General features: G+C 62.8%; 54 protein-coding genes (1 of these 54 running past the window's edge). 8 read left to right on the top strand and 46 right to left on the bottom strand.

What is annotated here, in order from left to right; all coding sequences use genetic code 11:
- The 7 genes from ACT67G_RS01575 to ACT67G_RS01605 all read right to left on the bottom strand — a co-directional run.
- Positions 1–322, bottom strand: partial view of an NAD(P)H-dependent glycerol-3-phosphate dehydrogenase gene (locus tag ACT67G_RS01575; RefSeq protein WP_443662762.1) — the 5' end (the start) only. It extends 683 nt beyond the left edge of the window; only the first 322 of its 1,005 coding nucleotides appear in the window; it begins with the start codon at positions 320–322; the stop codon falls past the left edge of the window.
- Positions 319–1,020 carry a glycerol-3-phosphate acyltransferase gene (locus ACT67G_RS01580; protein WP_443662763.1) on the bottom strand — a complete coding sequence of 234 codons (702 nt, stop codon included), beginning with the start codon at positions 1,018–1,020 and terminating at the stop codon, positions 319–321. Before ACT67G_RS01580 ends, ACT67G_RS01575 begins: the two co-directional genes overlap by 4 nt.
- Positions 1,021–1,022: 2 nt before the next feature.
- Complete coding sequence (gene der / locus ACT67G_RS01585) at positions 1,023–2,351, bottom strand: ribosome biogenesis GTPase Der (RefSeq protein WP_326216034.1); 1,329 nt, start codon at positions 2,349–2,351, stop codon at positions 1,023–1,025.
- 223 nt (positions 2,352–2,574) lie between these two features.
- Positions 2,575–2,769, bottom strand: coding sequence for a 50S ribosomal protein L32 (gene rpmF, locus ACT67G_RS01590; RefSeq protein WP_325244971.1), 195 nt, complete (start codon positions 2,767–2,769; stop codon positions 2,575–2,577).
- Between the two features lie 44 nt (positions 2,770–2,813).
- Complete coding sequence (locus tag ACT67G_RS01595; RefSeq protein WP_325244973.1) at positions 2,814–3,320, bottom strand: YceD family protein; 507 nt, start codon at positions 3,318–3,320, stop codon at positions 2,814–2,816.
- Between the two features lie 98 nt (positions 3,321–3,418).
- The gene (locus ACT67G_RS01600; protein ID WP_325244975.1) at positions 3,419–3,880 is read right to left on the bottom strand and encodes a hypothetical protein; all 462 of its coding nucleotides are present in this window, start codon (positions 3,878–3,880) and stop codon (positions 3,419–3,421) included.
- Positions 3,877–4,209 (bottom strand): hypothetical protein, encoded by a 333-nt coding sequence (locus ACT67G_RS01605; protein WP_443662764.1) that lies wholly within the window; start codon positions 4,207–4,209, stop codon positions 3,877–3,879. Before ACT67G_RS01605 ends, ACT67G_RS01600 begins: the two co-directional genes overlap by 4 nt.
- 110 nt (positions 4,210–4,319) lie before the next feature.
- On the opposite strand from ACT67G_RS01605, the gene ACT67G_RS01610 reads away from it, so the two are divergent.
- From ACT67G_RS01610 to mmuM, 8 genes are all read left to right on the top strand, one after another.
- Positions 4,320–5,282, top strand: a complete 963-nt coding sequence (locus ACT67G_RS01610; RefSeq protein ID WP_443662765.1) for an RluA family pseudouridine synthase — start codon at positions 4,320–4,322, stop codon at positions 5,280–5,282.
- 175 nt (positions 5,283–5,457) lie between these two features.
- Complete coding sequence (gene potA / locus ACT67G_RS01615; RefSeq protein ID WP_325244981.1) at positions 5,458–6,615, top strand: spermidine/putrescine ABC transporter ATP-binding protein; 1,158 nt, start codon at positions 5,458–5,460, stop codon at positions 6,613–6,615.
- Entirely contained in the window at positions 6,605–7,417 is an 813-nt protein-coding gene (locus tag ACT67G_RS01620) for an ABC transporter permease (protein ID WP_325244983.1), read from the top strand. Before potA ends, ACT67G_RS01620 begins: the two co-directional genes overlap by 11 nt.
- A 38-nt stretch (positions 7,418–7,455) precedes the next feature.
- Positions 7,456–8,304, top strand: coding sequence for an ABC transporter permease (locus ACT67G_RS01625; RefSeq protein ID WP_443662785.1), 849 nt, complete (start codon positions 7,456–7,458; stop codon positions 8,302–8,304).
- A 108-nt stretch (positions 8,305–8,412) separates the two neighbouring features.
- Positions 8,413–9,504: an ABC transporter substrate-binding protein gene (locus tag ACT67G_RS01630; RefSeq protein WP_443662766.1), complete on the top strand. Its 1,092-nt coding sequence runs from the start codon at positions 8,413–8,415 to the stop codon at positions 9,502–9,504.
- Between the two features lie 78 nt (positions 9,505–9,582).
- Positions 9,583–9,978 (top strand): thioesterase family protein, encoded by a 396-nt coding sequence (locus ACT67G_RS01635; protein WP_325244855.1) that lies wholly within the window; start codon positions 9,583–9,585, stop codon positions 9,976–9,978.
- A 207-nt stretch (positions 9,979–10,185) separates the two neighbouring features.
- A complete protein-coding gene (locus ACT67G_RS01640; RefSeq protein WP_325244857.1) occupies positions 10,186–11,622 on the top strand; it encodes an alanine/glycine:cation symporter family protein in 1,437 nt (478 codons plus the stop codon).
- Positions 11,623–12,579 carry a homocysteine S-methyltransferase gene (gene mmuM, locus ACT67G_RS01645; protein ID WP_443662767.1) on the top strand — a complete coding sequence of 319 codons (957 nt, stop codon included), beginning with the start codon at positions 11,623–11,625 and terminating at the stop codon, positions 12,577–12,579.
- A 54-nt stretch (positions 12,580–12,633) separates the two neighbouring features.
- Here the strand turns inward: mmuM and ACT67G_RS01650 are convergent, their stop codons facing one another.
- From ACT67G_RS01650 to tsf, 39 genes are all read right to left on the bottom strand, one after another.
- The gene (locus tag ACT67G_RS01650) at positions 12,634–14,172 is read right to left on the bottom strand and encodes a DUF3794 and LysM peptidoglycan-binding domain-containing protein (protein WP_443662768.1); all 1,539 of its coding nucleotides are present in this window, start codon (positions 14,170–14,172) and stop codon (positions 12,634–12,636) included.
- A 159-nt stretch (positions 14,173–14,331) separates the two neighbouring features.
- Positions 14,332–14,484 carry a hypothetical protein gene (locus tag ACT67G_RS01655; protein WP_325244864.1) on the bottom strand — a complete coding sequence of 51 codons (153 nt, stop codon included), beginning with the start codon at positions 14,482–14,484 and terminating at the stop codon, positions 14,332–14,334.
- A gap of 94 nt (positions 14,485–14,578) precedes the next feature.
- Complete coding sequence (gene rsgA, locus ACT67G_RS01660; protein WP_443662769.1) at positions 14,579–15,469, bottom strand: ribosome small subunit-dependent GTPase A; 891 nt, start codon at positions 15,467–15,469, stop codon at positions 14,579–14,581.
- Positions 15,459–17,456: a Stk1 family PASTA domain-containing Ser/Thr kinase gene (gene pknB / locus ACT67G_RS01665; RefSeq protein WP_443662770.1), complete on the bottom strand. Its 1,998-nt coding sequence runs from the start codon at positions 17,454–17,456 to the stop codon at positions 15,459–15,461. The genes rsgA and pknB overlap by 11 nt, the downstream gene beginning before the upstream one ends.
- A 17-nt stretch (positions 17,457–17,473) precedes the next feature.
- The gene (locus ACT67G_RS01670) at positions 17,474–18,214 is read right to left on the bottom strand and encodes a Stp1/IreP family PP2C-type Ser/Thr phosphatase (protein ID WP_443662771.1); all 741 of its coding nucleotides are present in this window, start codon (positions 18,212–18,214) and stop codon (positions 17,474–17,476) included.
- Complete coding sequence (rlmN, locus tag ACT67G_RS01675) at positions 18,211–19,254, bottom strand: 23S rRNA (adenine(2503)-C(2))-methyltransferase RlmN (RefSeq protein WP_443662772.1); 1,044 nt, start codon at positions 19,252–19,254, stop codon at positions 18,211–18,213. Before rlmN ends, ACT67G_RS01670 begins: the two co-directional genes overlap by 4 nt.
- A gap of 8 nt (positions 19,255–19,262) precedes the next feature.
- On the bottom strand, positions 19,263–20,612 hold the full coding sequence (gene rsmB / locus ACT67G_RS01680) for a 16S rRNA (cytosine(967)-C(5))-methyltransferase RsmB (RefSeq protein ID WP_443662773.1): 1,350 nt from the start codon (positions 20,610–20,612) through the stop codon (positions 19,263–19,265).
- Positions 20,609–21,358: a zinc metallopeptidase gene (locus ACT67G_RS01685; protein WP_325244638.1), complete on the bottom strand. Its 750-nt coding sequence runs from the start codon at positions 21,356–21,358 to the stop codon at positions 20,609–20,611. Before ACT67G_RS01685 ends, rsmB begins: the two co-directional genes overlap by 4 nt.
- Positions 21,359–21,402: 44 nt before the next feature.
- Positions 21,403–22,317 carry a methionyl-tRNA formyltransferase gene (gene fmt, locus ACT67G_RS01690; protein ID WP_326216046.1) on the bottom strand — a complete coding sequence of 305 codons (915 nt, stop codon included), beginning with the start codon at positions 22,315–22,317 and terminating at the stop codon, positions 21,403–21,405.
- A 3-nt stretch (positions 22,318–22,320) separates the two neighbouring features.
- The gene (def, locus tag ACT67G_RS01695) at positions 22,321–22,821 is read right to left on the bottom strand and encodes a peptide deformylase (RefSeq protein WP_325244634.1); all 501 of its coding nucleotides are present in this window, start codon (positions 22,819–22,821) and stop codon (positions 22,321–22,323) included.
- Positions 22,822–22,842: 21 nt separating this feature from the next.
- Positions 22,843–25,278, bottom strand: a complete 2,436-nt coding sequence (gene priA, locus ACT67G_RS01700) for a replication restart helicase PriA (protein ID WP_443662774.1) — start codon at positions 25,276–25,278, stop codon at positions 22,843–22,845.
- A 16-nt stretch (positions 25,279–25,294) separates the two neighbouring features.
- Complete coding sequence (rpoZ, locus tag ACT67G_RS01705; RefSeq protein WP_325244630.1) at positions 25,295–25,507, bottom strand: DNA-directed RNA polymerase subunit omega; 213 nt, start codon at positions 25,505–25,507, stop codon at positions 25,295–25,297.
- Positions 25,508–25,575: 68 nt separating this feature from the next.
- The gene (gene gmk / locus ACT67G_RS01710; protein ID WP_326216049.1) at positions 25,576–26,172 is read right to left on the bottom strand and encodes a guanylate kinase; all 597 of its coding nucleotides are present in this window, start codon (positions 26,170–26,172) and stop codon (positions 25,576–25,578) included.
- Between the two features lie 4 nt (positions 26,173–26,176).
- Entirely contained in the window at positions 26,177–26,431 is a 255-nt protein-coding gene (locus ACT67G_RS01715) for a DUF370 domain-containing protein (RefSeq protein ID WP_325244626.1), read from the bottom strand.
- A 10-nt stretch (positions 26,432–26,441) separates the two neighbouring features.
- The gene (locus tag ACT67G_RS01720; protein ID WP_443662775.1) at positions 26,442–27,320 is read right to left on the bottom strand and encodes a YicC/YloC family endoribonuclease; all 879 of its coding nucleotides are present in this window, start codon (positions 27,318–27,320) and stop codon (positions 26,442–26,444) included.
- Between the two features lie 23 nt (positions 27,321–27,343).
- A complete protein-coding gene (locus ACT67G_RS01725) occupies positions 27,344–28,000 on the bottom strand; it encodes a J domain-containing protein (RefSeq protein ID WP_325244622.1) in 657 nt (218 codons plus the stop codon).
- Positions 27,997–28,902, bottom strand: coding sequence for a DUF5685 family protein (locus tag ACT67G_RS01730; protein ID WP_325244620.1), 906 nt, complete (start codon positions 28,900–28,902; stop codon positions 27,997–27,999). Before ACT67G_RS01730 ends, ACT67G_RS01725 begins: the two co-directional genes overlap by 4 nt.
- A gap of 12 nt (positions 28,903–28,914) precedes the next feature.
- Positions 28,915–29,322, bottom strand: a complete 408-nt coding sequence (locus tag ACT67G_RS01735) for a SoxR reducing system RseC family protein (RefSeq protein ID WP_325244617.1) — start codon at positions 29,320–29,322, stop codon at positions 28,915–28,917.
- Positions 29,323–29,384: 62 nt separating this feature from the next.
- Positions 29,385–30,683, bottom strand: coding sequence for a CdaR family protein (locus ACT67G_RS01740; RefSeq protein ID WP_326216053.1), 1,299 nt, complete (start codon positions 30,681–30,683; stop codon positions 29,385–29,387).
- Positions 30,673–31,560 (bottom strand): diadenylate cyclase CdaA, encoded by an 888-nt coding sequence (cdaA, locus tag ACT67G_RS01745; protein WP_325244612.1) that lies wholly within the window; start codon positions 31,558–31,560, stop codon positions 30,673–30,675. Before cdaA ends, ACT67G_RS01740 begins: the two co-directional genes overlap by 11 nt.
- A 105-nt stretch (positions 31,561–31,665) precedes the next feature.
- Complete coding sequence (locus tag ACT67G_RS01750) at positions 31,666–32,799, bottom strand: aminotransferase class V-fold PLP-dependent enzyme (RefSeq protein ID WP_443662776.1); 1,134 nt, start codon at positions 32,797–32,799, stop codon at positions 31,666–31,668.
- Between the two features lie 46 nt (positions 32,800–32,845).
- Positions 32,846–33,094 (bottom strand): DUF3343 domain-containing protein, encoded by a 249-nt coding sequence (locus tag ACT67G_RS01755; RefSeq protein WP_325244608.1) that lies wholly within the window; start codon positions 33,092–33,094, stop codon positions 32,846–32,848.
- A gap of 95 nt (positions 33,095–33,189) precedes the next feature.
- On the bottom strand, positions 33,190–33,675 hold the full coding sequence (gene ispF, locus ACT67G_RS01760) for a 2-C-methyl-D-erythritol 2,4-cyclodiphosphate synthase (RefSeq protein ID WP_325244606.1): 486 nt from the start codon (positions 33,673–33,675) through the stop codon (positions 33,190–33,192).
- On the bottom strand, positions 33,672–34,397 hold the full coding sequence (gene ispD, locus ACT67G_RS01765) for a 2-C-methyl-D-erythritol 4-phosphate cytidylyltransferase (protein WP_443662777.1): 726 nt from the start codon (positions 34,395–34,397) through the stop codon (positions 33,672–33,674). Before ispD ends, ispF begins: the two co-directional genes overlap by 4 nt.
- Positions 34,398–34,413: 16 nt before the next feature.
- Positions 34,414–34,908 carry a CarD family transcriptional regulator gene (locus ACT67G_RS01770; protein ID WP_325244602.1) on the bottom strand — a complete coding sequence of 165 codons (495 nt, stop codon included), beginning with the start codon at positions 34,906–34,908 and terminating at the stop codon, positions 34,414–34,416.
- 185 nt (positions 34,909–35,093) lie between these two features.
- Positions 35,094–36,440 (bottom strand): butyryl-CoA:acetate CoA-transferase, encoded by a 1,347-nt coding sequence (locus ACT67G_RS01775; RefSeq protein WP_326216055.1) that lies wholly within the window; start codon positions 36,438–36,440, stop codon positions 35,094–35,096.
- 197 nt (positions 36,441–36,637) lie between these two features.
- Positions 36,638–38,593: a bifunctional 4-hydroxy-3-methylbut-2-enyl diphosphate reductase/30S ribosomal protein S1 gene (locus tag ACT67G_RS01780; protein ID WP_443662778.1), complete on the bottom strand. Its 1,956-nt coding sequence runs from the start codon at positions 38,591–38,593 to the stop codon at positions 36,638–36,640.
- Positions 38,590–39,195 (bottom strand): lysophospholipid acyltransferase family protein, encoded by a 606-nt coding sequence (locus ACT67G_RS01785; protein ID WP_325246316.1) that lies wholly within the window; start codon positions 39,193–39,195, stop codon positions 38,590–38,592. Before ACT67G_RS01785 ends, ACT67G_RS01780 begins: the two co-directional genes overlap by 4 nt.
- Positions 39,192–39,863: a (d)CMP kinase gene (cmk, locus tag ACT67G_RS01790; protein ID WP_443662779.1), complete on the bottom strand. Its 672-nt coding sequence runs from the start codon at positions 39,861–39,863 to the stop codon at positions 39,192–39,194. Before cmk ends, ACT67G_RS01785 begins: the two co-directional genes overlap by 4 nt.
- A gap of 25 nt (positions 39,864–39,888) precedes the next feature.
- Positions 39,889–41,118 carry an NAD(P)/FAD-dependent oxidoreductase gene (locus ACT67G_RS01795; RefSeq protein WP_443662780.1) on the bottom strand — a complete coding sequence of 410 codons (1,230 nt, stop codon included), beginning with the start codon at positions 41,116–41,118 and terminating at the stop codon, positions 39,889–39,891.
- The gene (locus tag ACT67G_RS01800; protein WP_325246322.1) at positions 41,111–41,977 is read right to left on the bottom strand and encodes a MurR/RpiR family transcriptional regulator; all 867 of its coding nucleotides are present in this window, start codon (positions 41,975–41,977) and stop codon (positions 41,111–41,113) included. Before ACT67G_RS01800 ends, ACT67G_RS01795 begins: the two co-directional genes overlap by 8 nt.
- Before the next feature lie 231 nt (positions 41,978–42,208).
- The gene (locus ACT67G_RS01805; RefSeq protein WP_325246324.1) at positions 42,209–42,916 is read right to left on the bottom strand and encodes a pseudouridine synthase; all 708 of its coding nucleotides are present in this window, start codon (positions 42,914–42,916) and stop codon (positions 42,209–42,211) included.
- A 19-nt stretch (positions 42,917–42,935) separates the two neighbouring features.
- A complete protein-coding gene (locus tag ACT67G_RS01810; RefSeq protein WP_443662781.1) occupies positions 42,936–44,036 on the bottom strand; it encodes a D-alanyl-D-alanine carboxypeptidase family protein in 1,101 nt (366 codons plus the stop codon).
- A gap of 42 nt (positions 44,037–44,078) precedes the next feature.
- Positions 44,079–44,486, bottom strand: a complete 408-nt coding sequence (gene ytfJ / locus ACT67G_RS01815; protein ID WP_325246328.1) for a GerW family sporulation protein — start codon at positions 44,484–44,486, stop codon at positions 44,079–44,081.
- Between the two features lie 21 nt (positions 44,487–44,507).
- Positions 44,508–45,158 carry a hypothetical protein gene (locus ACT67G_RS01820; protein ID WP_325246330.1) on the bottom strand — a complete coding sequence of 217 codons (651 nt, stop codon included), beginning with the start codon at positions 45,156–45,158 and terminating at the stop codon, positions 44,508–44,510.
- Positions 45,159–45,192: 34 nt separating this feature from the next.
- Positions 45,193–45,795: an SMC-Scp complex subunit ScpB gene (gene scpB, locus ACT67G_RS01825; protein WP_325246338.1), complete on the bottom strand. Its 603-nt coding sequence runs from the start codon at positions 45,793–45,795 to the stop codon at positions 45,193–45,195.
- Positions 45,796–45,816: 21 nt separating this feature from the next.
- Positions 45,817–46,608, bottom strand: coding sequence for a segregation and condensation protein A (locus ACT67G_RS01830; protein ID WP_325246332.1), 792 nt, complete (start codon positions 46,606–46,608; stop codon positions 45,817–45,819).
- Between the two features lie 11 nt (positions 46,609–46,619).
- Positions 46,620–47,279, bottom strand: coding sequence for a site-2 protease family protein (locus tag ACT67G_RS01835; RefSeq protein WP_325246334.1), 660 nt, complete (start codon positions 47,277–47,279; stop codon positions 46,620–46,622).
- Positions 47,280–47,442: 163 nt separating this feature from the next.
- A partial coding sequence (tsf, locus tag ACT67G_RS01840) for a translation elongation factor Ts (protein ID WP_443662782.1) occupies positions 47,443–47,855 on the bottom strand: 413 nt, incomplete at its 5' end.

Genomic DNA, 47,855 nt, shown 5'->3' on the forward strand with positions numbered 1-47,855 from the left:
CCCGCTCGATGCCCTTGGAGACAGACACCAGCACCGTCTTTTCCGTCAGGTACGGGGCGATCTTGCGGCCGGTCTCCCGGACGGCGAAAGAGGGCGCCGCGCTGACCACCAGATCCGCCCCCCGCAGGCACTCCAGATCCCCGGTGATGTGCAGGGCATCCGGCAGATGCACCCCCTTGAGCAGGGGGTTCTCCCGGGTCCGCTCCATCTCCGCCGCCTTGGCGGGATTGTGGGACCAGAGGGTCACATCATGCCCGTTGTCACACAGGACGATGCTCAACGCCGTGCCCCAGCCGCCGCTGCCCACTACTACCGCTTTCATGGCTGTCCCTCCTTTTTATGATGGAAGCTGAATTTATTCTCATTGCCGTGAATGAGGCGCTGGATATTCCCCCGGTGCTGCCAGACCACCAGGCCGCCGATGATGAAGGCCAGCACCACGATCACCAGATCGGGATAGCAGTACCAGGAGATGAAGGGGAAGCTCCCCCCCGCCCACACGGATCCCAGGGAGACATACTTCGTCACGATGGCCAGGATCAAAAAGCCGCCCCACACCACCACCGCGATGCGCCAGTCCAGCATGATGGCGATGGTGCCGCCGGAGAGGATGCCCTTGCCGCCCTTGAACTTGAACATGCAGGGGAACATGTGGCCCAGCAGGCAAAAGAGGGCTGCCCAGTATTTAAACAGAACCACATAAAAGACAGCTGCCTGCATATCCGGTGTCACGCCCGGACTGATGTGCTCAATAAATCCGAAGCCCACCTTCGCAGCAATCAAAATGGCAACCACCGCTTTCAGCACATCACACAAAATGACCACCAGCGTCAGCGGCCCTCCAAACGTACGGTAAAAATTGGTCAATCCTGCGTTGCCGCTGCCGTGGTTGCGGACATCGTCCCGCAGAATATATTTGGAAATGATCACCGCGCCATTGAAACAGCCGCAAAAATAAGCGAAGGCAGCCACCAGCCACAGTTCCACCCGGGTAACGAGAAACCACACCTCTGCGCCCATACTCACTCCTCCTTGTCGCCCTTCTGGCGGATGGAGAGGATCACCGGGGTGCCCTCCAGGCCGAAGGTATTGCGGATGCAGTTTTCCAGGTACCGCTGGTAGGAGAAATGGAAAAGGCGCGCGTCGTTGCAGAAGACCACAAAGTGGGGCGGACGGATGCCCACCTGGGTCATGTAGTAGATCTTCAGCCGGCGGCCCTTGTCCGTGGGGGGCTGCACCCGGGTCTGGGCATCCGCCAGGACGTTGTTGAGCATGCCGGTGGTGATGCGGGTGGAGGCCTGGTTGGAGACATAGGTGATGAGCTCGAAGAGCCGGTCCACCCGCTGCCCCGTCTTGGCGGAGATAAAGAGGATGGGGGCGTAGGACATGAAGGCCAGGCCCTGGCGGACCTCCTCCCGCATGCGGTCCATGGTCTTGCCGTCCTTCTCGATGAGATCCCACTTGTTCACCACGATGATGCTGGCCTTGCCCGCCTCGTGGGCCAGGCCCGCCACCTTGGTGTCCTGCTCGGTGACGCCCTCGGTGGCGTCGATCATGATGAGGCACACGTCGCTGCGCTCGATGGCCATGGTAGCCCGGAGGACGGAGTATTTCTCCACGCTCTCCTCCACCTTGGACTTGCGGCGGATGCCCGCGGTGTCGATGAAGACGAAGCTGCCCTGGGCGTTGGTGAAGCGGGAGTCGATGGCGTCCCGGGTGGTGCCCGCCACATTGGAGACGATGACCCGCTCCTCCCCCAGGATCTTGTTGACCAGGGAGGACTTGCCGGCGTTGGGCTTGCCGATGACGGCGACTTTGATGGCGTCGTCGTCCTCTTCCTCCTCATCCTCCGGCGGGAAATACTGCACGCAGGCGTCCAGCAGGTCGCCGGTGCCGTGGCCGTGGACGGCGGAGACGGCGATGGGATCTCCCAGGCCCAGGTTGTAGAACTCGTAGTAATCCGGGTCGGGGACTCCGGTGGAGTCCATCTTGTTGACCGCCAGGACGATGGGCTTGCCGCTGCGCAGCAGCATGGCCGCCACCTCCTGGTCGGAGGCGGTAAGGCCGGTCTTGATATCCGTCAGGAAGATGATGACGTTGGCGTTGTCAATGGCGATCTGGGCCTGATCCCGCATAAAGGCCAAGATCTCATTATCCGTGCGGGGCTCGATGCCGCCGGTGTCGATGAGGGTAAAGGACCGGCCGTTCCAGTCCGTCTCCCCGTAGATGCGGTCCCGGGTGACGCCGGGGGTATCCTCCACGATGGAAAGGCGCTTGCCGATGAGCTTGTTGAAGAGCATGGACTTGCCCACATTGGGGCGGCCCACGATGGCCACGATGGGCTTGGACATGATGGTTTCCTCCTGCAAAGCGGTGCTCCTCCCGAGGCGCGGGAAAAGCCGCCGTCCGCCGGGGGGACGGGACGGCGCCGCTGGATTGATGCACGCTGCCGCGGCTGTCCGCGGCCATACACTTGTATTATACCCATTCAAGGAGCCCCGCGCAATATGGCGGAGCGTAAAAAAACAAGGAGGGAAGCACTCCGACTTCCCTCCCCGCGCTTACTTGCAGCTCTTATTTCGCCACGACGGACTTGACAACCTTGACCTGATGGCCGTTGTAAGTACCGCACTCCGGGCACATTCTGTGAGGCAGGTGCAGCGCACCGCATTTCGGGCATGCGACGAGACCGGGCACGTCCAGCTTCCAGTGGGAGCTGCGGCGCTTGTCGCGTCTTGCTTTGGATACTTTTCCCTTAGGTACTGCCATGATGACACCTCCTTGATCTTTCAAAGGCGCGGCGTGAGCCTGCCTTATTCTTTCTTATCATTCTCCAAAAGCTTGGCCAGGACTGCCAGCCGGGGATCCACTTCCTTTTGGCAGGAACAGGGGCCGAGGTTCAGGTCGGCACCACACCGGGGGCAGAGTCCTTTACAATCTTCTGAACACAAAGTTTTGCTGTCCATGCCGAGAATGAAAGCCGTGCGGGCCAGATCGCCCACGTCCGCCTGTCCGTCCTCCAGCAGGACGATTTCGTCATTGTCCTCGTTTTGGAGCTCCTCCGCCAGCAGGCACTGGTAGGTGACCTCCTTTTCCTGGGGAAAGGCCTTGCCGCACCGGTCGCACACAGCGTCCAGCGTGGTGCGGGCCGTCAGCTCCAGCTCCAGCACATCGGCGGTGTTGCGCACCTGGCCGGTGACCTCCACAGGCTGCGTCACCGGATACCGTCCGGCAAACTCCAGGTCTGAAAGATCCATGGAAAACTGGAAATCCATGCGTTTTCCAGGGGTGTGCAGAATGGGTTTTACATTCAACAGCATAGTCTACCTCGCAATGACACGATCAGTATTATAAGGGATGGAACCGCTGATGTCAAACAATTTTTTCAAATTTCCGGAATTTTTTTGTTTTCTCCCCATCACTGATCCCGGTCCGGGTCCATATGGCGGTTATTGAGGTCGATGCCCATGATGGCGTTGCGGAACCCCTTCTTCAAAACCGCGTAGGTGGTGATGCGGTAAGCGTCCTTGGGCCAGCGCTCCCCCCACCGCGCGCAAAGGATCCGGGCAAACTCCCCGCATCCCGCCTCCTCCCGGTCCAGCAGCATGGGCGAGAGGAAGCTCACCAGCACCTGCTTGTGGTTGACCCGCACCGCCGAGCGGTTCCAGAAGTGCTGATGGCGCCAGCGCTCCTCTACGGCGTCCAGAATGGCGTCCGCCAGAGCCGTCAGGTCCTCTCCGGCCTCCGCCACCGCCTGGTCATAGGCCGGGCCGAAGCGCTCGCAGAAGGCCCGGAAGCCCTTTTCATACTCCCGGCGGGTAAAGCGGTCCAGCCAGCTCTTAGCCTCGTCCAACGGGACGCAGAGTGCATCGATGTTCACGGCTTGTCCTCCTCTTCCGGCTCTTCTGCGCAGGCCGCCTCCGGCTCCGGGGCATCGTCACCGCCGTCCTCCTCATCCTCCAGGTTCCAGGTGTCGGGGTCATCCTTGTGGGCCAGGCTGTAACGGTAGGCCCGCCACTCCCGCCAGAGCAGAAAAACGCCGGCAACGGTGAACACCACCAAGCCCCCGATGTTCAATGCGGGATTGTCGGTCTCCCCGGAGAAGAGGCGCCGCCCCAGCTGCACCGCCACATATAATAAATAGCAAGCGGCCAGGACCCAGATATAATTGACACTGCCCCGGCGCTTTTTTTCAGAAGTCTGCTTCATAGCTGTCATTCTCCTGTTTCGTTAGGATTCCCCGATCCGGCGGACTTTACAACCGGGCCGCAAACGGGTATGATAAGGAAAAAATCTGACTTTTACCAATGGAGGACGCCATGCGGGAGATCACCATCGGAAAGAACGACGCCGGACAGCGGCTGGACCGCTTCGTGGCCAAGAACCTGCCCCTGCTGCCCCCTGCCCTGCTGCAAAAGTACATCCGCCTCAAGCGCATCAAGGTCAACGGCAAGGGCTCCAAGCGGGACACACGGCTTTTGCCCGGCGATACCTTACAATTATATATCAACGATGAGTTCTTTGACAAGCCCTCTGAGGAAAACATGTTCCTGACGGTGTTCCAGCCCCGGCTGAACATCGTCTACGAGGACGAGAACCTCCTGCTGGCAGACAAGCGCCCCGGCATGGTGGTCCACGCCGACGAGACGGAAAAGGTCAACACCCTCATCAACCACATCCAGGCCTACCTCTATCAGAAAAAGGAATGGAACCCCCGGTGGGAGAACGCCTTTGCCCCGGCTCTTTGCAACCGCATCGACCGCAACACCGGCGGCATCGTCATCGCCGCCAAGAACGCCGAGGCCCTGCGGATCCTCAACGAAAAGATCCGGGACCACGAGCTGGAGAAGTCCTACCTGTGCGTCACCGTGGGCCGCCCGGCCCCGGCGGAGGGGAAGATCGAGGGCTTTCTCCGCAAGGACGAGAGTAAAAACCAGGTGACCTTCCACCGCCGCCCGGTGCCCGGAGGCAAGACCGCTGTGACGCTGTATAAAACCCTGGAGACCCGGGGAAAGCTCTCCTTGGTGGAGTGCCGCCTGCTGACGGGCCGGACCCACCAGATCCGGGTGTCCATGGCCCAGATCGGCTGTCCCCTGCTGGGGGACGGCAAATACGGCCGTGGGGACGTGAACCGCAGCTACGGCGAGACCCGCCAGGCCCTCTACTCCTATAAGCTCACCTTCGCCCTGCCCACCGACGCGGGGATCCTCAACTACCTGCGTGGCAGGACCTTCACGGTGGAGAACGTCCCCTTCCGGGACAAGTATTTTCCCCCCCGTTGAACCCTTAGGAAAAATGTATGGGAAATCCCTGTGAAATCAGGGATTTCCCTTGACTTTTCCTGCTCTATCCGATATCATTCTTTATTGCTGAATTTCGACGAGAAAGGTTCCCCCTCAACAGAGAAAAGAGGCGTTCGTTTTCTAAAAAATATTATGACGAAATGGGGGAGGATACATGGCCAAGGAGTTGATTCGCCTGCGGAACCTCTGCATGGCGTTTGACGACGAGCCCGTACTCGACAATCTGAATCTTTATATCAATGACAAGGAATTCCTCACACTGCTTGGACCCAGTGGGTGCGGTAAAACCACCACACTGCGTATTATCGGCGGCTTCACGACACCTACGTCGGGAGACGTCCTGTTCGACGGTGTGAGGATTAATGACGTTCCGCCCTATAAGCGCCAGATCAACACGGTGTTCCAGAAGTACGCCCTGTTCCCTCACCTGAACGTCTTTGAGAACGTGGCCTTCGGCCTGCGGCTCAAGAAGGTGCCGGAAGCGGAGATCCGGGAGCGGGTCATGGAGATGCTGGAGGTGGTGAGCCTCAAGGGCTTTGAAAACCGCAAGCCCGACGCCCTCTCCGGCGGCCAGCAGCAGCGGGTGGCCATCGCCCGGGCCCTGGTGAACCGGCCCAAGGTGCTGCTTCTGGACGAGCCTTTGGGCGCGCTGGACCTGAAGCTGCGCAAGGACATGCAGATGGAGCTCAAGCGGATCCAGCAGCAGGTGGGCATCACCTTTATCTACGTCACCCACGACCAGGAGGAGGCCCTCACCATGTCCGACACCATCGTGGTGATGGACAAGGGCTCCATCCAGCAGATCGGCACCCCCGAGGACATCTACAACGAGCCCAAGAACGCCTTTGTGGCGGACTTCATCGGCGAGTCCAACATCATCGACGGCGTCATGGTCCGGGACAAGGTGGTGAAGATGTACGGCCGGGAGTTCCCCTGCCTGGACGGCGGCTTTGGTGAAAACGAGCCCGTGGACGTGGTCATCCGCCCCGAGGACATCGACATCGTCCCCGTGGAGCAGGGCCAGCTGGTGGGCACCGTCACCGGCGTCACCTTCAAGGGCATGCAGTACGACATCATCGTGGACTTCCGGGGCTTCAAGTGGCTGATCCAGACCACGGACCACTCCCCTGTGGGCGCCCGCATCGGCGTGAAGATCGACCCCGACGGGTTCCACATCATGAAAAAGAGCCAGTATTCCGGCATGTTCGGCGACTACAGCTCCTATTCCGACGAGTACGACGAGCTCTCCGACGTGGAGGCCCTGGACGAGGAAGAAGACCAGGAGCTGCGGGAGGAAGGCTATGAGGAGTAAGGGCGTCGCCATCCCCTATGTGGTGTGGATGGCCATTTTCGTGGTGGCGCCGCTGATCCTGGTGGTGGTGTACGCCGTCACCACCCGGGATGGCAGCTTCACGCTGGAGAACTTCTCCTCCATGCTGCAGTACGCCCCGGTGTTCGGCCGGTCTTTCCTGCTGGCCTTCATCGCCACGGTGGTGTGCATCCTCCTGGGCTATCCCATGGCCTATATCCTGGCCCGGGAGCGGGGCCGCCTGCGGGGCATGGCCACCATGCTCATCATGCTGCCCATGTGGATGAACTTTTTGCTGCGCACTTACTCCTGGGTATTCCTGCTGGAGCGCAACGGCTTTTTCAATACCCTGCTGGAGACCATCGGCCTTCCCAAGCTGGACATCATCGACACCCCCGGCGCCGTGGTGCTGGGCATGGTGTATAATTTCCTGCCCTTTATGGTGCTGCCTATCTTCTCCGTCATCGAGAAGCTGGACCACCGGCTCATTGAGGCCGCCCAGGATCTGGGAGCCAACTCCACCCAGGTGTTCCGCCGGGTGATCTTCCCGCTGTCCCTGCCCGGCGTCCTCTCCGGCGTCACCATGGTGTTCATCCCGTCGGTGTCCACCTTCGTCATCTCCCGCCTCTTAGGCGGCGGCAAGAGCCTTCTTTTGGGCGACCTCATTGAGATGCAGTTCCTGGGCAGCGCCTACAACCCCCATCTGGGCTCCGCCATCTCCCTGGTGATGATGGTCATTGTCCTGGTGAGCATGGGGATCATGAACCGCTTCGGCGAGGGTGAAGGGGAGGCGGTGGTCCTGTGAAAAAGAACGGAATCCTCTCCAGGCTGTTCCTGGTCATCATGTTCCTCTTCCTCTACGCCCCCATCTTCGTGCTCATCGTCTTTTCCTTCAACGACTCCAAGTCCAACGCCGTGTGGGGCGGCTTCACCCTGGACTGGTACGCCCAGCTGCTGGAAAACCGCACCGTGCTGGACGCCCTCCAGACCACGCTGCTGGTATCCATCCTGGCCACCGTCATCGCCACCATCGCCGGCACCGCCGCGGCCATCGGCTTTTCCTCCATGCGCCGCCGGGCCCGCACCGTGTGCCTGACGGTCAACAACATCCCCCTGACCAACGCGGACATCATCACCGGCGTCTCCATGATGCTGCTCTTCGTCTTTGCCGGTCAGGTCCTGGCGGACCTCTCCTCCTGGCTCAACGGCCTTTCCTGGGTGGAGAGCGCCAATCTGTGGTTTGACTTCGGGTTCAATCTGGGCTTTGTGACACTGCTCATTGCCCACATCACCTTTGATATCCCCTATGTGATTCTCTCCGTGCTGCCCAAGATCCGCCAGCTGGATCCCAACCTGGCGGAGGCGGCCCTGGACCTGGGCGCTACGCCCATGACGGCCTTCCGCAAGGTGGTGCTGCCGGAGCTGATGCCCGGCATCATCAACGGCGCCCTCATCGCCTTCACCATGTCCATCGATGACTTCGTCATCAGCTACTTCACTGCCGGCAGCCAGGTCTCCACCCTCTCCATGGTGGTCTACTCCATGGTGCGCCGCCGGGTGAGCCCGGAGATCAACGCCCTGTCCACCCTGATGTTCGTGGCGGTGCTGGCTCTGCTCATCATCATCAACCTGCGCCAGGCCCGGCAGGAAGCCGCCCGGGCCCGGGACCGCCGCGCCGCGGGCCGGTCCTGAATTTCTGGTTGCCCGATCCCCCTCCGGGATCTGGTGATACAGGCGGCAGCGCGGTATGCCGCGTCGCCGCCGCAAGTTCCAAAAACCGAAAGGAGACAAAGAAAGAAATTGAAAAAGACTCTGGCACTCATCTTGGGCCTGACCCTCGCGGCCGGGCTGCTGTCCGGGTGCGTCGGCACCCGGGAGACCACTACCGACACCGAGGGCGATTCCTCTGCGGAGACCTCCGGCGGCGTGGTCAACGTGTACAACTGGGGCGAGTATATCGACGAGTCCGTCCTCACCGACTTTGAAGAGGCCACCGGCATCAAGGTCAACTACCAGATGTACGACAGCAACGAGACCATGTACTCCAAAGTCGCCGCGGGCGGAGCCGAATACGACGTGGTGATCCCCTCCGACTATATGATCGCCCGGATGATCGAGGAGGACATGCTGGAGCCCCTGAACTTCGATAACATCCCCAACGCCTCCGACATCGACCCGGAGCTGCTCAACCCCGCCTACGACCCGGAGAACCAGTACTCCGTGCCCTACATGTGGGGATTGCTGGGCGTCATCTACAACAAGACCATGGTGGATGAGGCGGACCTCGGCAGCTGGGACCTCATGTGGAACGAGAAGTATGCCGACGACATTTTGATGTTCGACAACTCCCGGGACGCCATCGGCATCGGCCTCAAGATGCTGGGCTACTCCTACAACACCACGGATGAGGCCCAGATCAAGGAGGCCGTGGACCTGCTCATTGAGCAGAAGCCCCTGGTCCAGGCCTACGTCATGGACGAGGTCTTCGGCAAGATGGAGGGCGGCAACGCCGCCGTGGGCACCTACTACTACGGCGACTATCTGACCATGGTGGAGAACAACCCCGACCTGGGCTTCTACATCCCCGAGGAGGGCACCAACGTCTATGTGGACGCCATGTGCATCCTCAAGGGCGCCAAGAACAAGGAGAATGCCGAGGCCTTCATCAACTACATGTGCTCCACCGAGGCCGGCCTCAAGAACTGCGAGGAGATCTGGTACTCTACCCCCCTCATGAGCGTCCGGGAGGAGCTGGACCCCGAAGTCTCCGGCGACGTGTACGCCTATCCCGACGAGACCGTCATGGCCAAGTGCGAGAGCTACGCGGGATTGCCCCAGAACATTCTGGACCTGTACGACAGTGAGTGGACCCGGCTCAAGTCCGCCACCTGATTTTCCCAAGCCCTGATACGGGAGGGGTCCGCCGGGAGCCCGGCGGGCCTCTCCCCTGTTTTTGAAGGAGGTACTCTTATGATCGTCATCGGAACCAAATGCCAGCTGCACCTGACCGTCACGGAAGCGCTCACCGCCTCCGCCGTGGGCTCCGGCGCCCTGCCGGTGTTCGGCACGCCCTTCATGTGCGGACTGATGGAAAACGCAGCAATGACCGCCATGCAGTCCTTCCTGGAGGAGGGCCAGGGCAGCGTGGGCACCCACCTGGACATCAGCCACGACGCCCCCACCCCCATCGGCATGGAGGTCTGGGCCGAGGCGGAGATCACCGCCGTGTCCGAAAACGGCAAGATGGTGGATTTCGCCGTGAAGGCCTGGGACGAAAAGGGCCCCATCGGCTCCGGCACCCACACCCGGGCCATCATCAAAAACGAGAAGTTCCTGGCAAAGTGCAACGCCAAGCTGGAGGGCTGAGTGCCTGACGGCGGCAGAAAAGCGGCATCCCGGCCCCATGGGCCCGGGGTGCCGCTTTTTGTACAGGGTCTCTCCCCTCCCCTGGCGTTTTTTGGGCTCTCCGACAGTTGACGCAGTCTTTTGCAGGATGCTATAATCTTCCTTGCAATGCAGTGATTTAGCTCGGCAAATCGTCAGGCTGAACACGGTAAGTTTAGGAGGGACACTATGTTACTGCAGATCATCTCGACGATCTCCGATTTTCTCTGGGGAACGCCTATGACTGTGGCCCTGGTGGGAACAGGGCTGTACCTGGGGATCCGGTTCGGATTCCGCTATAACTTCCGCAAAATCGGCTTCAACTTCCGCAACACCTTCGGCAAAATGTTCAAAAAGGGCGAGGGCACCGGCACCGTCTCCGGCTTCGCCGCCGCCTGCACCGCCATGGCCAACACCATCGGCGTGGGCAACATCGGCGGCGTGGCCACCGCCATCGTCTCCGGCGGCCCCGGCGCCGTGTTCTGGATGTGGGTGTCCGGCCTTCTGGGCATGTCCACCAAGGCCTGCGAGATCATCCTGGGCCAGCGCTACCGGGTCAAGTACAGCGAGTCCATGGACGAGTACATGTGCGACCGCTCCTTCGTGATGAAAAACGCCCTGGGCTGGAAGAAGGGCGCCGTGGTGCTGGCGGTGGCCTGCTTCGTGCTGGGCCCCTGGACCTGCTGCGTGCAGACGGAGTCCGTCACCAGCTCGCTGCAGGAGGGCTTCGGCATCGATCCCCTGATCTCCGTCATCGTGCTGGGCGTCACCTGCTTTTTGACCATCGCCGGCGGCCTCAAGCGCATCTCCTCCATCATGGAGCGGGTGGTGCCCATCATGGCATTGTTCTATGTGCTGGGCGGCCTGGGCATCCTCATCATGAACTGGTCGGAAGTACCCGCCGCCTTCGGCCTCATCTTCAAGAGCGCCTTCACCCCCATGGCCGGCGTAGGCGGCTTCGCTGGTGCCACCGTCCGGGACGCCATCCGCTACGGCATCGCCCGGGGCCTGTACTCCAACGACGCCGGCACCGGCTACGGCATCATCGCCCACGCCTCCGCCAAGACGGACCACCCTGTCCGCCAGGCCTCCTGGGGCTGGGGCGAGGTGTTCCTGGACACCATCGTGGTCTGCTCCGTGACGGCCCTTTCCCTGATCATCACCAACGCCTACATCGACTACCCCGACGTGGACAGCGCCCAGCTGACCACCGTGGCCTTCAAGGTGGCCTACGGCGACTTCGGCGGCTGGTTTATGGCCATCGCCATTGCCATCTTCGCCTGGACCACCATCATCGGCATGTATTACAGCTGCGAGAAATCCGTCAACTACGCCTTCGGCGACACCAAGGCCAACCGCCGGGCCACCTGGGTGTATATGGTCTACTACATGCTCCCCTGCGTCCTCTTCTACAACATCGAGGCGGACACCCTCTGGGCCATGACGGACCTGCTCTCCGCCATCTATGTCATCATCACCCTGCTCTTCATCTACTCCAAGCAGCGGGAGATCTTCCGCCTGTTCCACGACTTCTGGGACCGCTTCGTGCCGGCCCAGGAGCGGGGCGAGAACCCCGAGCCCGTGGTCTACGGCACGGTGGATGAAAAGGCGAAAGGAGAATTCTAAATGCGCATTTCCCTGGAAGAGACACTGGCAAAGACCAAGATCATGGTCATCGATGGGTCCATGTCCACCGCTCTGGAGGCTCTGGGCTGTGACCTCAACGACTCCCTCTGGACCGCCAAGGCCCTGGCGGAGCAGCCGGAGCTGATCCGTCAGGTACATCTGGGCTACTTCCGGGCAGGGGCCGACTGCGGCATCACCGCCAGCTATCAGGCCACCATCCCCGGCCTCACCGCCAAGGGCTACTCCCGGCAGGAGGCGGAGGATTGCATCGCCCGGTCCGTGGAGCTGTTCCGGGAGGCCCGGGAGAGCTGGTGGGCCCAGGAGGGCCGGGAGAGCGGACGCTGTCTGCCCCTGTGCCTGGGGGCCGTGGGGCCCTACGGAGCGTACCTGGCCGACGGGTCTGAGTACCGGGGCAATTACGGCGTCAGTGACGACGTTCTCCGAGACTTCCACCGCCGCCGCATGGAGATCCTCTGGGAGGCCGGGTCCGACCTGCTGCTGCTGGAGACCCAGCCCTCCCTCCACGAGGCCATCATCGAGGCGGAGATCGCCGAGGAGCTGGGGGCCGACTACTGGATCAGCTTCTCCTGCCGGGACGGCAGCCATATCCACGAGGGTGACCGCATCGCCGACTGCGCCGCCGCCCTCTCCCAGGGACACCCCCACCTGCGGATGATCGGCGTCAACTGCACGGCGCCCCAGTTCGTGGAGCACCTCATCGGGGAGCTGAAGCGCTCCACCTCCCTGCCCATTGCGGTGTATCCCAACAGCGGCGAGGAGTACGATCCCGCCACCAAGACCTGGCACGGCAGCCGGGACGGCGTCACCTTCGGGGACTACGCCCACCGGTGGATGCGGGCGGGAGCCAGCGCTGTGGGCGGCTGCTGCCGCACAGTGGATTCCCACATCCGGGAAGTGGCCCGGGCCCGGGAGATCTATTTGAAGCTGGGCCGGTAATACCGGCAGGACACTGCGCAAAAAAGCGGGACGGAAAAATCCGTCCCGCTTTTCTCACGCCCGTTTCCGGGGAATCAGCAGCAGCTGATCCCGGGGAATGGCGTCCCCATCCTCCAGCTCATTGGCCGCCAGAATGGCGGGAATGGTGGTGTTGTACTGTTTGGCCAGATCCCAGGCGCTCTCCTGTTTTCCCATGCACCGCAGCACCAGAGACGGCGCTCCGGTAAGATCCTTGGGATGCTCCAGATCCAGCCGGGCGGCGCTGATGCACATGTGCTTGTCGCAGGCCACCGCCTCCGCCTGGAAGTCCACCGGGAAGCGGACCTCGATGCCCCGGTCTCCCAGGCTCCCCTGTACCTCCTCGGTACAGGCGGCCCGGGCGGTGATCCGGCAGGTCTCCGGCAGCTCCATCTGGCAGGAAACCTCCACGCTGCGCTCCGCCACCAGGGGAACGCCTCCCTCGTCAAGATACAGCGCCCGGACGGAGGCGCTGGTGCGCAGCACCGCCGTCTCCCCCTCCCGGCTGACGGATACCGTGCCGCAGGTGACGGACAGGGACAAAATGGACTCCGCCACCACGCCGATCTCCAGCACCTCCCGCACCGTCTGGCGGCGGTTGAAGCTCTGGCAGAAGCTCACCAGGGACAGCGGTGAGGCGTCGTAGGTAAGCGCATAGGCGGTGGAGTACAGGTCGCTGAGCAGCGTCAGCTCCCGCTGCTCCCGCAGCAGCGCCGTGGCGTGGATGTACAGCGTCACAGCCATCTGGCGCCCCTCGGGATCCCCGCCGTCGATCTGCAGGTCTGTGCCGGAGAGCTGCACCAGCATGGACGCGGCAGCCCCTTCGGCAGCGCCCTCCACCTCCATGATCTGGGAGAATGGCAGCTCCCCGGTAAAGGAGGCGCACTGCCCGTCCTCCTGGCGGTAGAGAAGGCTCATGGTGAACACACCCTTAAAGATGAGCTTGCTGCCCACGATCTTGGTCTCCGTCACCGTGGGCGTCACCCTGCTGCACAGGATCTCCGCGGCCCCCTCCCGCCCGGGGGAGAGATTGAGCTCCTGGGAGAAGGTGAAGTCCTTTTCCGCCACATGGGTCAAGACCATCGCACTCTGATGCTCCTGGCGCTTCTCCACCCGCTGACTCTCCTCCGCCTGGACATCCTCCGTCACGGCGACGCTGATGCGGCGGTAGCCAGTCACCCGGGTCACCAGCTTGCAGTGGGTGAAGACCTTCCGGGGATTGAGCAGACGGGTCTCCAGCAGCTCCGCCCCGGTCTCCGCCGTCAGGGCGGCGCACTCCGGCAGGGCGTGGGCGTCCCCCTGGGCGGTAAAGGGGATGGCGAACTCCAGTGTCCGGATGCCGCCCTCCCCGTCGGGAGTATAGAGGACGCTGACCCGCACGGTGCCGGAGATCTCCGCCCGGCCGTCCCGGATCTCCCGGCCGTGGAGGAACACCGCGCCCTGGGTCTCGATGATCCGGGCGATGTCCGGGCAGTAGTCCGGCACGATGGTCTCCGCCGTCTCCTCCTGGGTCAAAATCAGCTCACCGCCGCTGTCATATCCCTCAAAGCAATTTTTTTGCAGTTCCAGTTCCATGGTCACTTGCCCATCCTTTCCCGGCTGTTCAACCTGTGATGTTCCACTTTATGAACCGCCGGGAGCGCTTATGCCTGAATGTGGAAGAGTCTGCGCAGAATGCCGCTGAGGGCCTTGGGGGATTTCCAAACCACGATCTTCATAAAAACGCTCCTTTCTCTACCGCCGGCAGCAGGCGCAGCCGCAGGCGATCAGCAGCACCGCCACCAAAAACATCAGCGCACCCACCGGAAATACGGCGGCGATCAGAATACCGGCGCCCAAAGCCACCGCGCAGATGCCCAGGATCCAGTGTCCGCACCCGCGAAACATACGCCCCACACCCCTTTCTCACTCCAGTATATACACCCCGGCCCGTCCGGGTACAAAAAAAGCCGCCGGACGCGGATACGTCCGGCGGTCTTTTTCAATGTTTCTTCTCCTGCCAGTCCTGAAGGGGCTTGAGTTCCTCGTAAAGGCGCAGGTAGCTCTGATGGCGGCTGGGCTGGATGTCCCCTCGCTCCACCGCCGCCAGCACGGCGCAGCCCCGCTCCTTGGTGTGGCTGCATCCCACGAACCGGCACTGGTCCAGATAGGGGGCAAACTCCCGGAACGTCTCCGGCAGGCGGTGTTTGAGTTCCAGGTTCAGCTCGTCGGTCTCAAAGGAGGAGAACCCCGGTGAATCCACCACATCCGCCCCGCACGCCAGGTGGTAGAGCTCCACATGCCGGGTGGTGTGGCGTCCCCGGCCCAGGGCCTGGCTGACGTCCCCTACCTGGATCTGGAACTCCGGATCCAGGGCGTTGAGAATGCTGGATTTTCCTACGCCGGAGTTTCCTGTAAAGGCAGACAGCTTACCAGTTATCTGCCCTTTCAGTTCCTCCAGCCCCTCCCCGGTTTCCGCGCTGACCCGGATAGTGGGGAACCCGGCGGCGGTGTAGATCCGGAAGAGCTCCTCCGCCGGATCCAGGTCGCACTTGTTGAGGACCACCACTACCTCACAGTCTTTCAGGGCAGCGATGGCCGCCACCCGGTCAATGAGGAAGGGATCCGTCTTGGGGATGGCGCCGGAGGCGATCACCACCAGCTGGTCGATATTGGCCACGGCGGGGCGGGTAAAGGCATTGCACCGGGGCAAAATGGCGTCCACCACCCCGGTACCGCTGCCCAGATCCTGGATCTCCACCCAGTCCCCCACCAGAGGGCTCATGCCCTCCCGGCGGAATTTTCCCCGGGCCCGGCAGGTGTATTCCGTGCCCTCTGCATCCACGTAGTAAAATCCGCTCAGGGCCTTGCGGATGCGTCCTTTAATTGCCATCAAAGGTCACCGTCTCACTCCACCAACGCTGATTGTCCACATAGGCTTCTACCTTGGAAGAGCCGCTGCCTTCAATCTCACGGGTAAAGCTGCCCACCGTGCAGTCCACCTCTCCCTCATAAATCAGCCGACCGTCCTGATAGAGCTCCAGATATGCCTGCTCACGATCCGTGGGCAGCGGGACCGTCACGGTGGTACTGCCGGTTCCAGCCTCTCCGCCGTTCTCCGGCCCCTTGCTGACCACGAAGGTGATCTTGTCGCCGGGCTGGACTTCCGCGCCCGCGTCGGGCGTCTGGCGGATGATCTCTCCCACCGGTTTGTCGCTGTACTCGTCCGTCACGGTGACATCATCCGGGTTGAGACCAAGTCCCTCCAGTTGGCCCAGGGCGGTTTCCAGCTGCACGCCTACAAAGTTGATGAGGGGAATGGGCTGCTTGCCCTTGCTGAGCACCAGGGTGATGGTGTCGCCCTTGTGGAGCGTCTCTCCCTCCACAGGGTCGGAGGAGATGACACAGCCGGCCTCCACATCATCGTTGTAGACCATCAGTTCCTCAGGCGCCTCAATGGTGAGGTCGTACTTGTCCGCCAGATTCTTCAGCAGCGTCTCCGCGCCACGCTGGCTCTGTCCCACCACATTGATCATCTCACCGGTATCCTCTCCGTCGCTGACCCAGACCTTGATGACCAGGTTGTCGCCCTGGCGCTCCTCCCCTTCCTCAGGGTCCTGGCGGCAGATCTCGCCTTTCTCGTACTTATCGCTGAACTCGGTACCCTGGACAGCGATTTTGAAGATATCCTTGATCTCCGGCAGCTCCTTGGCTTCTTCCTCCGTGCAGCCCAGCAGATCCGGCACCACATAGGAGGTGGGGGCCGTGCCGAAGGAGCCGAAAATCGTCCGGAAAAGCACCACGATCACAGCCACCGCCAGCACCACGGCCACGCCGATGAGGACCGTATTGCGCTTATTGGAGCCACGGCGGGGCCGGTCATAGTCATCGTCGTAATCGTCATAGCGGCGGCGCTCCCGCTCGCTTTCCCGGGCAGGACGGTGCCCGCCCTGCCCGTTGCTGCCGGAGAGAATGCTGGCGGTGCGCAGAGGCCGGGTGGGCTCATCGGACTCCTCCGGGCGCAGATCCTCCAGCTCGAAGTCCAGGCTGACGCCGGGGTTCTTGCGGAAGGCCTCCAGGTCGGCGATCATGGCGTCGGCGGAAGGGTACCGCCGGTCCAGATCCGGCGCCATGGCCTTCATGCAGATGAGCTCCAGCTGCTCCGGGATGTCGGGATTGATCTCCCGGGGTGCCAGAGGGATGGAGCTCAGGTGCTGGATGGCCACGGACACGGCGCTGTCCCCCTCGAAGGGCAGCCGCCCGGTGAGCATCTCATAGAGCACCACGCCGGCGGAGTAGATGTCGCTGCGGGCATCGGTGCGGTCGCCCCGGGCCTGTTCCGGGGAGATATAGTGGACGGAGCCCAAAGCCTCCTGGGTCAGGGTCTGGGCGGAGTTTTCCAGGCAGGCGATGCCGAAGTCGGCCACCTTCACGCTGCCGTCCCGCAGCACCATGACGTTCTGGGGCTTGATGTCCCGGTGGACGATGCCCCGGCTGTGGGCGTGGCTGAGGCCCCGCATGATCTGGGTGATGAAGTGCAGGGATTCCCGCCAGTTCAGCTGGCCCCGCTTCTCCATATACTGCTTGAGGGTGATACCGTCGATGAGCTCCATGACGATATACTCCGTGTCACCGCCCCGGGACACGTCATAGACGGAGACGATGTTGGGGTGGGACAGCTGGGCTACGGCTGCGGCCTCCGCGTTGAAGCGGCGGCGGAAGTCCTCATCCTGAGCCAGGTCGCTCTTGAGGATCTTCACCGCCACCAGGCGGTTGAGCCGGTGGCACTTGGCCTTATAGACCACCGCCATGCCGCCTGTGCCGATGCGCTCCAGGATCTCATAGCGGTTGTCCAGCATTTTTCCAATGTACTGATCCATGGTTTCTTCCCCCTCCCTTACAGCTTGCGGGCCAGGACAGCGGTAATGTTGTCCGGCGCGCCGTGGTGCTTGGCGATGGCCAGCAGACGGTCCAGGCAGGTACCGGGGTCGTCCCCGTGGACGATCTCAAAGAGCATCTCCTGATCGGAAACCGTCTCGATGAGGCCGTCGGTGCAAAGGAGCAGGTAATCCCCCACCTCCATGGGGCAGATAAAGCCGTCGCAGGCGGCGGAGATATCGGGCCCCAGGGCCCGGGTGATGAGGTTGCGGTTGGGATGGTGGCGGGCCTCCTCCGCGGTGATGTCCCCACGGTCCACCATGCTCTCCACCAGGGAGTGGTCCTTGGTGACCCGGGTGATGCCCTCGGGGGTGATGTGGTAGGCCCGGCTGTCTCCCACGTTGGAGATCACCGCGCCGCCCTCCCAGGACACCGCGGACACCAGGGTGGTACCCATACTGCGGCAGTCCACGGAGCGCATGGCAGCCTCCCGGACAGCCCGGTTGGCGGAGGCCACGGCATAGGCTGAGAGCTCCTTGAGCTCCTCCGGCGTCAGGCCGGGGCGCAGGGTGCGGCGCATCTCCTCCATAAAGGTGGTGACGGCGATGTGGCTGGCCAGCTGGCCGCCGGCGGCGCCGCCCATCCCGTCGCACACCACGCAGACGGTGTGGCCGGAGGGGGCGTGGAACTCGGTGCCGTAGGCGTCCTGATTGTCCTTGCGCACCAGGCCCACGTCCGTCATGGCCCAGATTTTCATCATTGGGAATCCTCCCCTTTCTTTGCTTCTTCCATGGCCTTGCGGCGCAGCTGCCCGCAGGAGGCGTCGATATCGCCGCCCAGGCTTCTGCGGACGGTGGCGGTGACCCCCTGGGCCTCCAGCCGCTTCTGGAAGGCCGCCACGCGGCGGGAGGGCTTGAAGGGGCTCTCCACCACGTCGTTAAGGGGGATCAGGTTCACATGGCCCGGCATCCCCCGGAGCTTTTTGACAATGAGGTCTGCCTGCCAGTCATGGTCATTGACGCCGTCGATCATGGCGTACTCAAAGGAGATGCGCCGCCCGGTCTTGCGGAAATAGTCGTGGCAGGCGGCGAAGAGCTCCTCCACATCGTAGGCCCGGTTCACCGGCATGATTTTGGAGCGGGTCTCGCTGTCCGGCGCGTGGAGGGACACCGAGAGGGTCAGCTGCAGCCCCAGCTCCGCCAAACGCCGGATGCCGGGGATCACGCCGCAGGTGGAAAGGGAGATATGGCGCATGCCGATGTTCATGCCGTCCGGGTGGTTCACCAGCTCCAAAAACCGCAGGACATTGTCCAAATTGTCCATGGGCTCTCCAATGCCCATCAGCACGATGTTGGAGATCTCCAGTCCGGAATCCAGCTGGGTGAAGAGCACCTGGTCCAGCATCTCCGCGGCCGTCAGGTCCCGGACCTTGCCGGCGATGGTGGAAGCGCAGAAGGCGCAGCCCATGCGGCACCCTACCTGGGAGGAGATACACACGGTGTTGCCGTGATGGTACTGCATCAAAACCGTCTCGATACAGTTGCCGTCGGAGAGCTCCCAGAGGTACTTGGTGGTGCCGTCCAGCCGGGAGACCTGCTTGCGCTCCCGCCGGGGCACGGTCAAAATACACTGTTCCCGGAGGGTCTGCCGCAGGGCGGCGGGGAGATTGGTCATCTCATCGAAGGAGGTGACGCCCCGGTGGAGCCAGGAGAACACCTGCTTGCCCCGGAAGCCGGGCTGCCCCAGCTCCTTGAGGTATGCGGTAATCTCCCCCTCCGTCATGGATTTCAAATCGGTCATAACGGTCCTCATGTTTCGCGCCGCGTCATGCGGCAGATGTAAAAGCCGTCGGTACCGTGGCGCTGGGGCCACAATGTCACCTGGCCGTCCTCCCGGGAGCCGTATCCCGGAAGGTCAAAGGGTGTCCGGATAAAGTCCGGATGCTCCGCCAAAAACGAATCCGTCACCTGCTCATTCTCCTCCGGGAGGATGGTGCAGGTAGAGTACACCAGGGTGCCGCCGGGACGCACATAGCGGGCGGCATTGGTCAAAATGGCACTCTGGATCACCGGCAGGGCAAAAAGCTCGTCGGCGCTTTTATAGCGGGTATCCGGCTTCTTGCGGATGATGCCCAGGCCCGAGCAGGGCACATCAGCCATCACCACGTCGAACCGCTCCAGCCAGTCGGGATTCTCCCGGCGGCCGTCGGCGGCAGCGGTGGCGATGATGGAGATGCCCAGCCGCTCCGCCCCCTCCCGGATCCGGGAGAGCTTGTTTTCGTGGAGATCGCAGGAGAGGATACTCCCCCGGTTCCCCATGGCCATGGCGGCGCCGAAGGATTTGCCGCCGGGGGCGGCGCACATGTCCAGCACGCGGTTTCCCGGCTTCACCCCGGCGATCTGTGCTACCAGGGCGGCGGCGCCGTCCTGCACCAGGAATTTTCCCTCCCGGAAAGCAGGCAGGGCCAGGAGATCGCCCGTGTGATCCAGCTCCAGGCAGCCCGGCACCCAATCATGGGGCCGGACACCCACGCCGGAAGCTTCCAGCTCCGCCGACAGCGCCTCCGCTGTGGTCTTCAGGGGATTCACCTGCACCGTCAGGGGCGCCACGCCGTTATCCAAGCGCAGCAGCGCCTCCGTCTCCGCTTCTCCCAACAGGGCCACCAGGCGCTTCACCAGCCACCGGGGGTGGCTGTAGCGCACGGAGAGGGCCCGGACGGCATCCTTGTCCGGCAGGGCCGGCAGGGCTTCCTTGTGGATGGAAAGCTGGCGCAGCACGGCGTTTACCAACCCCGCCGCCGCACCCCGGCCGGTCTCCTTGGCCAGATTCACCGACTCGTTGACGGCCGCACTGTCCGGCACCTTGTCCAAGAACAAAATCTGATAGGCCCCCAGCTGCAAGATCTCCCGCAGGGGCGGCTGGAGATGCTCCAGGGCCTGGCGGCAGTAGGCGGAGAGATAGTATTCCAGCAGCAGCCGGTTTTGCAGCACCCCGTAGACCATCCGGGTGCACAGGGCCGCGTCGGACTCGGAGAGGCGGTCCCGGGAGAGCTGTGCCTTCAAGGACGCGTCCGCCCAGGCGCCGTTTTTCCGGCAGGCGGTGAGCACCCGCAGCGCGGCGGACCGGGCGGTGGCCCGGTTTCGCACCGGGGCGCTCATTCGCGCCCTCCGCCCCGGCGGCTGCCGCCGCCCCGGGCCAGGAAGATCAGCACGAACCGCAGCAGCTGCAGCACGGACATCAAAAGGGCCGCCACATAGGTCAGTGCCGCCGCCCGCAGCACTTTCCGGGCCCCGTAGGCCTCGTCCGTATCCAGCAGGCCCTGCTCTTCAATGGCAGCCATGGCCCGGCCGGAGGCGTTGAACTCCACCGGGAGGGTCACCAGCTGGAAGAAGGTGGTCAGGGAAAACAGGATGATGCCCACCAGGAACAGGGACTGGCTGTAGAGCAGCAGGCCGATGATCAAAAGGAAAAAGGACAGCCGGGATCCGATCTGGGTGACCGGCACGATGGCTGTGCGCAGCCGCACGGGCCCGTACCCCACCGCATACTGCACGGCGTGTCCCGCCTCATGGGCGGCCACGCCCACCGCCGCGATGGTGGGGGCGCCGTAGACAGACTCAGAGAGGTAGATGGTGTTGTCCCGGGGATCGTAGTGGTCGGTGAGGGTCCCCCGGGTGGTCCGGATGGGCACGTCGTAGACGCCGTTGGCCCGCAGCACCGCCTCCGCCGCCTGGGCGCCGGTGATGCGGCGGCGGTTGTTGACGGCGTTGTAGCGCCGGAAGTTCCCGCTCACCTGCATCTGCGCCCAAAGGGAGAGCAACAGCACCGGGATCAGCAGCAGCACGTACAGGTTGTTGGCCAGAAATTCTCCGTAATTGTAATAACCGTAAGAATAATAGGGCATAGAAAACCTCGCAAGAAAAGATTTGCCAAAGGGCTCCCGCCGTCTTACACGTCCATGGGGTGTCCCAGCAGATAGGCCGCGGCGGCCATGCGCTTGCCGCCCTCCGCCTGGATCTCCGTAAGATACAGGCTCTCCCCGCTGCCGCAGGAGACCCGGATGCCCCGCTTGTCGGCGGAGAGGATGGTGCCCGGCGCGGCGGAAGCGGCCTCCCCCGGCGCGGTGCGGTAGACCTTGAAGCGGGTGCCCGCCAGCTCCGCCGTGGCGCAGGGCCAGGGGATCAGGCCCCGAACCTGGCAGTCAATGGCCCGGGCGCTGCGGCTCCAGTCGATGGGAGACATCTCCCGGGAGAGCATGGAGGCGTAAGTCCCGCCGTTCTCCGGCTGAGGGGTCCGGGTGGCGGTGCCGTTTCCGATGGCCGCTACCGCCTCGCTGAGGGCCTCCGCCCCCAGCTCCGCAAGACGGACCGTCAGAGCCTGGGCATCCTCGTCGGAGCCGATGGGGGTGGACTTCTGGAGAATCACGTCTCCGGCGTCCAGCTCCTTGGCCATATACATGATGGAAACGCCGGTCTCCGCCTCTCCCTCCAGGATGGCCCAGTTGATGGGAGCCGCTCCCCGGTACTTGGGCAGCAGGGACGAGTGGACATTGATGGAACCGTACTTGGGATAGTCCAGCAACTCCTCCGGCAAAATCTTGCCGTAGGCCGCCACCACGATGAGCTCCGGCTTCAACTCCTCCACAATGGACATAGCCTCCCCGTCCCGGGCCTTGAGAGGCTGGTAAACGGGGATATTTTGTGTTAAGGCATATTCCTTCACAGGGGAGAACATCAGCTTGTGTCCCCGGTTTTTCGGCTTATCCGGCTGGGTGAAGACCCCGCACAGCTCGTGTCCGTCCTCCACCAAACGGCGCAGAGAGGCCACGGCGAAATCCGGCGTGCCCATAAACAGGATCCGCATGGATTACTCCCCTTCCTCTTCGTGCTCCAGATACTCCCGCAGCTCCTCGTCGCTGAGGAAGTGATCCACGTGCTCCACGAACAGGTGGCCGTCCAGATGCTCGATCTCATGGCAGAAGGCACGGGCGGTCAGGGCCTCGCCCTCCACCTCGAACCAGTTGCCGTCCCGGTCCTGGGCCCGGACCCGCACCACATTGGGGCGGGTGACGATGCCCCACTTGCCGGGGACGCTGAGGCAGCCCTCCAGTCCCGTCTGCTCCCCGCTCTGGGCCACGATCTGGGGGTTGATGAGCTCGATGAACTCACCGCTGCCCTCGTCCAGCACCACGCACGCCCGGCGCAGCACCCCCACCTGGGGGGCAGCCAGACCGGCACCATTGGCATCTTCCAGTGTCTCCGTCATGTCGTCCAGCAATTCATGCAGGTGGGCGTTGAACTCCGTCACAGGACGGCAGACCTTGGTCAAGCACTCGTCCCCCTGCTCTACGATCTTTCTCAGTGCCATAATATACCTCCCCGGACCGCATCACTCCATAGGATTGCAGTCCACAAATAGATTCACACCACGAAACTGCCGCTGCCCGGCAAACCAGCGCAGTACGCTGTCCACCCGCTCCCGGGTGGCGCGGTCGTTGCGCCGCACCAGCTGGCAGCGGTAGCGGTAGCGGTTGTTAACTTTCAAAACCGGCGCCGGAGCCGGGCCCAGCACCTCTGTCTCCGGATCGTCGCCCCACAGCTGCCGCAATGCCTCCCGCACGGAGGCGGCGGCCCGCAGCACACTCCCCTCCTCTGTTCCCGAGAGGGTGAAGAGGAACCAGTCCGCGAAGGGCGGACAGCGGCGCAGCTGCCGCAAGCGGATCTCGCTCTCATAAAAGCGCCCGTAATCCTGCCGGGCGGCGCACTGGATCACGTCGTTTTCCGGCGTGTAGGTCTGGATCACAGCCCGGCCCTGCTTGTCTCCCCGGCCCGCCCGGCCCACCACCTGGGTCAGCAGGCTGAAGGTCCGCTCCGCCGCCCGGAAGCTCTCCACATACAGCGACAGGTCCGCCGACAAAACACCCACCAGCGTCACATTCTCAAAATCCAGCCCCTTGGCCACCATCTGGGTGCCTAAGAGGATAGGGATGCGCTCCTTCTGGAACCGGCGCAGGATGGGCCCATGGCCGGAGGCGGTGGTGTCCGCGTCCATACGGAGGATCTCTGTGTCCGGGAACAGCTCCCGCAGCTCCTCCTCCACCTTCTGGGTGCCGGCGCCCACATGCTTCATGAGGCCCCCGCATACCGGGCACCGGTCCGGCGCCCGCTCCGAGTGGCCGCAGTGGTGGCACATGAGCCGCCCGTTGGCGGAGTGATAGGTCAGCGCCACGGAACAGCGGGGGCACTCCGGCACATAGCCGCACTCCCCGCAAAGGAGCATCCGGCTGTTGCCCCGGCGGTTGAGGAACAAAATGCTCTGCTCCCCCCGCTCCAGGTTGGCCTCCAGCTCCCGGAGAAGCTCCCCGCCGATGAGGCCGGAATTGCCGTTGCGGATCTCCCGGCGCATGTCGGAAACAATGACCTGAGGCAGCGCGTGGCGGTTGTAGCGGCTTTTCAGCTCTGCCAGATGGTAGATCCCCTGCTCCGCCGCCCAGGCGGTCTCCACCGAGGGGGTTGCGGAACCCAGAACCAAGACTGCGTTGCTGCGGCCGCAGCGGTATTTGGCCACGTCCCGGGTGTGGTACCGGGGCGGGTTTTCCGATTGATAGCTGCCCTCCTGCTCCTCATCCAGGACGATGAGGCCCAGGTTCTCCAGGGGGGCAAAAACAGCGGAGCGGGTACCCAGTACCACCCGGGCCTCTCCCCGCCGGATGCGCTTCCACTGGTCGTAGCGCTCCGTCATCCGCAGTCCGCTGTGAAGCATGGCCACCTCCTGCCCGAAGTAGGAGGAGAATTTGCGCATCATCTGCGGCGTGAGCACGATCTCCGGCACCAGCACCATGGCGGTCTTCCCCTGAGAGAGGACCTCCTGCACCAGGCGCAGATACACCTGGGTCTTGCCGCTGCCGGTGACGCCCTGGAGCAGCACGGCCTCCGGCCGTCCCGTCCCGGTGAGGGAGAGGATCTGCCGGAAGGCGGCCTCCTGCTCTTCACTCAGCCGGATGGGCGCTCCCGGCTCCACCGGCTCCTCCGGCTGGGAGATCCGCAGCTCCTCCTCCTGGGAGAAGGCGATGAGCCCTGCCTTCTCCATGCTCCGCAGGGACTGCATGGAGGCTCCGGTAAAATAGCACACATCCGCCGCGCTGGTGCGGCCTGCGGACGCCAAGAGATGCACCACCTCCCGGCGGACCGGCGAAGCGCGGCGTCCGCTCTCCACCATGGCCAGCGCCTCCTGAGCGTCCGTGGCCAGCTCCACCATCCGGCGGGTCTTGTCGGACACCTGCCGGCGGGCGCTGGCGGCACAGGTGACGGCCCCCGCCTTCCGCAGCGCGTGCAGCACGGAGGCGGTATCCTCCCCGCACTGCTCCCGCAGCGTCTCCAGCGGTGCGCTGCCGCCGCCGGCGGCAAGGGCCTCCAGCACCGCCTCCCCGCCGGGCACCGGGGGCTCCGGTGCTGTGCCGGTCAGGGTCCAGACCTCCTGGAGATGGTACCAGAGCCCCGCAGGCAGGATGGTCTTCACCGCCTCAAAGAGGGTGCAGAAGTACCGGCTGCGCATCCACAATGCCATCTGGATCCCCTCCCGGTTCAGCACCGGCTCCGCATCCAGCAAATCGCCCAGGGGCTTGAGAGCGGGAGTCTTCTCCCCCGTCCCCACTGCCAGGATGATCCCCTCCGACGTGCGGTTTCCCTTTCCAAAGGGCACGGTGACCCGGACGCCGGGTACCACCCGCTCCGCCAGAGGGGCGGGGATCAGGTAGTCATAGGGCTTGTCAATGGAATAGGGCGCGGCGCTGACCGCTACCTTTGCAATGCCGGCGGTCTCCATGCCTCGCCCTCCTCCGTTACTCCTCGATGGTCAAATCCATGTTTCTGGCGTCCAGCTTGCCCTCGGCCACCTCATGGATGGCCATGGTGACGGGCTTATCCTCCAGATGCTCGCCGCTCTCATCGGCGGCCTCGGCGATCTGGCGGGCCCGGCGGGCCACCACGTTCACCAGCATGTAGCGGTTGGGGATATAACTGGTCAGCTTGTTCATTGCGGGATACAGCATCATAATGATCTACTTCCATTCTGCCTGATTTCGGCTAAATTTTTTGTCGGATACACCAAGAAACGCCGGGATTATTTGCTGTTGATGATCTCCATGCGCTCCTTGGGCTTGCAATGCTCCGCCGTCATGATGGCGTTGAGCTCACGCACCGCGTTGTCCACGGTGTCGTTGATGACGAAATAATCATAGGTGTGGGCCGTCTGGAACTCCACCTTGGCCCGCAGCAGCCGCTTTTGGATCTTCTCCATGGGATCGGTGCCCCGCTCGGTAAGGCGGCGCTCCAGCTCCGCCCAGCTGGGGGGCGCGATGAAGATGCGCACTGTGTCCGGCCGCTTGCTGCAAACCTGGATGGCGCCCTGGATCTCGATATCCAAAATCACGTCCTTACCCTGGTTCATGGCATCGTCCACCAGCTTCTTGGGGGTGCCGTAGAAGTTGCCCACATACTCGGCATACTCCAAAAACTCGTCCGCCGCGATGCGCTGGCGGAAGGTGTCCACATCCAGGAAGTGGTAGTGGACGCCGTCCACCTCGCCGGGACGGGGATCCCGGGTGGTGGCGGACACGGAAAAATACAAATTGGGCCGGGACTCCATCAGAGCGGCCAATACGGTGCTCTTTCCCACGCCGGAAGGCCCCGAGATAATAAACGTCTTACCCTTTCGCATACTCTCACTCTCTCTCCTCATTGGATCCAGTTTGCCCGGATACGCCGAATTTCTCCGGCGGCAGGGCAGACAAAATCACATGGTCGCTGTCCATGATGAAAATGGAAGCGGTCTTGCGCCCGTAGGTGGCGTCGATGAGCATTCCACGCTCCCGGGTCTCCTGCACCATCCGCTTGATGGGGGCGGAATCCGGGCTGACGATGGCCACCAGCCGCTCCTGGGACACCATGCTGCCAAAGCCGATGTTGATGAGCTTCATGGCTGCCCCCTCACTCGATGTTCTGGACCTGCTCGCGCATCTTCTCCACCTCGGCCTTGAGCCCCACCACCACCTGGGCGATGGCCACGTCGTTGCACTTGGAGCCGATGGTGTTGGACTCCCGGTTGACCTCCTGGATGAGGAAGTCCATCTTGCGGCCCATGGGCTCATCGGACTCCAGCATGGTGCGCAGCTGAGCCACGTGGCTGCGCAGCCGCACCGTCTCCTCGTCCACGGCCACCTTGTCGGCGTAGATGGCGGCCTCCGTCAAAATCCGCTGGGGATCGATGGTGGTGCTTTGGAGCACCTCCTCCATCCGGGCGGTGAGCTTGGCCCGGTACTCCGCCACCGTCTCCGGGGAGCGCGCCTCCACCTGGGCGGTATAGTGCTCGATGGTGGTGAGCCGGCCGCCGATGTCCTCCGCTAGCTTTTGGCCCTCCACAGCGCGCATCTGGTTGTAGGCCGCCAGGGCCTCCTCCAGCACGGCGCAAAGATCCGCGCTGACGGTCTCCAGATCCTCGTCCTCCTTGGTCACCGTCAGGACGTCCGGGAACCGGGAGAGTGTCTCCGGCGTCACGTGGGCCTCGGTACCGCAGACCTCCGCCAGCTCGCCCAGGGCCGCGGCGTACTGGGCCGCCAACTCCCGGTTGACGGTGACCTTGGCCACGTCTGCCGCGGAGGCGTCCACGGTGATATAGACATCCACCTTGCCCCGGGAGACCGCCTTCTGGACGCAGGCCTTCACCGCGTCCTCGGCGAAGGTGTACATCCGGGGCATCTTCACAGTGCAGTCCAGATAGCGGTTATTGACGGAGCGCACCTCCACGGTGATGTCCCTCTTGTTGCGCATTTGTCTTGCCCGGCCGTAGCCGGTCATGCTCTTAATCATACGTTCTTCCTTCCTTCCCCGGCTCAGCAGCAGAAGAAATAACCGCCGCTGTTGCAGCAAAGATATAAGCAGCACAGCTCCGCGCACAGGTTGCCGCTGCAGGCGTTGGTGCCGAATACGCCGCCGTCGGGGCGGTAAGCGCTTTGTCCGCTGTTTTCCATATACTCCAGAGCGGAGCGGTACTCGGCGTTGCCGGGATCCATCTGGCAGGCGGTTTGATAGTAGCGCTTGGCCTCGTCCATCCAGCCCCGGCGGTAGCACACGGCGCCCTTGAGGAAGTTCCACTCGGCGTTGTGGTCGGAGTAGTTGGCCAGCAGCGCCTCCGCCCGGCTCAGATCCCCGGTGCTGATGGCGATGCGCACCTGCTGGAGCACGGAGCTGCCGGAGGCGGACTGCCCATAGCGCTGGTACCCGCCATACCCGCCGTACCCGGAGGAACCATAGCTGCCGGAGGAGCCGCCGTAAGAGGAGCCTGTGCCGGAGGACCGGCCGCTGCGCTCCTTGGTGATCTGCTCGTAGGCGGCATTGATCTCCTTCATTTTCTCCTGGGCCAGATCTGCCAGGGGATTATCGTGGTAATTGTCCGGGTGGTATTTCCGTGCCAGGTTCAAATATGCCTTTTTGACCTCCGCGTCGGTGGCGGTCTCCGGCACACCCAGGATCTGATAGGGATCGTTCATGTGGTTTCCTCGTCCTTCTTGTGTTTCTTTCTGTATCCGCCCCGGGCCACGCGGCGGTAAGTTCCGTCCAGCACCGCTTTTCCCACGGCGAAGAGGCCGGTGTAAACGGTGCTCTCCAGCAGCGGCCGCCACACGCCGAAGTCCCACAGCTCAAAAGCCGTGGTGATCATGTGGATGGAGTGATCCAGCGTGTACCCGAAATCCCGGCGGGCCTCCGGTGTCCACGTACCCTCCGTCAATCCGTAGCGCAGTGCCACGGGATTGTAGTTTCCGGAGGCAGCGTCCTCCTTCAGATCGTCTGCCGCGTCCACCAGGTAGATCCACCGGCCCAGGTGATAGAGCATCTGCTCCAGAACCCGGCGGCGGACAGGGTCGTCCACCTCCCCGGCAGCACCGGAGAGCAGCGATGCAAAGGCATCCGCCGCCTGATCCATGGAGGGGCAGCGCTCCTCCTCCAGCCGGGAGAGCAGCGTCAGCTGCTCCCGGGTGTGGGCATCAAACTCCGGCCGCCGGGCCGCCGCCTTCCGGTAGGATCCGGCAATGGCACCGCAGAGGGCCCGGTAAGCGATTCCCTTGGCCGCCCCATGATCCTGGGCCCCGTCCCGCAGCTGCCAGTAGGCCAGGATCACACTCTCGTCCGCCGCCAGCTCCAGTGCCGGGGAACCGGCATCGTAGGGCCGCTCCCGCAGGGGGCTGGCGGGGCACCGCCCGCACAGCCGGCAGGACTCCTCCCCCTCCGAGAGCAGGATGGCCAGGAACGTGAAATCATAATTCAGCAAGAACCGGGCCCGGAAGCCGTATCGCCGGGAGAGCTCATGGCAGAGCCCGCAGTAGATCCGGCGAAAGCGGTCCTGCTCCTCCTGCCCCAGGAGCTTCAGCGGCGGCTTTACATATCCAAACATACCCGCCGATGCTTAAAACAGCCTGACAATGGTAAAGGTCAACCCTCCCTGTCGGCGCAGCCGCCGGTCATAAGCCACGGCGATGAGGATGCCCAGCACGAAGCCGGCTGCCGCCACGCCATAGCGTACCGCCAGGCTGGAGACGGCGATGGTGGCAAAGTATCCCACCAAAAACAGCACGATGGGGGTCAGGTATACCAGCATGACGATGTGGAGCATCTTTTTGGTGCTGCTCTCCACCACCACCTTCTGACCAGGCTGGGCCCCAATGGGGTTCAGGGCTTTGGCCCGTACCGCCGCGCCGGTGACGCCGCAGCCGGCGCACTCCTCGCAGTCATGTCCGCAGGCGGACTTGCGGGGCACTGAGATCTCCGCCCGCTGGGCGTCCAATATCCGTTCAACTGTTGCGATCTGTGTCATAGTTTTCGTCTTCCTCCGTGCGCACCTGCGCACATTTCAAATTTTCTGATTGTCCGGCCGGGTCATTCCGACGGCTCCGGCTCGGGATTGTCACTGTCCGGCTGGGTGCCGTTTTCCCGGATGGTCACCTGCACCACATAATTGCCGGAAACGCCCACGTCCACACCGTTGACCTTGACTTGGGCAGGTACGGTATAGCTGCCGGTGGCGGAGCTGAGCTCCGAGAGATCCACCGTCACCTCCACGTCGTCACCGGTGACGGCGGCCACGTCTGCGGAGGTGCCGAAGACCGTCACCGTCAGCTCCGAGGTGAGGATCTCCGTAGTCTTTCCCTGGGGATAGTTGGACAAGGTGAAGTTCTGGGTCGTCACCTGGGCAGAGGTCATGTCATTGAAGGAGATCTGCAGCGTGGCCCGGGTGACGCCGCTGAGGTTGGTGCACCCCTCCGGGACGGTGATGGGGTAGCTGTACGTGGCGGTGCCGCTGTCCAGCAGGGACAATAGGTCAAAGGCCTCGCTGCCCAGGGTGATGCTGTCCACATCCCGCAGCACGCCTGCGTCACCGGAGACGGTGATGGTAGAGGGCTCAATGCGGTAGGTGACATTGCTGAGCCTGGCGCCGGGATGCTGCTCGAAATCAACTCGCAGCTGCAGCTCCTTGGTGACGATGATGGGCAGCGTCACCTGGATCTGCTCCGCATCGGCCTGAATGTTGGTGCCGTCCACCAGCTGGTCGTTTTCATCGTAGAACTGGTAGTCCAACATCTGGGTAATGGTCTCCGTGGCGTTGTCGTATTCCAGCACCACCTTGGCATAACTGACGGGAGCAATGTCCTCCTCCTGGCCGCGGATCTCAAGGGTGGCCGGGGAGATCTGCAGCTCACCGCCGGAGTATCCCTCCGCCACGGTGCCGATCTGCTCACAGCGGACGTCGATGGTCTTGCGGTCCAGCTCGCCGATGTTCACCTGCACCATGTAGGAGGAGGTGGAGGTGGTGGTGATCTTCCCCCGCAAAGCGCTGGGATAGAAGACATTGGGCGAAACCCGCTGCACGCCCGCCTCCGTAATGTCGGAGAGGTCCGCCTGAACCAGGATCTCATCCTTATCCAGCTTGGCGATATTCCACCGGGTTCCCTGGACCGTTAAGGTCACCTCTGTATCGGTGGCAGTGTCCCCCTCCCCCTCCAGGAGCATCAGCCCCCGGTCTGTCAGGGTGCTGGTTCCCAGGTAGTTGATGGGGACCGTATAGGTCTTTTCCACGATGGTGCCGTTGCTGACGTCCACCATCACCCAGATGGCCGCCGCCACCAGGATGGACAATACGATATACAGCGCCTTACGCTGGCGTTCCTTATTTTCCACCGTTGTCACCTCCGTTTTTCCGGGGCCGCAGGAGGCTCATCAGGTTGAACTTGGGCCGCTCCTCCCCCTCGTCCTCACCCGGGGGAAGCAGCTCGTTGCGCAGAAGATTTTCCAGCGTCTCCGGCTTGAGATGGCGCTTGAGCATGCCGCCGATGGCCACGGAGATGGATCCCGTCTCCTCCGAGACGATGACCACCACGGCGTCGGAGTTCTCACTCATGCCGATGCCGGCCCGGTGGCGCATGCCCAGGTCCCGGGACAGGTTCACATTCTTGCTCAGAGGCAGCATGCAGCCCGCGCCCAGGACCCGGCCGTTTCGCACGATGACGGCGCCGTCATGCATGGGCGCCTTGACGAAGAAGATGTTCTTCAAAAGTTCGCTGGAGACCGCCGCGTCCAGCACGGTGCCGCTGCGGACCATGTCGTCCAGCAAAATCTCCCGCTCGAAGACGATGAGGGCGCCGGTGCGGGAATGGGACATCTCGGTGCAGGCCAGCACCGTCTGTCCGATGGTCTGCTCCAGGGTGTTGCCCGTCTCGGTATGGGTGAAGAACGCGATGATCCTGCGGCTGCCCATCTGTTCCAGAATGCGCCGGATCTCCGGCTGGAACAAAATGATCAGCGCCAGGATGCCCATGTCCACCATACGGCTCATGAGATAGTAAATGCTGTGCAGCTGCAGGACATAAGATAAAAACAGAGCGATCATGAATACGCACAGTCCCTTCAGGAGACTGGCGGACTTGGTGCTCTGCACCAGCTTCAGTAGCTTATAAAGGACGAAAGCCATGATGGCGATATCCAACACATCCGTCAGCTGGATGGTCAGCAAATAGCGCCAGATCACGGCGGGCAGATTTATGATATCCAGTTCCATGGCAGCATCATCAACCCCTTCTGGCCATGAATACTTAGATTATATAAAATCTGCCTGTAGATTTCAAGGTAAACCATGCCAAAATTCACGGTCTGTTCAGAAAAATCAAGGCTTTTGGGTCAGGATCTCCTCCATGGCATCCAGGAATCCCTCCACCTCCCGGAGCGTGTTGTGGTCGGAGAAACTGACCCGCACGGTGCCGGTATCCACGGTGCCCACTGTCTCATGGGCCAGCGGCGCGCAGTGGAGCCCCGCCCGGACAGCGATGTCTTTTTCTCCCAGGGCCGCCGCTATCTCCTCCGCCCCCAGATCCCGGCTGGTGAAGGAGACCACCCCAGCCTGGCTGTGCAAATCCCCGTTGGCGTAGACCGTCACACCCGGAAGGCGCCGCAGGCCCTCCGACACCAGCTGGGCAAGGCGCCGCTCCCGCAGCAGGATATTCTCCGGCCCCCGTTGCTGCACATACCGCACCCCTGCCAGCAGCCCTGCGATGCCCGGGACATTGTGGGTTCCCGCCTCCAGGCGGTCCGGCAGGAAGTCCGGCATGGACTGGCTCATGGACTGGCTGCCGGTGCCGCCCTCCAGTAGCGTTCTCACCGGAGCCTCTCCGCTGCACAGCAGTACGCCGGTACCCTGGGGGCCATAGAGGCCCTTGTGCCCCGGCATGGCGATGAAGGCCGCCCCCAGGGCGTCCATGTCCAGCGTCAGGGCCCCCGCAGACTGGGAGGCATCGATGATAAAGGGCACGCCCCGCTCCCGGCACAACGAAGCGATCTCCTCCACCGGCTGCACGAAGCCGAAGACATTGGACACGTGGCAGCAGATCACCGCGTCGGTCTCCGGCGTAACGGCCTTGTCAAAGGCCTCCAGCACCGCCTCCGGCTGAAACAGGGCCCCCGCCGCCACAGTAGTCCGGGCTCCCAGGGCCGCCAGGGGCCGGGTGACGGCGTTGTGCTCATATCCGGAGATCACTGCCCGCCCTCCCGGCGGCACCAGGCTCTTGATGGCGATGTTCAGCGCGTGGGTGGCGTTGAGGGTAAAGGCCACGTTCTCGGGATTTTTCAGGTGGTACAGCTCCGCCAGGGCGCAGCGGCAGTCAAAGGCGGTGTCCGCCGCCCGGACGGCGGCCGGATACCCGCCGCGGCCCGGGGAACTCATGGTGGCCATGGCCTCCGCCATGGCAGCAGGAACCGTCCCGGGCTTCTGGAAGCTGGTGGCGGCGCTGTCAAAATAGATCATACGCGATCCCTCCCGCAGTTTTTTCGGGCCGGCGCCCGTGGGATGGTCACCGCACCTCCCGGTACAGTCCGCTTTGGTTGAGATAAACAGAAACGGGATCCAGAGACTCCCGGTGAATGACAGTCAGTGCCTGCGCCAGGTCTCCGGCGCGGATCTGCACCGCGTAGGCGCAGCCCTGGGCGGAAAGCTCCCGGGGGGCCCGGTAGATCCGGCAGGCGATGCCGGCCCGGCCCAGTGCCCGCTGCATCCGCTGGGCATAGGTCACGGAGCGGGCAATAATGAGATACTGCTCCACATAGACTCCTCCTCTCCGCCCATCCTATGCCAAAGGACGGCAAAGGTGCCTGTCATTCCAACAAAAAAAGGACGTGGCGCCCACGTCCTTTTTCTTCACTTGACCTTTTCCAGCAGCACTACCGCATGGGCCGCCATGCCGGAGCCGTCCCCGGTGAAGCCCAGGCCCTCTTCCGTGGTGGCCTTCACATTCACCTGCTCCGCCGCCACGCCCAGAGCCTCAGCCAGCTTTTCCTCCATCTCCCGGCGGTAGGGTCCTACCTTAGGGGCCTGGGCCAGGAGGGTGGCGTCGATATTCACCACCGCGAACCCCTTCTCCCGGAGAAGGCACCCCACCTCCCGCAGCAGCAGCAGGCTGGAGATCCCGGCGTAGGCCGGATCCGTGTCCGGGAAGAGCTTGCCGATGTCGCCCAGCCGGGCGGCGCCTGTAAGGGCGTCCATCACCGCGTGGGTCAGCACATCGGCGTCGGAGTGGCCCAGTAATCCCCGCTCATAGGGGATCTCCACGCCCCCCAGGATCAGCCTGCGCCCCTCCACCAGCCGGTGGACGTCGTAGCCGTGTCCGATCCGCAGATTCGTCATGTGTTCTCCTCCCCCAGCAGGGCCTCCGCGATCACCAGATCCACCGGAGTGGTGATCTTCAGGTTCCGCTCGTCGCCCTCCGTCAGCGTCACGCTCTTACCCAGCCGCTCCACGGCGGAGCAATCGTCCGTCACGGCGGCGCCGGCATCCAGGGCGGACTGCAGTGCCGCTTTCAGGAGGTCCGCCTGAAAGACCTGGGGGGTCTGTACCGCCCGCAGCCGGGCCCGCTCCGGTGTGGACGCCACGGTATCCCTGTCGTCCACCACCTTGATGGTGTCCTTCACCGGCATGGCGGGAGCCGCGGCGCCGCACCGGGCCGCCAGCTCCACCACCCGGTCAATGAGCTCCGGCGTCACCAGGGGCCGGGCCCCGTCCTGCACCGCCAGCAGTTCCGACCTGGGATCCGCCTCCAGGGCCGCCAGCAGCACGGAGTGTACCCGGTCCTCCCCTCCCCGGACCACCTTGGAGCATTTGCTGATTCCATATGTACGGCAGAGCTGGGAAATGGCCACCAGGTCTTCTTCCCGGGTGGCCACCACAATCTCGTCCACGCGCTCCGCCCGCTGCAGTGCCGTCAGAGTCCGCACCAGCACCGGCACGCCGTCCAGCAGCTCCAACAGCTTGTTGACGCCGCCCATCCGTGCAGAGCTCCCGGCGGCCGCCACCAGCGCCGTGCACCGGGGGCGGCGGGCCTGCTGCATTTTTTTGAAAAACGGAAGCATAAGAACCCTCTTTTCCTCAGCGGGATTCCGCCGTCTGGAGCATGGCGGCATCCAGCCGGGACTCCATGTCGGCGGGCGAGGCGTCCTCCGCCAGCACCAGCTCCGAAAGCAGGATCTGGCGGGCGCTGTGGAGCATCTTCCGCTCCCCGGTAGAGAGCCCCCGGCGGCGGTCCCGGCGCATCAGCGCCTTGATGACCCCCGCCACCTGGTAGAGGTCGCCGCTCTTGATCCGCAGGAGATTTTCCCGGTAGCGCTTGTTCCAGCTGATGGACTCGTCCACCGCGATGGAGGGGATGGCCGTCAGCAGCCGCTCCGCCGTCTCCCGGTCCACCACGGCCCGCAGGCCCACCGTCTGGCTGGACGCCACAGGGATCTTCAAAAGCAGGCCGCCCACAGGCATCCGGAAGACATAGTAGTCCCGCGTACTGCCTGCGATCCGCTCCTGTACGATGTCCGCGATCACACCCGCTCCATGCATGGGATGCACCACCAGATCCCCAATGGCGAACATATTCCGCTCCTTTCTCCTCCGACCGTTCGCTCCCTGTAGACACCTCTCGCATATCATAGTTAAGAATATTATACCGGCTTTCCATCCCTTTTACAAGGAATCTTAACAAAATTTTGGAATCATTTCCCGCAAAAAAGCGCCCCGGAGGGCCTTTGGAGCCTTCCGGGGTGCTTTATGCAACAAATTTACTTCTTGTTGGAGCGGCGCCAGATGTGCATCTTCTCGGCTTCCGCAATCAGCTGCTCGCGGAACTGGGGATGGGCGATGGAGATAATTCCCTCGGCCCGCTCCCAGGTGGACTTGCCCTTGGCGTTGAACTTGCCGTACTCCGTGACCAGCCAGTGGAGGTTGGTGCGGGTAGCGGTGACCACGGATCCCTCCAGCAGCGTGGGACGGATGCGGGACTTCAGCTCGCCGGTCTTCTTGTCGGTATAGGCGGAGGAGCAGCAGATGAAGCTCTTGCCGCCCTTGGCCAGGTAAGCGCCCATGACGAAGTCCTGCTGTCCGCCGGCGCCGGAGATGTGGTGGGTACCGGAGGACTCGGAGGACACCTGGCCGTAGAGGTCGATGTCCACGGCGCCGTTGATGGACATAAAGTTGTCGATCTGGGACACCCGGGCGATGTCGTTGACATAGCTGACGGGGGCAGCCATGCACTCGGGGTTGTTGTTGAGGAAGTCGTAGAGCTTCTGGGTGCCTGCGGCGAAGGCGTAGGTCTGCCGGCCCCGGTCAAAGGGCTTGCAGGCGCCGGTGATGCGGCCGGCCTTGGACATGTCCACGAAGGCATCCACGTACATCTCAGTGTGCACACCCAGATCCTTCAGGTCGCTCTCAGCGATCATCTGGCCGATGGCGCTGGGCATGGAACCGATGCCCAGCTGCAGGCAGGCACCATTGGGGATCTCGGGAACCACCAGATTGGCCACCGCCAGATCCACCTCGGAGGGCGTGCCGGAGCCGCCCAGGATCTCCATGGGAGGATTCTCGCCCTCCACGATCATGTCCACGTCGCTGATGTGCACGCAGTTGTCAAAGCCGCCCAGGCACACGGGCATGTTCTTGTTGACCTCCACGATGACGGTCTTGGCACACTCGCACACGGCCTTCAGGTGGGAGCCGCCGGGGCCGAAGTTGAACCAGCCGTGCTCGTCCATGGGCGCCACCTGGAACATGGCCACATCCAAAGTCTTGATGCAGTTACGGTAGTAGCCGGGCAGCTCGGAGTAGCGCAGGGGGATGTAGTAGGCAAAGCCCTCATTGACGGCCTTGCGCTCGATGCCGCTCATGTGCCAGGAGTTCCATGCGAAGTGCTCAGCGGCATTGGGCACGTCGAAAATCGCCGGCCGGTGGGTCAGGATGCCGCCCCGGATGTTGACGTCCTTCAGCTCCCCCATCCGCTTGGCCAGAGCCACGTCCAACGCATTGGCGGAGCAGACGCTCCAGCCGTAATCCACCCAGTCACCGGACTTGACGGCCTTCACTGCCTCGTCAGCGGTGGTCAGTTTCTGCTGATACTCTTCCCGAAAGCTCATGTCTTTGTTCCTCCCGTCAGATATGGATATGTCGCATCACTTGTATGATGTCAGTTGCGTTGTCTGATTTCCAGCGTCTCAATTATAGCATGCCCATCTGGGCAATGCAATGAAAACGTGAAAAAAATCACAAAATTTTTCAAAAAAGAGGCAGACCGCAGGGGCCTGCCTCTTTGGTTGTCTGCGCGGCGAAGAGATTACTCTTCCTCAGCGGGCTCCTCCGCAGCAGCGGGGGTGAGCAGAGCGCGGATAGACAGGGAGATCTTCTTCTTCTCCTCGTCCACAGCGGTGATCTTGGCGTCCACGATCTGGCCCTCGGACAGGACGTCCTCAGGCTTCTCGATGCGGTGGTCGGCGATCTGGGAAATGTGGATCAGGCCGTCCACGCCGGGTACCACCTCAGCGAAAGCACCGAAGCTCATCAGCTTCACGATGCGCACGGAAGCCACGTCGCCCACAGAATACTTGTCCATGAAGACCTGCCAGGGATCGATGCTGCGATCCTTGACGCCCAGGGAGATCTTGCGCTTTTCGGGGTCAAAGGAAATGACGTACACCTCCAGGGTGTCGCCCACCTTGCACACCTCGGCGGGGGTCTTGATACGGCTCCAGCTCAGCTCGGAGATATGTACCATGCCGTCCACGCCGCCGATGTCCACGAACACACCGTAGGAGGTCATGGACTTGACGGTACCGGTGTAGTGCTTGCCCACTTCGATGTTGGCCCAGACGGCCTCCTGCGCGGCCTTGCGGGCCTCGTCGGTGACGGAGCGGATAGAGCCAACCACCCGGCGGCGGGCACGGTTGACCTCGGTGATGCGCAGCTGGACCTTCTGCTTGACCATAGCGGAGAGATCAGCGCCCCGGGGCTGGCCGCTCTGGGAAGCGGGAACGAACACCCGCACGCCCTTGACGGACACCACGATGCCGCCCTTGTTCTCCTCGGTGACAACGCCCTCCAGGACAGTCTTGTCCTCCACGGCCTGCTCGATGTTCTCCCAGACCTTCACGGCGTCCAGACGCTTCTTGGACAGCTCGGCATAGCCCTCGATGTCGTTGACGCGGACGATGTAAGTCTCGATGGTATCGCCCACCTTGACGATATCCTCGGGCTTGGCGTTGGGGTCGTCAGAAAGCTCGCTGAGCTTGATGTAGGCTGCCTGCTTGGCGCCCACATCCACCTGCACCTCGGTGGGGGTAATGGCCGTTACGACACCGGTGACCTTCTCTCCTGTATTTAAAGTTTTGAAAGACTGATTCAGTAATTCCTCGAAGGACTCCTCTTTGCCCTCGGCCGCTTTGATTTCTTCACTCATGGCTGCATATACCTCCTTAATGATGCCCGCAGGCGTGGAGGCACCGGCCGTAAGTCCAGCGGCCCGACACCCCCGGGCCCACCCCGCCGGAAGCTCGTCCGCGTCTTCCACCTGGAACACGCGGGAGCACCTCTTGGAGCAGATCTCCGTCAGATGTCTGGTATTGGCACTTTTACGGTCTCCCACCACGACCATCACGTCCACTTTGCCGGCGATTTCCGCCGCCTCCGTCTGACGTTTTTGCGTAGCATCACATATTGTATCAAAGATTTTCGCGTTTGTACACTCTTTTTTTACGATTTCGCAAGAAGTTTCAAAAAGTTCACGAATGCAGGTGGTCTGGGCCACCACTGTCAGAGGGATCTCCCGGCGGTGCGGATCCTCTGCCAGCCAGCGCTGTACGGCCTCCGGCCCGTCGAAGACCAGCGGGTGGCTGCACCAGCTGGCAACACCCACCACCTCCGGGTGGCTGGGCTCGCCGATGATCACCGGCTGGCGTCCCTCCGCCTCCGCCTGGGCCACCAGGCGTTGGATGCGGATGACATTGGGACAGGTGGCGTTGACACAGGTAACTCCCTGCCGCTCCAGATGGTCCAGCACGCTTTTGAGCTCCCCGTGGGAGCGGATCACCACGGTGTCCCCCGCCGTCAGGGCCGCCGGATCCGCCGTCTTGCGCACGCCTTTGTTCGCCAGATCCTCCACCACGTGGGTGTTGTGGATCAGGTCTCCCAGCATCCAGCACTGCCCTGCCTCCCGGGCGGTGCGCTCCGCCAGCTCCACCGCCCGCTTGACGCCATAACAAAAGCCGGCGCTCCCGGCCAGAATCACATCATTCACAGCGGATGCTCCTCTCCCAGGGCGTAGGCCCGGCGCATCACCTCATTGGCGATCTGCTGGACCTCCTCCGCCGTTCCATGGCGTCCGGTATAGGTGGGACGGTAGGGTTCGCCGAAGATCAGACGGGTCTTGTGGAAGGGGCGCTTTTTTCCGTCCACGAACACCGGAACGAAAATGGCGCCGGTGCGGATACCGATGACGGCCACGCCGCCTTTGATCTCCACGTCTCCTTCCTTCTCCACCCGGGTCCCCTCCGGGAATACCAGCAGGTTCTCCCCGTCCCGGATGGTCTTGATGGCAGTCTTGACGGAATTGATGTCAAAATTGCCGCGATCCACCGGGAAAGCCCCCAGCTTTCCCACAATGGGCCCCAGTACCGGGATATGAAACAGGGAATCCTTGGCCATGATCCGCAGCCGGTAATTCACCGGCGTGGTGATGCCGATGAGGACGGGATCCCAGTTGCTGGAGTGGTTGGCACACAGCAGTGCCCCGTGGGGAGGCAGGTGCTCCAGGCCCGACACCTCCAGCGGGTGGAGGATCCGTACCAGCGGGCCCAAAACATGCCAGACCACATTAAAAAATCGATTCAGGGGTTTCATAGCTTCTCCTTAATCAGCTTTTCCAGCGCATCCAGGCTGGCATCAAAGTCCAGCTGTGTGGTATCCACCCGCACAGCGTCCTCCGCCTGGCGCAGGGGCGCCACCGGGCGCTCCGTATCGTTTTTGTCCCGCTCCAGAATGTCGGAAAGGACCTGGTCGAAAGGCTGCGGGGTTCCCCGCTGCTCCAGCTCCAGGCAGCGGCGATGGGCCCGTTCTTCCGGCGTGGCGGTCAGGAAGATCTTCACATCCGCATTGGGAAGCACCACAGTGCCGATATCCCGGCCGTCCATGATGACGCAGTGGCTCCGGGCCAGGGACCGCTGCATCTCCAGAAGATAGTCCCGGACGCAGGGGTGGGCGGACACCAGGGAGGCATAGCGGGACACCTCCGGCAGGCGGATGTCCTTCGTCACATCCTCCCCATCCAACATCATATGCTGCAGCCCGTCTTCTCCGTACCGGATCTCCAGGTGTACCTGATCCAGCATGGCCGCCACCGCGCTCTCATCCTTGGGATCCACGCCGCTGCGCAGGGCCCGCAGGCCAATGGTCCGGTAAATGGCGCCGGTATCCACATAAACAAAACCCAGCCGCTCCGCCAAGCGCTTGGCCAGAGTGCTCTTCCCCGCGCCGGAGGGGCCGTCAATGGCGATACTGACCGCTTTCATGCTACATCCTTCTCTCATCATTCTCTCACGCACCGGCGGCGGAACGTCCTGCCGCGCGTCCGGTTGCCCAGGCGATCTGCAGGTTGAAGCCGCCGGTATAGGCGTCTACATCCAGCAGTTCTCCTGCAAAGTATAATCCCTTTACAATTTTTGATTCCATTGTTGCAGGATTCACTTCCGACACCTTCACGCCTCCGGAAGTGACGATGGCATCCGTCACAGGGCAGGGCCCGGCGATCTCCACCGGGAAGTGCTTGAGCAGCACCAGCAGGCTCCGCCGCTGCTCCCGGGTGATATCGTGGACCTTCTGGTGGGGCGGGATGCCGCACTCCTCCACCACCACGGGGATCATCTTCTGGGGCAGCAGATCCCCTAATGCGTTGGCAAAGTCACTGTTGGCGTACTTCTCAAAATCCGACAGCAGCCGCTTGTCCAGGGTGGGCTCATCCAGCGCCGGCTTGAGGTCAATCTCCAGCCGGTAGTGCTTTTTATCAAAGTACCGCATGTGGGCGGAGGCAGAGAGCACCAACGGCCCACTGACGCCGAAATGGGTAAAGAGCATCTCACCGAAGTCAGTATAACACTTTTTGCCGTTTTCCAGCACCGTGAGCTGCACGTTCCGCAAACTCAGCCCCTGCATCCGTGCACAGCGGTTCCCCTGCTCCCGCAGGGGCACCAGGGACCCCCGCAGAGGCGTCACCGTGTGCCCGGCCTGGGCGGCCATCCGGTGCCCCTCCCCGGTGGAGCCGGTGGCGGGATAGCTGACGCCGCCGGTAGCCAGGATCACCGCGTCGGCGGGATAGTCCCCCCGCTCTCCCCGGACGCCCCGGACTGCCTCCTCCGCGATATCCAACGACACCGCCCGATCCCGGACCAGGTGCACCTTCAGTCGTTTCAGCCGCCGCTCCAGGGCTCCGCTGATGTCAAAGGCCCGGTCGCTGACCGGGAACACCCGGTTGCCCCGCTCGGTTTTCAGCGGGACGCCCAGAGCCTCAAAAAAAGCCATGGCATCCCGCCCATCAAAGTCAGAAAATGCGCTGTAAAGGAATTTTCCATTACGTGGTATGTTGGCCATCAGCCCCTGTATGTCCGCGTTGTTGGTAACGTTGCACCGGCCCTTTCCAGTGATATTGAGCTTTTTGCCCAGCCGCTCATTGGGCTCCAGCAGCGTCACCTGGGCCCCCTGCTCCGCAGCGCAGATGGCGGCCATCATGCCGGCGGCACCGCCGCCTACTACCGTAATGCGCTTACTCATCGTCCACCTTCCCGAATACGCCGTAGGCGTTCCAGATATCCTCCAGCTCTGCGAAGGTCCGGGAGACATCGGTGCCCAGCCGGTAGCCCACGGCAATCAGCAGGGCATTCACCAGAGACAGCGGGGCCACCATGGAGTCCACGAAGGAGATCATCTCGCAGGGGGCCAGCAGCGCCGCGTCGGAGAGCTGGTACACCGGGGAGAGCATATTGTCCGTAATGGCCACGATGGTGGCCCCCCGGTCCTGGGCAAACTTCACGGTGTTCATGGTGACATTGGAGTACCGGGGGAAGCTGATGGCGATCATCACATCTCCGGGGCCCACCCGCAGCAGCTGCTCGAAGATCTCTCCGGCGGCGTTGGACTGTACCAGCGTCACGTTCTCAAAGAGCAGGTGCATGTAAAAATTCAGGTATCCAGCCACATAAGAAGACGAGCGCACACCCAGAATATAAATGTGGCGGGCCTCCATGATCTTGTCCACCACCCGGTCAAACTCCTTACGGTCGGCCTCTCCCACCATCATCCGCAGCTTGTCCATATCGGACTGTACCACGGCGGAAAGCAGGTCCTGTCCGGAGAGCAGGTCCCCCGCCGCCTGGATCCGCTGGGTGGAGGTCAGACGGCTGCGGATCATCTCCTGCAGCGCCCGCTGCATGCTGGGATAGCCGTCGTACCCCAGCTCCGAGGCAAAGCGCACCACGGTGGATTCACTGACGCCCACCTTGGTGCCCAGCTTGCTGGCAGTCATAAAGGCCGCCTTGTCGTAATTTTGCAGAATGTAATTGGCGATCCGCTTTTGCCCCTTGGAAAAGCCGGCCATGCCGCTTTCAATGGTATGCAGGATACTCTTTGCCACGTTCGTTCCCTCCGTCATCTTCGCTGGAGCGCCGCCGGTCATCCGGGCAGCCCTCTCTCCGTAGGACGCCGCTTCATCCGCTGCGTCCTCCGGCCGCTGATCAGGTGTGTATTATACCATACCCCGCTGCCGATTCCAATGGTTTTTGCAGGATTTTTGTCGAATCCTGCAAGTTTTCCATCGTCCTTCAAAAAGAGAACCGGCGCGGTGCCCTCCAGAGGCCCGCGCCGGTCAGTCCCGTGCCAGGGCACGGTATTCATCTTCTGTTAAGTATCTCCACTTGCCTACTCCCAGCGTTCCAAGCTCCAGGGTATGTTCCCGGATGCGCTGGAGGCGCTTCACCGTGACGCCGCAGGCGCTGCACATCCGCCGTACCTGCCGGTTTTTCCCCTCGTGGATGGTGATGGTCAGCTCCGCCGTACCGCCCGTCCGGCGCAGCACCTCCACCCGGGCGGGGGCAATGGGCTCTCCCTCCAGCTCCCGCATGGCCCGCAGCCGGTCCTCCACACCGGAGACCCGGCCGTACACCCACACCCGGTAAGTCTTGTCCACCTGGTGACGGGGATGGAGCAGCCGCTCCGTCAGGGCACCGTCGTTGGTCAGCAGCAGCAGCCCCTCGGAGTCCAGATCCAGCCGGCCCACCGGATAGACCCGCACGCCGCACTCCGCCACCAGATCGGCAACCGTGGGCCGCCCCTTCTCATCGGAGAGGGTGGAGACGTAGCCACGTGGCTTGTTGAGCATCAGGCACACCGTCTCCGGCCTGGCGGAGAGGGGCTGCCCGTCCACCCGAATGTCGTCCCGATCCGGGTCTGCCCGCTGCCCCAGCTGCGCGGGGACGCCATTGACCGTCACCCGCCCGGCAGTGATATAACCCTCCGCCGTCCGGCGGGAACACACCCCCGCAGCGGACAGCAGCTTTTGGATCCGTTCTTCCATACATCCTCCCTGCCCCCCGTCATCCCGGGAGACCCGCTTTCAAAAGGCCCATAGCCGGAGCCAGGGCCGGGGCCACATCCGCCCCGCAAAGGAGCGTCACCCGCCCCGCTTCCCTTCCGTTTACGGTGAAGACCGCCTCTCCCACCGCCGTTCCGGCGGTGACCGGGGCCGTCAGGGGCTCATCCACCTGCAACTGTGTCTCCAGCGTCTCCCCCTGGGCCAGAGGCCAGGCAAAGCTCTCCGCCGCCACCAGAGGGACTTGGGCCTCCTCTCCGCCCTCTACCCGGGCGGAGCCCACGGTCTTCCCCAGCACCGCCGCCCGTTTGGCGGGATAGGCGGAAAAGCCGTAGTCGTAAAGGGCCTGGTGATCCGCCCAGTCGTTGCCGTCCTGGAGCGTCACCGCCACCAGCCGCTGCCCGTTCCGCTCCGTGCAGGACACCAGGGTCCGCCCCGCCGCCTGGGTATAGCCGGTCTTGAGGCCGATGCACCCCTCCACCCAGCTCAGAAGCTTATTGTGGTTGGTCATGGTGCGCCCCCCGATGGTAATGCTTTTGGTGGAGGCGATCCGCACCAGCGTCTCATTGTTCACCGCCGCGCAGGCAAGGCGCGCCATGTCCCGGGCGGTGGAATAGTGCTTCTCATCGTCCAGGCCGTTGGGATTGGCAAAGGAGGAACCCGTCATGCCCAGCTCCGCCGCCATGGCGTTCATCCGCTGCGCAAAGGCCTCCACGCTGCCGGATACTGCCTGGGCGATGGCCACCGCCGCGTCGTTTCCGGAGCAGAGCATCAATCCATAGAGCAGGGTTTCCAGCGTCAGCTTCTCCCCCTCCTTGAGGTACATGGAGGACCCCTCCGTATAGGCCGCCTCCCGGCTGACCGTCACCGTCTGGGAGAGGTCTCCCTCCTCAATGGCCACCAGGGCCGTCAGGATCTTGGTGGTACTGGCGATCAGCATTTTTGCGTCGGCGTTGTGCTCATAGAGTACCCGCCCGCTGTCCACATCCACCAAAATGGCGGAGGTGGCAGACGTACTCACCGCCTCCGCCCGGAGTGGGAAGGCCCAGAGAACCATCCACACCGCCAGGGCGCAGGCGGCGGTTTTCTTCAGAAGATCCGACAAATTCCATCACCTCATAACCGGGATGATGGTAGTATACCCCCCTCAGCAGGGTTCTTTTTCTTCTTTTTTGTCGAGATATTTTTCCACTTTTTCCAGCAGATCCGGCACCATGTCGATGACCCGGTCCACCGTAGTGGCCGGGGGCACCGCCACAGGCAGCACCCGGGTGTTCCCCTCCCGGATCACCAAAAACGCCACCGGATCGATGCGCACGCCGGCGGCGCTGCCGCCGCCGAAATTCTCCTTGGGGGTGGTTTTGCCGTAATCGGCGCCGCCGGAGCCAAAGCCGAAGCTGACCTTGGAAATGGGGATCAGGGTCACGCCGTCCGGCGTGGTGATGGGCTGGCCCACGATGGTATTGGTGTCCACCATCTCCCGGATGCGGTCCATAGTGGACTGCATCAGGTCGTTGAGGGGATGGCGCTTGCTGTTCTCAGCAGGATTTTCCATAGCGATTCGTCCTTTCTGTTCTCAGGCTGCGGCAGTCTTTTTCGCCGCGGGCGCCTCGCGGCGCAGGCTGTTCTGATACCAACGGATAGCCGGCACACCGGCACCCAGGGCAATGGCCACCAGGGCACCCAGCCGGACCTGCACCCCCACCGAGAGCCGCAGCTGCGGCTGTGGGGTGTCGAAATCGATCCCAATGTGGATGTGGGGATCTGGGATCTCCAGGAGCTGCTCCAGCACCGGCATCCCGGACCAGACGGCCCCCTGGGCCAGTCCGTAGAGCTCCGCCCCCTCCGGCGGGTCATCCGCAGCGCCGATGGTCAGCGACACATCCAGCGGATCCACCCGCACAGATTTCCGCAGGCGGGACAGAGCCCTGCGCACGGGAGGCCACACCTCCCGGTAAGCCGAGCGCAGCAGCTCCGGCGTCACCTTGGGGAAAGCGGTGTTTTTCTCCGCTGCCCCGGAGGATTCTTTTTTCTGTTTCTTCGGCTTCTCCGCCGGCTTCTTCTCCGGTTTTTCCGCCTTTGGCGGATAGAGCTGGAACCGCAGGGGGCCTACCCGGGCCCGCACCTGCCAGTCCTCCTCCGCCCCCCGGACCTGCACCCCCAGCCACAGCCGGCTCAGCAGGATCAATACCAGGAGCACACCGCCGAACACCCAAAGGGCCGTCAAGGGCCGTCACCTCCCAACTGCGCTGCGCATCCCGTCAGGGCGTTTCCTCCCCGGACGCTTCCTCCATCTGCTCCGCCGCACCCGGATCCACGATCTCGCCCTGCTGGTTGATCCGCATCTGGCCGTCGGCGGCCAGATCCGGGATCTCCGGCAGATCATCCAGGCTGGTGAGATGGAAGGCCCGCAAAAACTGCTTGGTGGTGCGATAGAGATGGGGACGGCCGGGCACCTGAAGACGGCCGCACTCCTCAATGAGCTTGCGCTCCTGCAATAATCCCATGGTATAGGCGCTGTCCACGCCCCGGATCTGATCCACATAGGCCCGGGTGGTGGGCTGGTAGTAGGCAATGATGGTCAGGACTTCCAGGGCAGGCTGGCTGAGCTTGGCGGGCTTTCGGATCTCGAAGGCCCGGCGGATGATATCCGCGTAATCCGGCGCAGAGCAAAGCTGCCAGCTGTCCTCGATGTGCAGCAGGCGGATGCCCCGCCGCTCATAGGCGTAGTAGTCCATGAGCTTTTGCAGCACCTGCTCCACCGTAGGGCGGTCCATATCCAGCGCAACGCAGATGCGCTCCACCTGGACGGGCTCTCCGGATGCAAACAGGATGCCCTCCACAGCGGATTCTATTTCTCTCATTTCCACGTCGATATGTTCTCCTTACAGGGTCAGATTGGAAAGATCCTCCGGCAGCTCCCGCTCCTGGCGGACGGTGCAGTCTGTCTCGGAGCCCGCCAGATGGATGACGCAGGCCCGGCACAGCTCCAGCACCGCCAAGAAGGTTGCCACCACCTCGCTGCGGCTGCGGTTCCCCTGGAACAGCAGCCGGAAACGGGTCATGCCGTGCTCTTTCAGACGGCGGATGATCTCCCGGGCCTTACTCTCCACGGGATAGGGCTCGTGGCTGACGATATTGCGGAATGCGCTCACCGGCGGCGGCAGCGCCCGCTCCGCCCGGCCCCGGATCTCCGCCATGGCCAGCACCAGATCACCGGGCTCGTGGGAATACTCATAGATCTTGCCCCGCTTGACGGGCTCGGGATTCCGGGTGAGGATGTTGCGGCCGAACTCCCCCATGGGGCCCAGTTCCGCTGCCAGGGCCTTCACCTGGACGTAATGCTCACTGCGGCGCCGTTCCTCCAGGGACTGGATCAGGGCGTCCATCTCGCTCTGGGCCTCGGCATCCTCAATAGAGAGAAGCATCCGGGTCTTGAGATACACCAGATGGGATGCCATGGTGACAAACTCGCTGGCCACTTCCAGATCCAGCTTCTGCCGCTTTTCCAGCCAGCTGAGATACTGGTCGCAGATCAGGGAGATGGAGATGTCCTGGATCTCCATTTTGTTTTTGCCCAGCAGAAACAAAATAAGATCCAAAGGGCCTTCAAAGTCCTGCATCTCCTCCGACTTGGAGCGGACCACCTTTTCCAATTTGAATACAGGGTTCTCCAAAGACGTTCACCTCAGAAGATCAGGTTGAGAAGACCGGAGTAGATCCCAAAGATCAGCCGGCTCATGGCGCTGCCGCCGACGCCCACAAAGGACAGTACCAGCAGCAAAATCATCCCGTAGCGCTCGTAGCGCATCAGGGTAAAATAGGCCCGATCCGGCAGCAGCGCTCCCAGCACCTTGGATCCGTCCAGCGGCGGAATGGGGATCAGGTTGAAGACACCCAGTCCGATGGACAGGGGCGCCAGCGTGTACAAAAAGAAGGAAAAAACAGCGTCAGCTGCTGAACTGTAAGGAACGTAAAGGTAAATTGCCTTACTGATAAACATGGCAAGCAGCGCCAGAACAATATTGGATACGGGGCCTGCCAGCGCCGTGACGGCCATGCCCTTCTTGGGGCTGCGGAAATACCGGGGATCCACCGGCACGGGCTTTGCCCAGCCGAAGCCCACGGTGAACATCAGGAAAAGGCCCAGCCAGTCGATGTGGCGCAGGGGATTCAGGCTCAGACGGTGCATGGACTTGGCGGTAGGGTCTCCCAGGGCCAGCGCCGCCAGACCATGGCAGCTCTCATGGACAGTCAGGCACAAAAAGATGGCCGCCACCCGCAAAAGCGCATCCCACATGGAGGCAAAATCCAGGGCCTGAAACAAATTCTGCAAATAAGGAAGCATAGCGCTCTCCAGTCATCATAACCCAAAATGTAGATGTATTATACCAGATTCCGGCACAAAATACAAGGGAAATCCCAGGTTCTGTCGGCTTCTGGATCTGAACACAAAAAGAAGACCCGCGCAGCTGATGCTGCGCGGGTCGGGATTCACAATGCCGACAGGATCAGCCCTTCACCATGGAGGCAATCTCCTCAGCGAAGTTCTCCTGCTTCTTCTCGATGCCCTCGCCCTTCTCGAAACGGACGGCATCCTTGAAGGTGACGCTGCCGCCCAGAGCCTTGGCGGCGGAGGCGATATACTTCTCCACGCTCATGGAGTTGTCCTTGACGAACTCCTGCTGGAGCAGGCAGTTCTCAGCATAGAACTTGTTGAGCTTGCCCATGACGATCTTCTCACGGACATTCTCGGGCTTGGAAGCCATCTTGGGATCATTGGCCATCTGGACCATCATGATCTTCTTCTCCTCGTCCAGGACATCCTGGCTCACCTGGGACTTATCCCAGAAACGGGGATTCAGGGCAGCGATCTGCATGGCCACGTCCTTGCCGATCTCCTCCACCTTCTCGGCGGGCAGGT

The organism is Dysosmobacter sp., from assembly GCF_052306735.1.
In the GTDB taxonomy this organism is placed as follows: domain Bacteria; phylum Bacillota; class Clostridia; order Oscillospirales; family Oscillospiraceae; genus Oscillibacter.

Bases quoted from the DNA above. Each gene is read 5' to 3' on its own strand.
- ACT67G_RS01730 (WP_325244620.1), bottom strand. From the start codon at position 28,902: ATGTTTGGATATGTAAAGCCGCCGCTGAAGCTCCTGGGGCAGGAGGAG.
- rpmF (WP_325244971.1), bottom strand. From the start codon at position 2,769: ATGGCAGTACCTAAGGGAAAAGTATCCAAAGCAAGACGCGACAAGCGC.
- ACT67G_RS01635 (WP_325244855.1), top strand. From the start codon at position 9,583: ATGATCGTCATCGGAACCAAATGCCAGCTGCACCTGACCGTCACGGAA.
- cmk (WP_443662779.1), bottom strand. From the start codon at position 39,863: ATGAAAGCGGTCAGTATCGCCATTGACGGCCCCTCCGGCGCGGGGAAG.
- def (WP_325244634.1), bottom strand. From the start codon at position 22,821: ATGGCACTGAGAAAGATCGTAGAGCAGGGGGACGAGTGCTTGACCAAG.
- ispF (WP_325244606.1), bottom strand. From the start codon at position 33,675: ATGACGAATCTGCGGATCGGACACGGCTACGACGTCCACCGGCTGGTG.
- ACT67G_RS01580 (WP_443662763.1), bottom strand. From the start codon at position 1,020: ATGGGCGCAGAGGTGTGGTTTCTCGTTACCCGGGTGGAACTGTGGCTG.
- ACT67G_RS01650 (WP_443662768.1), bottom strand. From the start codon at position 14,172: ATGGAACTGGAACTGCAAAAAAATTGCTTTGAGGGATATGACAGCGGC.
- ACT67G_RS01640 (WP_325244857.1), top strand. From the start codon at position 10,186: ATGTTACTGCAGATCATCTCGACGATCTCCGATTTTCTCTGGGGAACG.
- rsgA (WP_443662769.1), bottom strand. From the start codon at position 15,469: ATGGCAATTAAAGGACGCATCCGCAAGGCCCTGAGCGGATTTTACTAC.
- der (WP_326216034.1), bottom strand. From the start codon at position 2,351: ATGTCCAAGCCCATCGTGGCCATCGTGGGCCGCCCCAATGTGGGCAAG.
- potA (WP_325244981.1), top strand. From the start codon at position 5,458: ATGGCCAAGGAGTTGATTCGCCTGCGGAACCTCTGCATGGCGTTTGAC.
- scpB (WP_325246338.1), bottom strand. From the start codon at position 45,795: ATGAGAGAAATAGAATCCGCTGTGGAGGGCATCCTGTTTGCATCCGGA.
- ACT67G_RS01770 (WP_325244602.1), bottom strand. From the start codon at position 34,908: ATGTTCGCCATTGGGGATCTGGTGGTGCATCCCATGCATGGAGCGGGT.
- cdaA (WP_325244612.1), bottom strand. From the start codon at position 31,560: ATGGAACTGGATATCATAAATCTGCCCGCCGTGATCTGGCGCTATTTG.
- rsmB (WP_443662773.1), bottom strand. From the start codon at position 20,612: ATGAGCGCCCCGGTGCGAAACCGGGCCACCGCCCGGTCCGCCGCGCTG.
- mmuM (WP_443662767.1), top strand. From the start codon at position 11,623: ATGCGCATTTCCCTGGAAGAGACACTGGCAAAGACCAAGATCATGGTC.
- ispD (WP_443662777.1), bottom strand. From the start codon at position 34,397: ATGCTTCCGTTTTTCAAAAAAATGCAGCAGGCCCGCCGCCCCCGGTGC.
- ACT67G_RS01685 (WP_325244638.1), bottom strand. From the start codon at position 21,358: ATGCCCTATTATTCTTACGGTTATTACAATTACGGAGAATTTCTGGCC.
- ytfJ (WP_325246328.1), bottom strand. From the start codon at position 44,486: ATGGAAAATCCTGCTGAGAACAGCAAGCGCCATCCCCTCAACGACCTG.
- ACT67G_RS01715 (WP_325244626.1), bottom strand. From the start codon at position 26,431: ATGAAGCTCATCAACATCGGCTTTGGCAGCATGGTGTCCCAGGAGCGG.
- priA (WP_443662774.1), bottom strand. From the start codon at position 25,278: ATGGAGACCGCCGGCATTGCAAAGGTAGCGGTCAGCGCCGCGCCCTAT.
- gmk (WP_326216049.1), bottom strand. From the start codon at position 26,172: ATGCGAAAGGGTAAGACGTTTATTATCTCGGGGCCTTCCGGCGTGGGA.
- pknB (WP_443662770.1), bottom strand. From the start codon at position 17,456: ATGGATCAGTACATTGGAAAAATGCTGGACAACCGCTATGAGATCCTG.
- ACT67G_RS01775 (WP_326216055.1), bottom strand. From the start codon at position 36,440: ATGAGCTTTCGGGAAGAGTATCAGCAGAAACTGACCACCGCTGACGAG.
- ACT67G_RS01595 (WP_325244973.1), bottom strand. From the start codon at position 3,320: ATGCTGTTGAATGTAAAACCCATTCTGCACACCCCTGGAAAACGCATG.
- fmt (WP_326216046.1), bottom strand. From the start codon at position 22,317: ATGCGGATCCTGTTTATGGGCACGCCGGATTTCGCCGTGGCCTCTCTG.
- ACT67G_RS01725 (WP_325244622.1), bottom strand. From the start codon at position 28,000: ATGAACGATCCCTATCAGATCCTGGGTGTGCCGGAGACCGCCACCGAC.
- ACT67G_RS01620 (WP_325244983.1), top strand. From the start codon at position 6,605: ATGAGGAGTAAGGGCGTCGCCATCCCCTATGTGGTGTGGATGGCCATT.
- ACT67G_RS01835 (WP_325246334.1), bottom strand. From the start codon at position 47,279: ATGCTTCCTTATTTGCAGAATTTGTTTCAGGCCCTGGATTTTGCCTCC.
- ACT67G_RS01655 (WP_325244864.1), bottom strand. From the start codon at position 14,484: ATGTTTCGCGGGTGCGGACACTGGATCCTGGGCATCTGCGCGGTGGCT.
- ACT67G_RS01670 (WP_443662771.1), bottom strand. From the start codon at position 18,214: ATGATGAAAATCTGGGCCATGACGGACGTGGGCCTGGTGCGCAAGGAC.
- rpoZ (WP_325244630.1), bottom strand. From the start codon at position 25,507: ATGATGCTGTATCCCGCAATGAACAAGCTGACCAGTTATATCCCCAAC.
- ACT67G_RS01605 (WP_443662764.1), bottom strand. From the start codon at position 4,209: ATGAAGCAGACTTCTGAAAAAAAGCGCCGGGGCAGTGTCAATTATATC.
- ACT67G_RS01610 (WP_443662765.1), top strand. From the start codon at position 4,320: ATGCGGGAGATCACCATCGGAAAGAACGACGCCGGACAGCGGCTGGAC.
- ACT67G_RS01625 (WP_443662785.1), top strand. From the start codon at position 7,456: ATGTTCCTCTTCCTCTACGCCCCCATCTTCGTGCTCATCGTCTTTTCC.
- rlmN (WP_443662772.1), bottom strand. From the start codon at position 19,254: ATGACCGATTTGAAATCCATGACGGAGGGGGAGATTACCGCATACCTC.
- ACT67G_RS01750 (WP_443662776.1), bottom strand. From the start codon at position 32,799: ATGATCTATTTTGACAGCGCCGCCACCAGCTTCCAGAAGCCCGGGACG.
- ACT67G_RS01795 (WP_443662780.1), bottom strand. From the start codon at position 41,118: ATGAGTAAGCGCATTACGGTAGTAGGCGGCGGTGCCGCCGGCATGATG.
- ACT67G_RS01785 (WP_325246316.1), bottom strand. From the start codon at position 39,195: ATGAAACCCCTGAATCGATTTTTTAATGTGGTCTGGCATGTTTTGGGC.
- ACT67G_RS01720 (WP_443662775.1), bottom strand. From the start codon at position 27,320: ATGATTAAGAGCATGACCGGCTACGGCCGGGCAAGACAAATGCGCAAC.
- ACT67G_RS01805 (WP_325246324.1), bottom strand. From the start codon at position 42,916: ATGGAAGAACGGATCCAAAAGCTGCTGTCCGCTGCGGGGGTGTGTTCC.
- ACT67G_RS01735 (WP_325244617.1), bottom strand. From the start codon at position 29,322: ATGACACAGATCGCAACAGTTGAACGGATATTGGACGCCCAGCGGGCG.